Genomic DNA, 56,681 nt, shown 5'->3' with positions numbered 1-56,681 from the left:
ACATTCGTCATCGTCACCGGCGGCATCGACCTCTCCGTAGGCTCCATTGCAAGCTTCGTCGGAATGGTGTCCGGCACGCTGATGGTCAACGCCGGCGTCGCCCCCATACCGGCACTACTCGCAGGACTGGTCCTGGGCTTCCTGGCAGGTGCGTTGAACGGTGTCCTCATCACACTGTTGAAACTCCCTCCCTTCATCGCAACGCTCGGCACGATGAGCGTCTACCAGGGCCTTGCCTACGTGACGACGAACGGGACGCCGGTATACAACGTCCCGCCGTCGTTCGTGTTCCTGCTGAACAGCTACGTCGGCGGTGTACCGATCGTCGTCATCGTCGTCATTATCGTCGCGATTCTCGCCTGGGTCCTGCTCCGTCGCACCGTCTTTGGACAGAACGTCATCGCCACCGGCGGCAGCGAGGAAACCGCCTGGCTGTCGGGCATCCGGGTGAACCGGGTCAAACTGCTGGTCTACGGCATCTCCGGCCTGCTGGCTGCGCTCGGCGGCATGGTGGTTGTGGCACGGATCTCCGCCGCCCAGTCCGAGGCAGGCAGCCCCTACCTGCTCACCGCGATCGCCGCAGCCGTCATCGGCGGCGCCAACCTCATGGGCGGCGAAGGCCGGATCGGCGGCACGCTCATTGGTGCACTGATCCTGGGAGCACTGACGAACGGCCTGGTCCTGCTCAACGTGCCCAGCTTCTACGAACAGATCGTCACCGGCACCGTGGTAGTGGTCGCCGTCGCCGTGGACCAGATCAGCAAGGGTTGGCCAATGCTCAAGCGAGGCAAGTCCGACCGCGAGGACAAGCCGTCGGTCACGGGACCGGACTCGTCCGCGGGAAAGGCCGCCCAGAGCGGAGCCACACGATGACCCAGGAACCGCCCGCCACCGGGGACACCACCAGACCCGGTATCGGGTCCGCCATCAGGCGTGTCCTCGTCACCGGAGGAAACGGGCTGATCGGACGCGCCGTCGTCGAGCACCTCGGTTCGAAAGGCCTTGAAGTGACGGTCCTCAGCAACTCCGAATCCGGGGTTCCGGCCGACGCCGCTTCGTTCATCGTGGGCTCGGTCACGGACCCGGGCACGGTGCGCAAAGCGGTCTCGGGCCAGGACGCCGTGGTTCATCTCGCAGGCCTGGCCGGACTCGACCAGGGAACTCCGGAGGACATATACGCCACGAACGCCTTGGGAACTTTCCTGATCATGGAAGCCGCCGGCCGCGTCGGCATCCCGAAAGTCGTTTACGCATCAAGCATCAACGCCTTCGGACTGCCCCTGAACCCGGACCCCGTGCTTCCGTCCCGCTACCCGTGGGACGAGGACGAACCGGCAGTGATCGCCGACGCCTACTCGCTCTCCAAGCAAGCCAACGAGCACGCCGCCATAGCTTCCGCGCGCCGGCACGGGACCGAACTCACCGGCCTCCGGTTTCCACTCGTGCGCGACATCTACGAAAAGGACGGGACCGTGTTCGCCGAACACATCCGACGGGCCATGAAGGAAGACCCCCGACGCCAAGCCTGTGAAGGGTGGACCTACCTCGACACCCGCGACGCCGCGGCATCGGTCGAAGCAGCGTTGATGCGATCCACACCGCCGGCACCCGGCATCCTAGTCGCGGCACCCCGGACCTACCTTCGCCAGCCCACCGACGAGGCCCTGAACCGCTACGCCCCCGCAGTGGAGCGGCAGCACATCGGAGGGCGCGACGTGCCTGTCTCGCTCCGCAGGGCTACGGAACAGCTAGGATTCGAAGCGGAGCACTCCCTGGAGCACATCTCCGAGAACCTCCTCGTGGACCTGGACGAGGTGAACCCATGACCCCGACCGTTTCACTCCTTGGCCTGGGCAGGATGGGCAAACCCATCGCCGACCGCCTGCTCGATGCCTTGGGCGAACTCACCGTATGGAACCGGACTCCGTCCAAGGCGGAGCAACTGGTCACCCGCGGGGCTGTCATGGCCCCGACCCCTGCCGCGGCCGCAGCAGACGTGACGCTGACGGTGCTCACCGACCTCTCCGACGTCCACGACATACTCACCGGCGTTGAGGGACTGATCGCCGGTTGGCAAAGGTCCAACATCTTCCAGCCCGTCCTCGTCGTTCACGGAACCGTTTCCCCGGCCGGGGTTGCCGAGCTCGCCGAAGAGCTCGCCTCCCGGGGCATCGGCGTCGTCGATGCCCCGCTCAGCGGCGGCGTGGCGGGAGCGGAATCCGGAAACCTCAGCATCATGCTCGGCGGGGAGGACTGGGCGATTGCCAAAGCCATGCCCGTGCTTGAAAAAGTCGGTTCCACCATCGTGCATTTCGGCGCACCGGGAACAGGAGAAATTGCGAAAGCCTGCAACCAGGTGGTGGTGGCAAGCACGGTGGCGGCAATCTCCGAATCGCTGGTCCTGGCCGACGCCTATGGCCTCGACAGGGCCAGACTTCTCACGGTCCTCGGTGGTGGACTCGCCGCCTCGGAGGTCCTCAAGCAGAAGCAAGACCGGTGGCTGAACGGGGACTTCACAGGAGGCGGAAGTGCCGTGAACCAACTCAAGGATCTCAGGTTCGCCGCGGACGCCGCGGCCGCGAAAGGAATGGTCCTCCCGCTGTCCTTGGTGCTGAAGGAGGTCTTCGGAAGGATGGTTTTGGACGGCCGTGGGGAACTGGACCACTCGGCCGTTGAGCTCACCATCGCCGACACTTCACGACTCGGAAGGACTCCTCAGTGACCCTTGACGTCATCGACTCCCACCATCATCTGTGCCTCCTCAGCGGGGCGAGCTACCCGTGGCTGGAAGGTACTCCGCGGGCCAGGTACCACGGAGACGATGTGCCCCTCCGACGCGATTACCTCGTTCCCGACTTCGTGGCCGATGCCTCCGGACTGGCCGGTATCGATGCCAGGCTGGTCGGTTCCGTCCATGTTGAGAACGGCGCCGCCGATCCCCTCTGGGAAGCCGAATGGATAGACAAGGTCATCGCCGAGGGGCCCTTCCCCACGGTCCAGGTCGTCAAAGTCGACCTGTCCTCGCCCGGCGCGCAGGAGGAGCTTGAAAGGCACAGCACCTTCACCACTGTCAGGGGCGTCCGCGACATCCTCAACTGGCACCCGGACCCCTACTACACCCACCGTGACCGCGGGGACCTTATGGAAGACCCTGCCTGGCTCAAAGCATTCAACACCCTAGGCAGGCTCGGGCTTTCCTTCGACCTCCAGGTCTTCCCTTCACAGCTCACTCAAGCAGCCCGGCTCGCATCCAGTCACCCCTCGACCCCGATCGTCCTCGACCACGCCGGGATGCCGATCGAACGCGACGACGAGGCACTAAAACTGTGGGCGAATGGAATGGAACTCGTCGCCGCACAGCCGAACACCACCGTGAAAATCTCCGCCCTCGGCACCAACGACCACACCTGGACAGCCGAGAGCATCCGCCGGATAGTCCTGACCACCATCGACATCTTTGGGCCCGAACGATGCATGTTCGGCAGCAACTTCCCCGTCGACGGGCTCTACTCGAGCTACAGCGACGTCTTCAAAGCCTTCGACATAATCACAGCAGGGTTCTCGGACACCGAGCGGATGGACCTCTTCGCGGGCACAGCCCGCAGGTTCTATCGCATCTCCTAAGACACGGTTGCCGCCCGGAGACGGGACCCTCCGATACCAGCCCCAGCAATCACAACCGCCCTATCTTGCCAGCGACCACGGGACTCATCCTTCTCGTGCCCTGTTCCCTTCGTCCAGTAAGCCAGCGCCTCACGAACGACCGTTGACGAGACAGTCCGCCACTGTCACCGAAAAATCGGCGTTTCGTGTCTCATGACCCATGTCCGTGATCTATGTCAACGAAGCCACGTTCGCGATACACTCGCGAACGTGGCTTTGGTTGGTTACGCACGTATCAGCACCGCACAGCAGAACCCCGAGCTGTAGCACGACGCGCTGGAACGCGCAGGAGTCATCGGAACCTTCACCGACTACGCGTCCGGTTCCTAACAAAACCGGCCAGCATGGCAGCAGTGCTTGGAATTCCTGCAACCAGGAAACGTCTTGGTGGTCTGGAAACTGGACCGCGTAGGGCGATCCACGGCCGACCTTGACCGCATCGTGACGGAGCTGGACCAGCGAGGCATCCAGTTGAAGTCACTCACCGGGAGTTTCCTGGACACGACCACCGCCGATGGCCGAGCACGAACGCGGCAGGATGTTCGAACGCACCCGGCCGGACTTGACGCCGCCGGTGCACGCGGCCGCGCTGGTGGCCGGCCATCCAAAATGACCGAGGCCAAGATCAACGCCGCGCGCACCATGCACGCGGACAAAGCACCCATCGTGGAAATCGCCCCAGGTTCTCGGCGTCGGGCGAATGAGCGTAAGCTGCGCCCTGCGGAAACTCCAGGCCGAACAATCAGCTTGAACTGATCAAGTCCACTCAGATGCACGAATTAACCGGACACCGCTTCAAGGAGGACTCGCGGCATGGCCGTCCTCCCGCTCCGCTTGGATCCAGGTGTACGCCTCGTTAGACCATTTCAGTCTTGCCCGCATCCCGATAAAGGCCGCTTTTGTCCGTCCTCGGCGCGCCGTCAAGGGTGGGCCGTAGGCCCATCACGCAGTGACGCGGATGCGCCCTTGACTGAGCGGCGAGGACGGCGAGCATGGGCGGCCGGGATGCCAACCCACGGAGGCCCGTTCATCCAGCTGAATGTCGATGACGTGCGTACGCGGTGACGCCGTTGGCTGAAGATCTATCAAGAATTCCGGCTACTAGACGCTAGGGATTACCTGGCCCGTCTGAGAGCGTGTCTGTGCGTCAAGCCATGCCTCTACATCGCTGGCGCGATAGCGGACGCCGCTGCCTAATTTCACGAACTTAGGGCCCATCCCTCTATAGCGCCATTGCGCCAATGCGGGCGCAGTCTTGTGAAGCTTGACTGCCAGCTCTGCCGGGGTCAGCAGTTCCGATTCCATGAAGCCTCATTCCCTTCCGTGAACGCCTCGTCATATTAGATGCAAAGTTGCTAATTACGCTTGTTGTCTATATAGCGTGTATCGTTTCTTATATGGTACATAGCGGAGAGCGGCTGCGAGGACATGACATTGGCCCAACTGGCAAGACCGTCGCTCGGAACCTGAAGCGTTTGCGGGGGAATGTCACCCTGCGGGAGCTTCAGCAAAGGCTTAGGGGCGTCGGGCACGAAATTTCCGCGAGCGGAATACAGAAGATCGAGGCCGGCGTTAGGCGGGTTGATGTTGATGATCTCGTGGCCCTGGCGGTAGTCCTCGGCGTGAACCCAAATGCACTGTTGTTTCCCAAGTCGCTCGACGAGCCGGTGGCCGTCACCGGAGCTGACCCGGCTGACCTGGTACGCGTTTGGGAATGGGCGGATGGCATAACGCCGATCGAAGGCGACTTGGGCAGTGATGACTACGTACGGGGGCTGCGCCCCGACTTCATCCCGGCAGGGAATACGAAAATTGGTCCCGTGACATTCGAAGACCTCAATTTACGAGTGGACGAGCTCAGCGCAATTATCAAGACTCTGGTTGATCAGAACGCAGCGAAAGAACAATCCGGCGATGGCAACGATCGAACCCTATGAGACGCGGGCCGGGCGCCGGTATCAGGTTCGCTACCGGAAACCTGACCGGGTCCAGACCAAGAAACGTGGATTCAGGACAAAGAGGGACGCCGAGCTGTTCCTCGCCAGCGTTGAGGTTTCCAAGGCCCGCGGGGAGTTCATAGATGCGGCAGCCGCAAAGGCCCTGATCGGTCCGCTCGGGGAAGCGTGGTTGTCACGGCAGACCCATTTGAAGCCATCTTCATTGCGCCCGGTGGAGTCGGCTTGGCGTAATCATGTGCTGCCGGCGTGGGGCGGTATGGCAGTCTCTGACATCCGAAAGACAGATGTGCAACAGTGGGTCTCAGCTTTGACGACAGGGGATCAGAATGCTGTCCCGCCCCGAAAACCGAAGGGGGCAACGCTTGTAATCCGCGCTTACGGAGTCTTGGCGGCCATTCTGGATGACGCCGTGAGCGACCGTCGAACATTGAGTAATCCAGCACGGGGCGTAACCTTGCCGCGCAAGACCAAGAAGCCGCACGTCTACCTGAGTCACGAGCAAGTGCATGCACTCGCCGCGGCAAGTAAATATCCGACACTGGTTCTCGTGCTTGCCTACTGCGGGTTGCGGTGGGGAGAGGCGACTGGACTGCGAGTCAAGCATCTGGACATGTTGCGGCGGCGATTCGTGATTGAGGAAAACGCGGTCCAGGTCGGTTCGGTGATCGAAGTAGGTACGCCAAAGAACCACAAGAAACGAACCGTGCCGTTCCCGCGATTCCTCGTTGAGCCCCTGGCGCAGCAGTGTGAAAACAAGGACAGAAACGATCTCGTCTTTCCCGGCGACAATGGCCACGACCTTCGCCTTGCCCGCGTGCACGAAGACAACATGAGCTGGTTCGCAGGGGCCGTGAAGAGATCGGGAGTGCCACGAATCACGCCTCACGACCTCCGGCATTCAGCCGCGAGCTTTGCTGTATCAGCCGGGGCGAACGTCAAAGCGGTGCAAAGAATGCTCGGTCACAGCTCGGCAGCCATGACCCTGGACATCTATGCGGACCTGTTTGACGGGGACTTGGACAGCGTTTCGGACGCCCTGGACCTTGCAGTGTCCCTGGCGAATGTGCCCAAAATGTGCCCAAAACCCTGATTTCGCCAAAGCAAAAGGCCCCCGGTCCCTTGTAAACAAAGGGAATCAGGGGCCTCGCTACGTGGCGGTGACGGTGGGATTTGAACCCACGTTGGCTTTTACACCAAACAACATTTCGAGTGTTGCACCTTCGGCCGCTCGGACACGTCACCAACTGAAATAGGGTACCGGAGTGGAGGCCTGTTCCCCAAAACGGCCGGGCTGCACCCACTTAGTAAGCAGCCTTCCCTTTCGTAATCGCAGCCGCAGGACTAGATTCGCAAGCACGATGACTCTTCCACGAAACGCACCACGCAACACCCACCCCCAATCCGCCCTGGCTTACTGGACTGTCGGCCCCTGCCAGGGTGAGCTCCGGAGCGAGGACCTTCGGGCACCGGCGCAGGGTGAGGCCCTGGTCCGGACCATGCACTCGGGAATCAGCCGGGGAACCGAACTCGTGGTCCACGAAGCAAACGTCCCCCCACGAATCGCGAAAGCGATGCGGGCGCCCCATCAAACCGGGGATTTTCCTGCGCCGGTCAAGTTCGGCTATCTATCGGTCGGCGTCGTTGAAGAAGGTCCCGAAGATTGGATCGGCCGGAACGTCTTCTGCCTGCATCCGCATCAGGACCGCTACGTCGTGCCGCTCACTTCACTCACCCGGATTCCGGACGGCGTGCCGCCACGACGCGCTGTCCTCACCGGGATCGCGGAGATCGCGCTCAACGCCCTCTGGGAGGCCGGACCCCGGCTCGGTGACAGGATCGCCGTCGTCGGGGCCGGACTCGTGGGCGGCATGACCGCAGCACTGCTGCGCGGTTTCCCGCTGGAACGCCTGCAACTCGTGGAGACGGACCTGGGGAAGCACGGGTTCGTCGAATCCCTGGGCGTGGAGTTCGTGCTTCCGGAGGATGCAAAGCAGGACTGCGACATCGTGTTCCATTGCTCGGCCACGGATGAAGGGCTGGCCCGTAGCCTGCAATTGGCCGGGGACGAGGGCGAGATCATTGAGATGTCCTGGTACGGGGACCGGAAAGTCTCCCTCCCGCTGGGGGAGGACTTCCATGCCCGGCGCCTCTCGATCCGGGCCAGCCAGGTGGGAGTGGTGGCACGTTCGCGCCGGCACCGCCGCACCTCGAGCGAGCGGCTGGACCTGGCCGTGTCACTCCTGCGGGACCCGGTGTTCGACGCCTTCCTCACGGGAGAGTCGCAATTCGAGGAGCTACCGGAGGTCTTCAATGGCCTGGAAAACGGCGAACTGGACGATCTTTGCCGGGTCATCAACTACCCCAAAACCAAGAAAGGCTAACCATGTTCAGCCTCACCGTCCGCCGGCACTTCATGATCGCCCACAGCTTGCCGCGGGAGTCGTTCGGCCCGGCGCAGGGACTCCACGGAGCCACTTTCGTGGCCGAGGTGACGTTCCGCCGGGCAGCACTGAACGACGACGCGATCGTCCTGGACATCGGCGCGGCCGGAACCATCCTGGACGAGGTGCTGGCCGGCCTCAACTACAAGAACCTCGACGAGCACCCCGACTTCGCCGGACAGCTCACGACGACGGAGGTCCTGGCCCGCTTCATCGCTGAGGCGGTTGCCGTGAAAGTCCGCGAGAGCGACGACGGCGGTGCGCTCGCCGGCGTCGACGTCGTCCTCCGGGAACATCCCGACGCCTGGGCTGGCTTCTCGCTGGACTTCGAGCGATAGCTAGCGCGGGACCGCCCCGGATGCCGGGCAAACGGTGCAGAATGGGGCCATGACGTCCGCCGTGCTTTCCACCCAAACACTCACCCCTGAACTGCTGCGCGCCTGGGCGTGGCATCGGCAGGGCCTGGACGGCTCCCTCTCCGGGAAGACCTCCGAGGAAGTCCTGGACCGCGCCGGTTGGGCCCGCTCCGTGGGCGGCGCCAACCCCTACCTGACGCTTTTCGCCCGGGCAGGGATCCGCCGCGAACAGGTCGATCGGGACGTCGCCGAGCTGAGAATACACGAGCTTCCCACAGCGCGCGGATGTACCTACGTCCTCGGCCGGAACGACTTCGCGTGGGGCCTCCAAGTGGGTCGGGACGCCGCCGTGGCGCCGTTCAAGGTCCTGGCCCGGCTCGGCGTCGAACGCGGAGAGATCACCCTGCTCGAAGAACAAGTGCTGCACACCCTCATGGAATCCAGCGGCCCCATGGATCCCAAACAGCTCAAGGACGAGCTCGGCGAATCCGTCCGCAGCCTCGGCGAAGAAGGCAAGAAGAAGGGCGCGTCCACCACCCTCCCCACAGCGTTGGGCCTCCTGCAAGCCGACGGCCGTATCCGCCGCGTGCCCGTCAACGGCCGCCTCGACCAACAGCGCTACGCCTACACGTCATGGGCGCTGCCGCCCAGTACCCTCGACGACGACGCCGCCCGCGCGCGCCTGATCGAACGGTACCTGCGTTGGACCGGCGGCGCGACGTTCAAGCAGAGCCAATGGCTTACCGGCTTCACTGTCGCGCAGAGCAAGGCGGCGCTGGCCGCCGTCGGCGCCGTCGAAGTGACGACGGCGGCAGGCGAGCCGCTCTGGATGCTGCCCGACGACGTCGAGCACCTTTCCGCGTTCAAGGCGCCGCAGGAGGAACAGATCCAGCTTCTGGCCGGGACAGACTCTTTGGTGCTGTTGCGCAGGAACTCGGCGGACATGCTGGCTGAAGGCGATAGGGGCCGGAAGGTCCTGGACGGCACCCTGGGGCTGCAGGCGGATCTGTCAGACCACCCGATCCTGGACCGGGGACGCATCATCGGGCTGTGGCAATACGATCCGGGCAAGGAACGGATCGCGGCCTGGACATTCGACAAGCCCACCGCGGCCGTCACCCAGCGGATCACTGAGGTGGAGAGCTGGATCCGCGAAGACCTCGGGGATTTCCGCTCGTTCAGCCTGGACTCGCCGGCATCGCGCCAGAACCGCATTGACGCCCTGGACAAGGCGAACGCCGCGACCACCTGAGGCTGGTCTCGCTTTGGGGTGCTTCAGTCCACCCAGAATCCGGAGAACTCGCCGGTGGCTTGTGTGAACGCGGCATCCACGTGTTTCACGCGGCCGGGGGCTTCCCGGGACTGCAGCCATTCGAGCAGGGAATCGACTGCTTCGCGATCACCCTCAGCGATGACCTGCACCGAGCCGTCCAATTGGTTGGCCGCCTCTCCGGTCAGTCCGAGCGATCGGGCTTGGTGCATTGTTGAATACCGGAAACCGACCCCCTGGACGCGGCCGGTCACCATCGCCGTGACGCGTACGTGGCTCATGCGGCACCCGATCCGTACGGCCGCGTGATCGCCTCCAGGAAATGCCCGTCCGGATCGGCGAAGTAGACGCCGCGTCCGCCGTCGTTGTGGTTGATCTGCTGGGGGCGGGACCGTGCCGGGTCCGCCCAATAGGGGATTTCCTCGGCCTGGATCCGGGCGAAAATCCCGTCGAAGTCCTCCTCGCTGACCAAGAAGGCATAGTGCTGGGGCGAGATGGGCCGGCTGGCCGTGGCGAAATCGAGGGCGACCCCATGGTCAAAAGGCACGGTCACGAAGGACCACACGGCTTGCGGCTTCGGGAGTCCAAACACCTTGGCCAGGAACTCCGCCGAACGGCGTTTGTCCGTTGCGTAGACGATGGTGTGGTTGAAAGAGACGGTCATGAGGTCCTCCTCAGCTGTGCTTCCTGAGACCATCTGACGTCCAACACGCTATTGATTTCAAGAGCGATCCGGAGGGCAGCTGCTATTTCCGGTGGGTTGCGAAGAAATCGCGCAACAGGGCCGAGCATTCCTCTTCGCGCACGCCGGCGTAGACCTCCACCCAATGGTTGAGGCGGCGTTCCCGCAAAATGTCGAACACGGATCCGGCGGCACCGGCCTTCTCATCCCAGGCACCGAAGACCACCCGCGGAATCCGGGCCAGCACAATGGCTCCGGCACACATCGCGCACGGCTCCAGCGTCACCACGAGGGTGCAGTCCTCGAGCCTCCAGCCGTCTCCGCCTTCGCCGAGCTCACGTGCGTGGCGCTGCAGGGCGGCTGCCGCTTCGCGGATCGCGACGATCTCGGCGTGGGCCGTTGGGTCGCCGTGCGCTTCCCGTTCGTTCCGCCCGGCACCCAGCACGCCGCCGTCGGGCCCTAAGACGACGGCGCCGATCGGCACATCCTCGGTGTCCAGCGCCCGCCGGGCCTCGTCAAGGGCCAGGCCCATCCAGGCCGCGTGCTCCGCGTGATAAGGCTCGTTGGTGCTCATGCCTCAATGATAGTTTTGGAGTCATGCGCACACTCGTCGTGGACCACCCGCTGGTCGCTCACAAGCTCACCGTTCTGCGGGATAAGAACACTCCTTCCCCGGTCTTCCGGCAACTCACCGAAGAACTCGTCACTTTGCTGGCCTACGAGGCCACCCGCGAAGTCAGGACCGAAGCGGTAGAGATCGAAACCCCTGTTACCAAGGCGATCGGTACCGCCTTCACGAAGCCGACGCCGCTGGTGGTCCCCATCCTGCGCGCAGGCCTCGGCATGCTCGAGGGCATGACCAAGCTGGTCCCCACCGCTGAAGTCGGCTTCCTGGGCATGGCCCGCGACGAAGAGACCCTCGACATCATCACCTACGCCGAGCGACTCCCCGAAGACCTCACCGGCCGCCAGATCTTCGTCCTTGACCCCATGCTCGCCACCGGCGGCACACTGCGCGAAGCCATCAAGTTCCTCTTCAAGCGCGGCGCTTCGGACGTCACATGCATCTGCCTGCTGGCCGCGCCGGAAGGCCTGGCCAAGCTCGAAGAGGAGCTTTCAGAGGCCAACGTCAAGATCGTCCTCGCCTCGATTGACGAGAGGCTCAACGAAAAGGCCTACATCGTTCCAGGCCTGGGCGACGCCGGAGACCGACTGTACGGCGTTGCCGGCTAGCAAGTCCGCGAATTCGTGGGTTTCGGCCGCTAGCAGCTAACCCGCCCGGCGTAGCCTCATCAACGCGGGGTCACTTACAGCCCAATTCGAGCAGCACATGGGCCGTAAGTGACCCCGCGTTGCGCACCGCCCCTACCGGTTTTCGGGCTCCGCCGATAGCCTTTGGCGCATGGACTGGAAACTTGAACTCGTGTTTGTCCCTGTGTCCGATGTGGACCGCGCCAAGGATTTCTACGTCAACAAAGTGGGCTTCAACGCCGACTACGACGAGCGGCCCATGGACGGCATCCGCTTCGTCCAACTGACTCCGCCCGGCTCGGCCTGCTCCATCTGCATCGGCGAAGGCCTGAACGACGCCCCTCCAGGCACTGCCCCTAGCCTGCAGATGGTGGTGGGAGACATCCAGGAGGCCCACAGCCAACTCAAGGCCAACGGCGTGGAAGTCAGCGACATCGACGTCCAGGATTGGGGTCACTTTGTGTACTTCGCCGATCCGGACGGCAATAAATGGGCCGTCCAGTACATCCCCCACAGGCCCAACGGCTAGGACTCACGCCGTAAGAGTCGGGCCGCGGACGGGTTTCAGCAGGCAGGATGGAGGTATGAACCTGCCTGCTGAAGCCGTGAAAACCCTGACCGTCCGGGCCGTCCTCTTCGACATGGACGGCACCTTGGTGGACTCCACCGCGATCGTGGAGCAGGTGTGGAGCGAATTCGCGGGCCGGTACGGACTGGACATCGACGAGATACTGCGGACGTCGCACGGGGTCCAGGCCAAGGACACGGTGCGCCGCTTCGCCCCGGCCGGAGCAGACATCGACGCTCTCGCGGAGGAACTCGGACAGATGGAACGGACCCGGACCGACGGGATCGTGGCGTTGCCCGGTGCCGCGGAACTGCTGCGGTCCTTGCCTGCCGACGCCGTCGCCATGGTCACCTCGGCCGATCGGATCCTCGCCGGGGTGCGCATGAAAGCGGCCGGACTCGAGATGCCTGCAACCGCTGTCACCTCCGAGGCCGTGACCCGCGGCAAGCCCGATCCGGAAGGCTACCTCACGGCAGCCGCGTTGCTGGGTGCCGAGCCGGCCGACGTCGTCGTGTTCGAAGATGCGCCGGCGGGCATCGCCGCAGCCCGTGCGGCCGGCATGCGGACCGTGGTGGTGGGCGACGCCGGTGGCGAGGCGGCGGATGGACTGTGGCAGATCGCGGATTACTCAGCTGTCACTGCCGTGGCCAGCCTGGACGATTCGGGGCGATGGGTGATCGAGCTCCGGTTCTAGCGTCAGCGGGCTGGATGTAGGCCGGACCGCTCCCGTTGTTCCCCGGAGGACAAGGGTTCCTTCGAAGATGATCCTCGCTCCGGTCAGGCTGGTTGAGCCTGGGCTCTCGGAGAGGGCAGCGACGGCGCGCCGGGCCGCGGCGCCGACATTGACCGCGATCGTGGAAAGGGCAGGAAAGGTCGTGGTCGCGAGGGTGTCGTCGCATCCGATGACGCTCAAGTCCTTCGGGACGTCCACGCCCGCGGCCGCGAATCCGCCCATCAGGCCGTGCGCGATGACGTCGTCGAAAGCGATGACTGCCGTGACTCCGGATGCTGCCACCGAATCGCTGAGCGCCTTCGCGGCTTCGTATGTGCCCGGATCCGCACTGAAATGCGTGACCTCGAGGGCGTGGACCTTCGAGAAGTTGTCCACAGCCGAGCGGCGCTGCTTGTTTGCCCATGATTGCGGAGGACCGCCGACGTAGGCCACGCGGCGGTGGCCGAGCTCCGACAGGTGGGTCAGCGCGGAGCGGATGGCTGCCGTGGTGTCCAGCAGTACCCGGTAGGTCTCCGGAACATCGCGGTTGATGAAGGCCACCCTCTGGGAATCGGCGATTGGCCGGATGCGGGCCGAGGCGAGCCGGGATGAAACGACAATCAGCCCTTCAACTTGGGGAGCCATCCGTGAGATGAGACGGTCTTCCCGGAGGGGATCTTCATCAGTGTCCGCCAAGAACACGGAGAGTCCGAGATCGCTTGCGTAGTTTTGGGCCGCCCGGACCAGCGGAGGGAAGAACGGGTTGGCGATGTCCGGCACGATGAGTCCGATCGCCCCGGCACGTCCCGTCGAAAGGGCGCGCGCGTGATGGTTCGGTACATAGCCTGCGGCTTCCGCAGCTTTTTGCACCAGGGCCACGGTCTCCGGTTTGAGCAGGTTTGGCCGGGTAAAGGCCCTCGACACGGTTGAGGGGGCGATTCCGAGTTCGGCCGCCAATTGCGTGATGGTTGGACGGCCCGTCATTGGAGCTCACCCGTGAGTTCCAAGGCGGCCTGGACCAAGGCTTCGGCACTGCCAGGGGCAAAGGGGGCGGGCATGCCGTAATAGCGGTGCGCGTCCTCCACTTCGTATCCTCCGAAGTCATACTCGTCGGCGGTCGGAAAGTACCCCGGGCAGCCGTTGGTGTAGCCAGTGACCATGACGGGACCGTCCACCTCGGAGGCGATGGCGTCCGTTGTGGCCAGGAATGGTTCTCCTGGTAATCCTACGAGGGCCAGGCCTTGCCAGTTGAAGACGCTCACTGCTGCACGCCAGGACATGTCCTCTTCGGGCCTCCGGTCCATGGCCCACTGGCTCCACGCGTCGAGAAGGGATCGCCTGCCGGGATCCGCCGAGACCGCTTCGGCCTCCCACTGCCGGCTCAACTCCGCGGGGGAACCGGCGTCGCGCGAAGTCATTGTGAGGCTGATGGCCCTCCGGGCCACGGAGGTCTTCCTTGAATCGAAGACCGGCAATAGCGGGGTCTCCACTACGGATGCCGCCACGTGTTCTCCGATCTTGCGCGCTTGCTCCATCGTCCTGCCGGCGGAGCCGGAAAGCGAGTACGACGCGTCGGCGCGATGGCCTGAATTGATGTCCCCGGCGGTCCCGGGCAGGAAAAGGGCAACTGAGCCGGGGGAACGTTCCTCTAGGACGTCCCTGGTGAACGCGGGATAATCGCCGCTGATGAGGCGGTTTTCCGGGCCCAGGACCACGGGGTGGCAGGGATAGAGCACGATCCAGGCAAGCACTTGTCCGGCTTCGTCGTTGAACGTGGCAACTTGGACGGGTGGATCCACGGCGCGTTCGGGATGGCGTCGGTTCCTCGCAACATCCACTCCGCGCGATTCGCCGTAGTACAGGGTCGCCGGCTGCTGGGAGTCCACGGCGGCCTCCGCGGCCTCGCGGCAAGCCAAGACGATTTCCTCCAGGAGGCCCGGGTCATGGCCCCCGAGCCGGCCCGGCATGACGCAGGGACCTGCGTGGGTATGCGTTGCGGTGATCGCGACGCGATCCGGCACAAAGGGCAAACCGTGTGCGATGCGGGTGCATGTCTCCTCATGGAGGCCGCACACATCCACTGTGATCAAGCAGGTGTCATCCACGGCCAACGCCCGGACGGTCAGGGGGTCGTGGACGCCGGTGCTCGGTTCCGTCCTCGCCGCGAATCCGGCCATTGGCGTACCCGCGGGCGGCGAGATCCCGACGACGGCGGCGCCCACCCGCATGGTGGCCTGCCCGGCTTGGGTGGCACTCATTCCGGTCCGCCAGATACTTTCCGGCCGGACTGGAATACGGCGGTGATGGTTCCCGCTTCGGGTCCTTCCCCCGTGATCAGGACAAAATCCGCCGGGAAACCGACTCGAAGGTGGCCGAGCCCCGGACGGGTCCCCGGGATCACCCGGGCGGGAGTGGAAGTCACCATTTTGAGGGCTTCCGGAAGCTCCAGGCCGACGTTGCGGATCACGTTGCGGAAACCGTCCGGCAGGGTGGCGGCGGCCCCCGCGAGCAGATCCGTGCCCACGTGGGAGAGCCTCCCGCCCGGGGCAAGATCCACCAGGCCACCCACGGAAGTACGGTGCCGGCCAGGCTGGCTGCCGGCCAGCGCGGTGCTGTCCGAGACCAGATAGGCGCGTTCGGGGGTCTTTGCCCGGATCATGACTTTCAACGTGTCACTGGGCAAGTGATGCCCGTCCGCTATGAGTCCTGCCGTGAGGCGGTCGTCCGCCAGTTGAGTCCACAAGGCATTGGGGTGCCTGGGCAGGGTGGTGGCGATGCCATTGCCCAGATGGGTGGCCAGCCCGGCTCCCGCGTTGATGGCAGCCGTGATTTGTTCGGGACTTGCGTGCGTGTGTCCGATGGCCACTTCGACGCCGAGTTCGCGGATTTGGGCGATCTGGGCCGGGGCGTCAGGGGTATGCGGCGAGACGGTGACGATGCCGACCATGCCGCTTGCGCGAAGCCAGCGCCGGACCTCCTGGACGTCCAAGGGGCGGACGAAATCGGCGTCGTGGACACCCCTGGGACCGTCTTGGTCCGAGATGAACGGGCCCTCGACATGGATGCAGGGGATGGCTGCGCGGGTGGCTGGGTCAATGTCGCATGCCCGCTTGATCTGTTCGAGCGCGCCGGTGATTGTCTCTTCCGTCGCAGTCACAATGGTGGGCACCCACGTGGTGACGCCCAGCTTCGCCAGCTCTGTGCTCATGTCGATGATGGTTTGCGGCGTGACATCAGCGGCGTTGACATCCAGTCCGCCATATCCGTTGACCTGGCCATCGATAAATCCAGGTGCGATGACGGGCAGCCCTTGGTCAGGGTCGATCTCCCGCACCGACAGGATGGTCGTGTCGTAGGCGATTTCGATGTTGATCCCCCGGTGGGGGTCTTTGCCCACAATCGTTTTGGGGTGTGTCACAGCTTGTGTACCCGTCCTTTGAAACGTGAAATGAATTGCTGATTGGCTGCGTCCCCGCCCGGTGCATTTCCCGATCTCCACAATGGCGGCTCGATCCCCATTTCGTTCAGCTTGCTGATGGTGGACATCATGAGCCAGTTCAGGGTGAAGGCGTTGGCGAACGTGGACACGGCGGCCGTTTTCTCCTTTGCTCCGGGGACCTTCATGACGGCGTCTCCGATGGGAACCTTCGTGTCGATGTGATGGTCGACGACGTCGTGCAGGTTCAGTTTTTGCGGATGCCGTGCAGGGTGGTCACCGGCTGTTTCCCTTGCATGCTCGCGCGAGGAAACGCCAATGGTCTTGACCGATAGTTCGCGTGCCGTCAGGGCCGCGTCGATGAGTGCGCTGTTGATGCCGTACGCGTTCACCAGGATGAGGACGTCTCCTGGTCCAAGGCCCGCGTCCTGGATGACGATGCGGCCGTAACCCGGAGTCCGTTCCATCGCCATTGAGCGGAGGGCGCCGTTGGAGAGCAAGGTCCCTTCGTCCAAAATGGCGGAGACGTGCATCAATCCGCCTGCCCGGAAGAACACTTCCTGGCTTGCCAGGTTTGAATGACCGCCCGGTCCGTAGATGTGTACCAGTTCGTCCTCGGCCATCCGGGCCGCGAGAATGGCGGCGGCGATGTTGATGTTTTCGGCTTCTTCCCAGCGGATTCGCGCGAGGAGCTCGGTGATTTTCCCGAGGTAGTCCTCCGAGAGCTGTTCACTTGCGTTCATCGGGGATCCGATTCGGCGTCGAGGTAGATCGTGACGTTGGGGTGCGTGCGCAGCGCAGTACCGGGATGGATTCCGCTGATCGGCTGGTTCAGGGTGTTCTGGACGGCCATCTTTTTGGCACTGCCGGGCACGGAAGCGATGATTTCTGAGGCGTGCAGCAAGCGCGGGATGGAGACGGTGATGGCGCGCTGCGGAACGTCGTCGAAACCACGGAAATGCCCTTCGTCAACCTGTTGCTGGCGGCTTACCTGATCGAGGGTAATGACGCGTGCGGGCAGCGGGTCGGCAAGGTCGGCCGGGGGATCGTTGAAGGCAAGATGGCCATTGACTCCCAGTCCCAGCAGGACCAGGTCAAAGGGGTCTTGGCCCATCAGCGTGCCGTAGCGTCCTGCCTCTTCTTCGGCGGGATTCCCAGGGTTGATGCGGTGAAAGGTAGTAGGCGGCAGCCGGCTGAAGAACGTGCGCTCCAGCCAGTTTCCGAATCCTTGGGGTGCGTCGGCCGGCAGGGCCAGGTAGTCGTCCATATGGAAACACGTCAGCCGGCTCCAATCGATGCCGGGCTCCTGGGCAAGCGCCAGAAGCGTTGCCTCCTGGCTGGGAGCTGCCGCCAGCATCAGCCGGACCTCATGCTGGTTCCGTAGCGCCCTGCGCAGGGTTTCCGCTGCGTGCGCGCCGGCGTGTTTCCCCAAGGCGGCCCGGTCGGGGTGTGCGGAAACGGCCGGGCTGTATGTGGTCAGTGCTGTCACGTGTGAGTCCTTGGGGTGTCTAGTTCAGTGGTCAGGAGGAGTGATCGGGCTATATGGAAGGGGTCCTTGACGGGCAGTGCCACGACTTTGTCGAGGGGTTTCCCCTCGCGGTCGCGTATTTGCAGCCACTCCTGACCGGAAGGGTCGGGAAATGTGTCGAGGGTGTAGGACCAGATCCGCGCATGCCAGTCCAGGAGCTCGGGACGCACGAAACGTTCTGCGAGCAGCCTGCTCGCGTAGAGGGCCTCAACCTGGACCCACCACAGCTTGGTGTCCCAGGTCTGGGTCACCAAGGTCTCGTAAGGGTCGTTGCCAAGGAGCCTGCCCCGCGGTTCTGTTCCTGTGCTGTCGACATACCGGAAGATGCCGCCGTGCTGGTCATCCCAGCCGGCTTCCAGCGCCAGGACAGCGAGGTCCGGCAGCCAGTCCGGAATACGAGGTGCGAGGTCAGGCATGATCTCGACGGCTTCCATGACCATCCAGAGCATCTCCAGCAGGTGGCCGGGGGTTCGGTGGCGGGCCAGAAGGGTGTCGAGGTCATCGGCGCTGTCCGGCCGGTATTCCCACCAGGAGCCGGCCTTCCACATGCCTTCGGAGTTTGCGTCGCCGAGGAGCCGGGAAAGCGCGGCGCCGGCTGTTTGAGCGCTTTCGGCCGAGCCGCTGGCCAAATGCAGCTGGGCGCCCACATTCAGCAGCAGCATCAGCCCGGCCGCGTCCTTGAATCCGGCCCGGACGGGGTAAGGCTCGGACGGAGCGCTCCGGGCCTCGATCCTTTCTTCGGCGTGGGCGAGAAGTGCATGGGCTGAGTGCAGCCACTCTTCACGTTCGCGGGCCGCCGCTTGGGGGAGCCTGGCGGCACCCGCCAGGCCCAGGGCCGCAAAGAGGTCAGCCAGGACGCTGACGGCGATCTCCCCGTGCGGCCCGGACGGCAAGGGCTGCCCCGCAGCCGATGTGCGGTATGCGGTCACACCGCCGTCCAGGATGGCGTGTGCCTGGATGAACCTGGCCGTTTCAATCGACAAAGTGGCCCATAACCGGGGGTCTTCCCCGATGATTCCGGCCTCGCTGTCCAACGCAATCCTTGAACAGAGCCAAGCCCAGCGGCCTTGGGACCACGTATATTTTTCGTTCGAGAGCAATCGCCCCGAGTTGGAAAAGCACGTGAAAACTCCGCCGTCTTTCCTGTCGATTCCATTCTCGAGCCACCAGGGGAGGACGCCCTTGAGCAGCTGATCCCGTATTTCGGACGCCGTTGTGCTCATGCCACGGTGCTTTCAACGGGAAGCGATGTGGCCGGCTCGAGGTCCCGGTCCAGGGACTCGACAAGGGCGTCGGATGCCTCATTGTGCCAGGGGCGCAACCAGCCGAAGACGCAATAGACGATAGCAGAGGCAACAACGGGGGCCGCCACGTTGATGGTCTGCGCACTTGCCGTGCCCAGGCTCGCGATGGGAGCGGCCAGGGCGTACTTCGCGAGTGCGAAAACGATCAGACCGGTGGCCCACGAGAACAAGGCCGCCGAGGGGCCGCAACGACGGAACGGCCGCAACATCCCCAGCAACATGGGAACGGCGATTGGACCAACCAAGGCACCGAACCAGAGGATGATCAGGCCCAAAACACCGCCGAATGAATCCGCGCTCAGGGCAATGACCATCGACAATCCGATGAACAGGAACGTGGAAATCCGGCCTCCCAGCAGTTCCGCACGCGACGTCAGGGGCTGCCGTGAACCGCGCAGCGCGGGGATGATGTCGCGGATGACGACGGCGGAAATCGCGTTGGCGTCCGAAGAGGTCATGGCCATGGTGTGGGAGAACATTCCGGCAACAACCAGGCCTACCAGGCCGGCAGGCAGCAGTTGCTGGGTGAGGAGCGCATAGGCCTGATCGGGGTGTGCCAGGTTGGGCAGGATCAGAGGCGCGGCCCACATGGGGAAGAAAAGCACCAATGGCCACACTAGATAGAGTGCGCCGGAAAGCAGGACTGATTTGCGGGCCGCTGAGCCGGAGGGGGCGGCAATGAAGCGCTGGGCCAGATTCCAGGTCCCTCCGTTGTAGGAAATAGTGCTGATCAGGCAGTAAGCAAGGAAGAATCCGATGGTGTAGTCGCCGGCGAACGGCTGCGAATGGGAGGCCGGCAGGCGGGACCAGATCCCTGCGATCGAGGAAACGCCCCCGAGCTTGGCCATGGCGAAGATGAGCATCGCGACGCCCGCTACGGACTGGATGATGAATTGGCCCATATCCGTCAAGGCGTCAGCCCACAAGCCACCAACGGTCGAGTAGATGAGCGTGACTCCGCCGACAATCAGGATGCCAACGGCAATCGGAACCCCGGCGAACACGTTCAGGAGGATTGCGCTGGCCGCCCACTTGGCCGCAACATCGAAGACTTTCAGGGCGGCACCGGACCAGGCCAGTACTTGTTGCGCGGGCAGGTTGTAGCGCGTGGCCAGGTATTCGAGCGGCGAGATGATGCCCAGGCGCTGCCTTAGGCGCGGCCAGCGCGGGACGAAAAAGACAGAGCCGATGATGCAGGCGATGGTGATGGTGAGCGCCCACCAGACATACAGTGCGAAGCCGGTGGTGTAGGCGATGGCGGCGTAGGCAACGAAGACGGCTGCCGAATAGCCGGACATGTGGTGGGAAATCCCTGCCAGCCACCACGGCATCTTCCCACCGGCTGTGAAGAAGTCCGCGGCGTTTTTCACTCGGCTCTTGGCCCACCATCCGATCCCTATCATGACGACGAAGTAGGCCCCTAAAACGAGCCAGTCGGCGAAATACATACATCCTCCTTGATGCAACGAAAGCTTGGAAACGGGATCTGCGGTGGCGTCCACTTTTCTCTGCAAACGTTTGCAAAACAAGAGTCTTTTTGAAAGTTTTCCTGCGGGTGCTTCAGCTCCGGATTCAGCCCGCCAGCGCGTACACCGTGGTTCCGCCGATGGACTGTGCCTGGAAGTTCGCGGCCACCCATTGCGCGATCTGGGCAGGGGCTTCGGATCCGCTGCTGCCCTGCATGGTGCCGCCGGCGATGAAGTAATGGATCTTGCCCTGTGTCACGAGTTGCTGGAACTGCTGGAGCGTGGGGGACGGGTCCGTGCCGTTGAAGCCGCCCACCGCCATGACGGGCAGTTCGGTGGCCAGCTGGTAGCCGGCGGCGTTGTTGGAGCCAACCACGGCAGCCGCCCACGTGTAGTTCGAGGCGCCGGATTTCAGCGTGGCAACCATTTCCGACGACGGCGTGGTGGCGCCGAGCAGGCCGCCCATGCCGCCGCCCTGCCGGTTCCCTCCGAAGCCGCCGCCCTGGGTGCCCGACGGCTGGAGGGCTTGCGGGGGAGTGTTCTGGGCTGCGTTGTTCTGGCCGGCTTGCCCGAAACCGTTTTGCCCGAAGCCGCCCCGGCCTCCAAAGCCGCCGAAGCCACCGAACGTAGTCGCGGGACCGGCGCTGGGGATGGCGCCGCTGTGCGTCACAGAGGCGGTGGAGATGGAGTACGCCAAAGGCCCGGCGAGGGAGGCCGCGAGGGCGAGCGCCGCCGTCGTGCGCTGAAAGATGCGGGAGGTGAAGCGTCCCGAAAGGACCAGCCCGGCTGCGGCTGCGAGGGTGCCGAACAGCACTGCCCAGCGCAGCAAGGGACCATAGGCGGTGGTGCTGCCCAGGAGGTTGAAGGCCGTCAATCCTGCGGCGGCCACTGCGACCGCGAGTATACCGGAGGCGACAAGTTGCGCACGGTGCTGCCACAAAAGCGCGCCGCCCAGGCCTGCGAGTCCGGCGATTCCAGGGGCCAGGGCTACCGCGTAGTAGGGGTGGATGATGCCCGCCATGAAGCTGAACACCAGCCCGGTGACCAGTACCCACGAGCCCCATACGATCACTGAGGCGCGCACGGCATCCGTGCGCGGGGCACGGCGGCCCAGCCACAGCAGGCCGGCCCCGAGGACCAGCACAGAGGGCAGCAACCACGCGATCTGGCCGCCGAACTCGCTGTTGAACATCCGGAACAGCCCGGGAACGCCCCAGCCGTTGCCGCCCCCGACGCTGCCTGTCTCCTGGCCGCTCAGCCTGCCAAGGCCGTTGTATCCGAGGGTCAGTTCCAGGATGGAGTTGTTCTGGGATCCGCCGATGAACGGCCGCATGTTCGCTGGAACGAGTTCGACGACGGCGAGCCACCAGCCGGCCGAGACCACCATGGCCGCTCCCGCGCCGAGGAGCCGAAGCAGGCGTCGGCCCACTCCACCCGGCGCGGCAACAACGTACGCCACGGCAAACCCGGGAACCACCAACAGGACCTGGAGCTGCTTGGTCAGGAAACCGAAGCCCAGGAGCACCCCGGCCAGCAGGAGCCAGCGCAGTTTGTTGTCCTGGATGGACCGCAGCGTGGCGTAGCCGGCGGCCGTCATGAGCAGCACCAGCAGGGCGTCCGGATTGTTGAACCGGAACATGAGGGTGGCAACCGGGGTGATGGCCATGACGGCGGCGGCCAGCAGCCCGGCCCGGTGGGCGATCCGGGGATCGCCGGTGGCGGGGGCCGCAGCCCGCCGGACTGCGAGATACAGCAGCCATGCCGTGGCAACGCCCATGAGCGCCTCGGGAACCAGGATGCTCCAGGAGCTCAGTCCGAAGATCCGCACCGAGAGGTCCATGATCCACAGTGACGCCGGCGGCTTGTCCACGGTGATGGAGTTGGCGGCGTCGGACGATCCGAAGAACCACGCGGTCCAGTTCTGCGATCCTGCCTGGGCCGCTGCGGAGTAGAACGGGTTGGCCCAGCCGGAAGCGCCGAGGTTCCAGAGATACAGGACCGCCGTTGCGATGAGCACGATGCCGAGCTCCACTCGGTGCCGCAGGGCGTGGGGAACGGCCGGTTCCAGCGGTGCCGGCTCTGCGGAACTCGACGGCGGAACCAGCTGCCGCGGCGTGGAACCTGTATCTGTGGAATAGGACGTGGTCATCGGAATCTACTTTGTCAGCTTGTAGACGGTGGAGTTGCCCACCGTCTGGGCTTGGAAGTTGGCTTGTACCCAGGAGGCTACCTCGGAATTGCCGCTTTGGCCTCCGAATCCGCCGCCGCCACCCATGCCGCCACCCTCGATGTAGTAGCCGATCTGTCCCTTGGCCACCATGTCCTGGAACTGTGCCAGCGTGGGGTAGGGATCGCCGCCGTTCCAGCCACCGAGTGCGATCACGTTGGTGTTCGTGGCGAGCTCAAGGCTTGCGGCCTGCGTGGCGCCGGAGACGCTCGCCGACCACTTCGTGGTGGTGGAAGACAGCAGCGCGGTCAGTCCGGCGTCGGCCGTTCCCTCGGAACCGGGCCCTCCTGCCTGACCTGCGCCACCGGCTGCGCCGAACCCTCCAGCGCGGTTTCCGAAGCCGCCCGTGGCGGAGCCGGCGGGACCCGACGTCGGGATGGACCCGGAATGCGCGGTAGCCGCCGTCGCGAGCGTCCACGCCGCGGTTCCGAGGCCGCCGGCCAGAAGGGAAACGACGACGACGGCCGCGGCCGCTGCGCTCCGGAACCGGCCCGCGGGCCGCAGTGAGTCGAGGCGGAGCAGGATTGCCGCGGCCGCCACCACGCCCAGGACCACGATCACGATGCGCAGCCACGGAAGCCAGGATGCGTCGCGGCCGAGGAGAACCGCGGACCACGCTGAACTGCCGAGGACTACCACCGCCAGGACGATCCTGGCCGGCCAATACCCGCGGCCGCGCCACAGCTCAACGCTGCCAATGCCCACCAGGGCGGCGATTGCCGGTGCGAGGGCTACCGCGTAGTAGGGGTGGACGATGCCGCTCATGAAGCTGAAGACGCCCGCCGTGCCCAGAAGCCAGCCGCCCCACAGGATGAGGGCGGCACGGGTACGGGAGGCCCGCGCTTCCCGGCGGGTGAACCACAGGCCGGCTGCCAGAAGAATCAGCGCAGCAGGGAGAAGCCAGGAGACCTCCGCGCCGAAGCTCGTGCCGAACATGCGGGTGATCCCGGCCGCCCCGCCGAAGCCGGTGTTGCCGCCGCCGCCGCCGAATGCGCCGAGGCCGCCCCCGGCGGGCCCGCCGCCTCCACCGGGCGTGCCCTCGCCCGAGCCGGTGATGCGGGACAGCCCGTTGTAACCAAAAGTCAACTCAAGGAAGCTGTTGGTTTGCGAACCTGCCATGTAAGGCCGTGCCGAAACTGGAGTCAGTTGGAAGAGGGCGATATAACTGCCAGCCACTACGGCGATACCGCCCACTGCGCCGAGCAGGTGCAGCAAGCGCCGCCGCAACGGGGTAGGGGCGGCCCAGAGATATGCGAGTCCGAGGCCCGGAACAATCAGGAATCCCTGCAGCATCTTGCCCAGGAACGCGAGTCCCACGACGGCGCCGGCGGCGGCTAGCCACTTCCAGGCCGCGCGTTCGATGGCACGGGTCGTGAAGTACGCGGCCAGGACCAGGCAGAGGGTCAGCATGGCGTCGGGATTGTTGAAGCGGAACATGAGCGCCGCCACCGGCGTCAGGGCCAAAGCGCCGCCCGCCAACAAGCCCGCGCCCGGTCCGGAGACCCGCTTGACGGTCAAATAGAGGAAGCCGACGGCGGCAACGCCCATCAGTGCCTCGGGAACCAGCATGCTCAAGGGCGAGAAGCCGAAGATCCGGCCCGCCAAAGCAGGGATCCACAAAGAAGCCGGGGGCTTGTCCACGGTGATGGCGTTGCCGGCGTCGAGGGAACCGAAGAGGAACGCCGTCCAGTCCTTGGTGCCGGCCTGGATGGCCGCGGCGTAGAAGGAATTTCCGTAGCCGGTGGCCGCGAGGTTCCAAAGATACAGGAACGCGGTGGTTACGAGGAGCCCGGCGGCGGACGGCCGCACCCAGCGGGGCTGCCGTCCAAAGGCGTATCGGGTCCATCGGGGCGTGGCATCGGGGATCGATGGGCCGGCCGAGTGAGGCGGTGCGTCGGCCGTCCCGGCGGCGGCAGGAACCTCTGAACCGGCGGGACCTGTGCTTGCGGGAGTAATCGTGGAGGTCATGATGCTGCCGTTTCTGTGCGCGTTGTGGCTTGTGTGGTGGGTGCAGGCGCCTGCGCGGCTGGCTGCCGGAAGACCCAAAGTCGGAACAAGAGGAAGCGGACTGCGGTGGCTGCGAGGTTCGCCGCGACGACGGTGAGGAGCTCGCCCCAGCGGTCGGGCGACGTCGTACCGTGCACCACAGCGAGTGCCCCGGAAGTGAGGGCGAGGCCGATGCCGAAAACGATCAAACCCTCGAAGTGGTGCCGGACCGGATTGCCGCCCTGGATGCCGAAGGTGAAGCGCCGGTTGGCTCCGGTGTTGGCGATGGCCGTGGCGAGCAGCGCCAGGAAGTTGGCCAGCTGCGGGTCCATGAAGCCGCGACAGAACAGGAAGATGAGCACATAGGCAAGGGTGGAGGCAGCGCCGATCGCGGCGAACCGGACCAGTTGCCCGAAAAGGCTGCTGCGCGGGCTCTGCTCGGCAATGCGCGACGACGCCGGAAGCGGCCCGCGTGCCAGCGCTGCGCGCAGTTCCGGAACGGGGATGCGGCCCGAGACGAGATCCCGGGTCAGCCGGACCATGCCGCGGATGTCTGCCAGGGCAGTGCGCACCACGTCGACGCTGGAATTGGGATCGTCGATCCAGTCAACGGGAACTTCGTGCACGCGGAGTCCGCAGCGTTCGGCGACCACCAGGAGTTCAGTGTCGAAGAACCACGAGTTGTCCATGATGTGGGGGAGGATCTGCTGGGCGACATCTGCCCGGATCGCCTTGAAGCCGCACTGCGCATCGCTGAAACGGGCGCCCATGAACGAGTGCAGCATCAGGTTGTAGCTGCGCGAAATGAACTCGCGCTTGGGGCCGCGGACAACCCTTGAGTTCCGCGTCAGGCGCGTGCCGATGGCGAGGTCCGAGTGGCCGGAGATCAGCGGTGCCAGAAGGGGCGCCAGAGCGGCGAGGTCCGTGGACAGATCCACGTCCATGTAAGCGAGAACCGGGGACGGCGATGCAAGCCACACTTTGCGAAGGGCGTTGCCGCGTCCCTTCTCCTCGAGATGGACAACAGCCAGTTCGGGCAGCTCCCTCGCCACGCGTTCAGCGATTTTCAAGGTGCCGTCCGTGCTCGCGTTGTCCGCCACGGTGATGCGGAAGCCGTGCGGGAACGTCTCGCGCAAGTGGCCGTGAAGCCGGCGCAGGCACTCCTCGAGGTCGCGTTCCTCATTGAAGACCGGGATCGTGACATCGAGCACGGGGGTGGCGGTGTGGGTGTCCACGGGGGCGCGTCGCACCGTGCTGCGCTGGAGGGGAGCATTGGGCTGGAGGGGAAGGCCCGGCGGCACCACCGCGGGGTCCTTCAGGGTACCGGAGGTGGATTCGATGAGCGTCATGTATCCAGAGTGCGGCTGCCGATTATGAGGGCTTTAGGCGGAACCTGTGATATGGCTGTGGATCTGCGACCGGCATGGCGACTCACATGTGTGGCCACTAGACGCAGAGGTCCGCCCCCGGAAGGGACGGACCTCTGCGTTCTTTGTGCGTGGCTCCTGGCTTAGTACCAGTTGTTCGCGAGGTGGAAGGACCACGCCGCGGAGGGCGATCCGTAGCGTTCCTTGATGTAGTTCAGGCCCCAGCGGATCTGCGTCTGGTAGTTGGTCTGCCAATCGGCGCCCTCGGATGCCATTTTCGCGCCCGGCAGCGACTGCCCGATTCCGTAAGCGCCGCTGGAGGCGTTGGTGGCAGTCGTGCGCCAATCCGATTCCTTGTTCCACAAGGTGATCAGTGCGGACATCTCGCCCTGACCCCAACCGTAGGAGGGCAGGAGGCTTGCGGCATAGGCCTGGGCCCCGGCGGGATCGTCGAGGGCAACAGGCGCGGCCGGGGCTGCCGGCGCGGCCGGGGCTGCAGGCGCGGCGGGGGCTGCAGCCTGGGGCTCGACGGCGGCCGGAGCCGGGGCGGCTGCCCGGCTCGGAACCGGCGTGGCGCTCGGCTTGGCGCTCGCGCTCGCCGACGGCGTGGCGATGGCCGATGGAGTGGCTGAGTGACTAGCCGCGCGGGAATCCGACGAACGGCTCAGGTCCTGGGCATTGATGGCTTGTCCGGCGGCCTGGCTTGCAGCACCGGCACCGAGGAACACGGCGACGACGCCGGCAACAACTGCCATGCGCTGGCCGGTGCCGAGGTTCGAGGCGACTCGCCTCAACGTGGAACGTGACTTGTTTCTCCGGGCAGGTTCGCCGCGGTGGCGCGCAACAGAGCGCGACTGATTCCTGGAATCAGACATGGTGATTGCCTCTCGACGCCTGCGGAGTTAGCTGTCGGATTCGGATGAGGTCATCCGGCCGTGGCCACTGGGAATCGTGGCGGTGCGGCTTCACCCCTAGGGCTGGCTCAACATGAGCGCTTGCCCGGAGACCTGGGTCCCCCGTCTCTGCCTGGACTGTTGGCACCGGGGAGGGGCAGAGCTCGGCGCCTACCCGGCGGCGGCCGGAATGATCCGGCGCACCTATTCGACGGTACAGGAGGATCCCGCTTAAGTCACATTTGGGTAACGGAGATCACGACGCCGGTGCGTCGACTTGCGCTCGCCGCGCACCGGCGTCGTGATTTTGTGGACGGCCTTCAGGCCGTGGCGGTCCTCAGCGCGGGAAGCCGCACCGCAAACTCCGTCCGGCCCGGCCGCGATGCCACTTCGACAGTACCGCCATGCGCCTGAACGATGGATTCCACGATCGACAAGCCGAGCCCGGACGTGCCCTCGGAACCGGAGCGGGCGGCGTCGGCACGGGCAAAGCGCGAGAAGATCCTGCCCTGGAAATCCGGCGGGATGCCCGGCCCGTTATCCGTCACGGTCACCACGGCGCTGCCATCGGCGGAACGCATGACGCCGGTGACCACGGTGGTACCCGCCTCCGTGTGCTTCCGTGCGTTGGAGAGCAGGTTCGCCAGAACCTGGTGGAGTTGCGTGGTGTCGCCGCGGACAGTGAGCGGCTCATCCGGGAGCTTGAGCTGCCAGATGTGCTCGGGAGCCATGACTTTCTCGTCGCTGACGGTTTCGATCACCAACTGCGTGAGGTCCACATCGGTGAACTCCGGGGCCTTACCTTCGTCCAGCCGCGCCAGGAGAAGGAGGTCCTCTACGAGGGTGGTCATGCGCTCGGACTGGCTTTGCACCCGGCCCAGTGACTTGCGGCCGTCCTCGGTGAACGTCTCGGTCATGCGCAAGAGCTCTGTGTAGCCGCGGATGGCCGTCAGCGGAGTGCGAAGCTCGTGTGACGCGTCGGCCACGAACTGGCGCACTTTCGTTTCGCTTTGCTGGCGCGCCTCGAGGGCGCTCGAGACGTTGTCCAGCATGAGGTTCAATGCATGGCCCACGCTTCCCACCTCTGTGCCCGGGTGGGCCGCCGACGCCGGAACGCGCACCGCGAGTGCCACCTCACCGGCGTCGAGCGGAAGTTTCGATACCTTCGTGGCGACGTCGGAAAGTTGCTCCAAGGGACGCATGGTACGCCGGATCAGGACGGTTCCGGCCAGCCCGATCAGGATCAGCCCGCCCAGGGACACCAGCACCATGGTCCACACGAGCGAGGCCTCGGTGTCCTCTTTCGAGGCGAGAGGCAGCCCCGTGATGACGACATCGCCATAGGGGGTTTCGGCGGCGACCAGCCGGTAGCCCCCATTGGAGAGGGTGCGATCAACCGGACGGCCATCGGAGGGGAGCGCCAAGAGTATTCCGGCATCGCTGGGCGACAACGGCGTACGGGTGGCATCCGAGGAGAGGAACCCGGCATCGCTGCTCACCTGGCCGCCAAGGATTCGCGCGTTCAGGGTGCCGATGCTCTGGCCCCGGGGGTCCAAGGGGTCCGGACGGCCGCCGGGGTTGCCTTGCGGCGGGCGCCCGTGCGAGGCCTGCATCAATTGCTGGTCCAGTTGCTTCGTGAGGAACACGTCCATGGAGGCATAGCTGACCACCCCGACTGCACCGCAGATGGCCACGAGTAGCGCCATGGAGAGGAGGATCAAGCGGGTGCGCAAGTGCCAGGTTGAGGGATTGAACCAGCTGTGGTCGGTTTGGCGGGGGATACCCGAGAGTGCGGACATTCGACGCCCCGGCTATTCGGCAGGCTTGATGACGTAACCGGCTCCGCGCACCGTGTGGATCATGGGCGGATGGTTGGCCTCGATCTTCTTGCGCAGGTAGGAGATGTAAAGCTCCACGATGTTGGCCTGGCCGCCGAAATCGTAATCCCACACGCGGTCCAGGATCTGGGCCTTGCTGACCACGCGCTTGGGATTTTCCATGAGGTAGCGCAGGAGTTCGAACTGGGTCGCGGTGAGCGGGATGTCTTCGCCGCCGCGGGTGACTTCACGGGTGTCAACGTTCAGGGTCAGGTCGCCTACCACGAGCTCGGCGGTGTCCATCGCGGCCACCCCAGAGCGCTGGACCAGGCGGTGCAGGCGCAGCAGGACTTCCTCCATGCTGAAGGGCTTGGTGACATAATCGTCGCCGCCCGCGGCCAACCCCACGATCCGGTCCTGCACGTCATCCTTGGCGGTGAGGAAGAGCGCAGGAACCTCGGGCGCAAAGGCGCGGATCCTGCCGAGCAGCTCAACGCCGTCGAACCCTGGAAGCATCACATCCAGCACCAGGACGTCCGGACGGAAGTCCTTGGCGAGCTTCACTGCGGCCGGACCGTCGCCGGCCACTGCGACCGACCAGCCCGCCATGCGCAGGCCCATGCTCATGAGCTCGGCGAGGCTGGGTTCGTCGTCCACCACAAGGGCGCGGATGGGAGAACCGTCCGGGTGGCTGAGCTGCGGAAGGTTGTTGGTCATGGAGTGCGAGGATGCCATGGGACAACTCTCCAATCTGCCGGTTTGCCGGTGCTTAGCCGTTGCTGTGAGCACCCTGTGAGTCCCAGCCTAGCCACCTGTCCAAAGGTTGCGCGGGTTCCCCCAGCAGAATCCGACACAACACCGCTGCAGGTCACAGGGAAGCCTTCAGTTCGACACAGCCAACGCACAGCAACGCGACTGACGCTGATTGGGACAAGAACAACCGCGACCAAAGAGTCTCGACTTCGATGGAGAACATCATGGATCAGCAAAACAACCCCGCCGTACCTGCTTCCGAGCCGGAGAACGGGCACCCGCAGCCAGTGATCCGCCCCGTTGATGATTCCGGGCAGCCCGGCGCCGGCTGGGGTGCTCCGCAGCAGCCGGTGAACCAGCAGCCTGCCGCTGGTTGGGGTGCTCCGCAGCGGCCGGTGAACCAGCAGCCTGCCGCTGGTTGGGGTGCTCCGCAGCAATACAACGCCGGACAGCCCCGACCTTCGTTTTTCAAGAATTGGAGCCTGAAGAAGGGCCTCATTGTCGGCGGCGTCGCGGTGGTGGTCGCTGCGGCGGCAGGAGCCGGCGCATATGCCGCCGGTAACGGGACCGTGGTGGCTGACAATACCAACGCGCAGGGTCCGGGTGCCGGGCAGAACGGGCAGGGCGGATTCGGCGGCCCCGGCGGCACGAACGCAGGCCCGGGCGGGCTCGGGGTGGGTATGGGCGGCCTGAACGCAGCGGTCCACTCGGAATACGTTGTCCTCCAGAACGGCAGCTACGTCACCATGGCGGGCCAGCTGGGAACAGTCACCGACATCTCGGCGAGCTCCATGACGGTCAAGAGCGAAGACGGGTTCACGAAAACCTATGTGCTGGGATCGGACGTCGTGGTAGCTCAAGGTATGCGGCAACGCGGAAGCGGGACCACGGGCACCACCCTGACCCTCGCCGATGTGAAGTCCGGATCCAGCGTGCGGGTCACTGCGCTCAAGGATTCCGACAAGTACACGGCCCAGTCCATCCAGATCGTGACTGCCACCGCGTCAACCACCCAAGGAACCGGGACCACCAACTAACCCGCAGTTGATGTCGTTATCGGCCCTCAAAACGACATCTAATGCGAGTCAGTTGGGTACGATTCGATGGTTGAGCGGCACAATGTCACGGTCTCGGGGGCTACGGACGGCCAGGTTCTGGTGTTCGCGCACGGTTTTGGCTCAGACCAGAAGATGTGGGACCGGATTCTCCCGTTCCTGACGGAGCAATACCGCGTAGTTCTCTTCGACCACATGGGCTCGGGGGGATCCGACCAGGCATTTTATGATTCGTCCCGCTACTCGAGCCTTGACGCCTACGTTGCCGACCTCCTGGAGATCTGCGCCGAGCTGGACCTGGGGGGCGTGACGCTGATCGGCCACAGCGTCGGAGCCATGATGGCCATTGCCGCGGCCACGGCCGACCAGCAGTCGCGCATCGCCCGGCTCGTGCTCGTGACAGCTTCACCCAGCTATATGAACCACCCGGACGACGGCTACTTCGGCGGCTATTCCAGTGATGAGCTGGACGAGCTCTTTGAATCCTTGGACGCCAACTACCTTGTCTGGGCCGAGGCGATGGCCCCTGTGTTCATGAACGTCCCCTCCTCGCCCGAGTTCGGGCGGGAATTGCAGGGCAGCTTCCGTCGGATCAACCCCAGGGTTGCCCGCGATTTTGCCCGCGTCGCTTTCCTCTCCGACGTGCGTCATTTGTTGTCCCGCGTCGAATTGCCTGTGCTCATCCTCCAAAGCACGGACGACGTCGTCACTCCTGAACACATCGGAACCTACCTCCAGGAACGCCTGCCGACAAGCGTCCTCGTCAGGCTTGCCGCGACCGGCCATTTCCCGCAGACAAGCGCCCCGGAGGAAACGGTCAACGCTCTTCTTGACTACCTCGGCACCCCGGTATGACCGACGGGACAGTTGACTATCGGCAGATCTTCGACGCAGCCCCGGCCGGTTACCTGCTCACCCGGCCCGACGGCACCATCGTCGACGCGAACCGGACGATGTACGAGTGGACGGGACGCGGACAGGAAGCGCTGCTGGGGCTGAACCTGCTCTCCCTGTTGCCGGCCGGGGACCGGATCATGTTCCTGACCCACGCCATCCCGGCCATCGAATCCAACGGCTCGGTGAAAGAGCTTGCGGTGGAGATCCTCGCCGCCAACGGCGAAAGGCGGCCGGTATTGCTCGCGGTGTCCCGGACGCGGAAATCCACGGGCGTCCCCACGCCCGATGTCCCCACGCCCGATGCCTTCGGCACGGCTGCCCCCGAACTGAACGTCGTCGTCGTTTTTGGCGTCCACGAGAGGCGCCTTTATGAGCGGGAACTGGCCGCCACGTTGCGCAGGCTCGAAGAATCGGAGTTGGAACGGGCCAAACTCCTTGAAGAGGCCAGGCACCAAGCCACCCACGATGCCTTGACCCATTTGCCGAACCGGACCTTGTTGACGTCGCGCCTCGATGAGGCTTTGGAGCGTGCGGGCAACCACGGCCTGCGCGTCGGCCTGTTGTTTTGCGATATCAACCGCTTCAAGGACATCAATGACACCTACGGCCACGCAGTGGGCGACGAGGTCCTCGGCCATGTCGCCGGGCGCCTAGCCGATGCGGTCCGCGGCGTCGACACCGTCGCGCGCTACAGCGGTGACGAATTCGTCATTCTCCTCCCGACCCTGGAATCACCCGAGGAGATTGCCGTGATCGCCTCCCGCATCATGGACAGCTTCGATCCGGAGTGCATCGTGGGCGAGTCGCAGCTGCGGGTCGAGCTCGCCGTCGGCCAAGCGGTGACCGCAGCGATGAGGCCGATGCTTCCCGAGGCGCGGCAAGAATTGGCGCGGCAGCTTCTCATGGAGGCCGACGCGGACATGTACCGATCCAAACCAAGGGCTGGGTCGAAGCTCGAAACCAGCCACGCGATGCGAGGTTGAGAAGCCTTGCAAAGGCCCTGACAGGCGATTTGCCAAAAGAATTTTCGATGGAAGCAGATCCAGGATTGGACAAGGGTTGTTTCATATCTCGAGATTCAAGGGCAAGCGCGTGACGTGACTTGAGATTCAGGAAATAGCAACTCAGTCAAATTTTATTCGAGTATTGCGCGCGGAACGGCCATTGTGACGAACGAGAATGGGTCACATTTGGACATGTCTGAATTGTGATGTGCGGCACAATAGTCCGATTCGTCTCAAAATGTGGACGGTTCCGCCCTTTGTTACTTGCAAGTTCCCTTTGTTACGTTGCACACTTCAAATGTGAACAAGAACTCAACAGCATCTGCAGCCGCAGCGATCGAGCCCAGCGCACCCGCTGGTTTTTCGATGAGCTGTTGTCGAATGCATGCCTAACTTCAGACCCCAGGAAGTTTCAGGCATTCGCCCCCTGCCCAGCGTCGGGCGCCCCTCCCCATCCCATTGCGGGGACCAGACCAGCATTCGAAGCCGCGATGACGGCTATTCACTTTGAGGTAAGCACTCCATGTCAGTTGCATCCGGATACGTCCACATCTCCGTCCGTAACGCCAATAAGGCCGCGTCGAACGCCGGCCTGCGTCCCGGCTTCGGAAACCGCCCGGCCTACGCCCAGCCCGCGCCGCAGGGTGGCAGCCAAGCGCCCGGCTACGTCCCCCAGGGCTACAACCCCAACTCCTACGGACAGCTCCGCGCCGTTCCCGCCAACGAGGCCGCGCCAATGACTGCGCCCACGCCCGTCCTGGCTCCGGCAGACCGCTCCATCCGCCCCGTTGCCAGCGACAATGTGGCCCGCGGGTTCGTGCTCTACATGGGCATTGACGAAGACACCGCGGCTGCCGCAGGAACGTCCATCGCCAAGCTTGCCCAGGAAATCCGGGCCTACGCGCAGTCCCTCGTTGCCGGTGCCGAGAGCTATGCCGCCGTCGCGGTTGCCCCGGCCAGTGCGCCCGGTTCCGCGCTCGACGTCGTCCGCTCGACTTTCGGTGACCCGACTGTTGGCAACCGCCAGCGCTCCGAGGCGCTCCGCCCGCAGCCTGCCCAGGAAGCCCGGCCGTCCGGCGTCTTGATCGACCTTGCCCGCCGTGAGGTGCACCTCGACGGCGAATCCCTGAACCTCACGTTCAAGGAATTCGAGCTCCTCAACTACCTCGTCGAGAACGGCACCCGCACCGTGGGCCGCGATGAACTCCTCGAAGGCCTGTGGCGCAACGCCGAAGAAGTCCCGAACGAGCGGACTATCGACGTCCACATCCGGCGCCTCCGCTCCAAGCTCGGCCGCCTCGCGAACACCGTCCGGACCGTCCGCGGTCAGGGCTACCGCTTCTACGAGCACCCCGAGGTCATCGTCTGGGCCGCTCCGGAATACTCGATCTAGCCCCACCCAACTGACTCGCATTTGTTGTCGTTTTGAGCCCTCATAACGACAACAAATGCGAGTCAGTTGGGATAGTAGGGTGGGGGGATGAGCGAGCATCACATCAAGCGGCTGGTGATCATGCGGCACGCGAAGTCGGACTGGCCCCTCGGGGTGCCGGACCATGAGCGACCCCTTGCCGAGCGTGGCCACCGGGAGGCCCCCCTCGCGGGCAAATGGCTCCTCAAGCACCATGTGATTCCGGACTTCATCTTGTGTTCGTCCGCGCTCCGGACCCGCCAGACCTGCACCTGGGTGTGCAGCGAACTGGGGGACAAGGCCCCGACGCCGAAACTCGAGGACGGCCTCTACGCCGCCTCCGCGCAGCGGATGTTGACCGTCATCAACCACGTGCCCGAAACCGTCGCCACGCTCATGATCTTTTCGCACATGCCCGGCGTGCAGGACCTCGCGATGCACCTGGCGTCCCGCGACTCTGACCATGACGCCTACATGGACGCCGCCACGCGCTACCCGACGAGTGCCGTGACCGTGATGGAACTCGAGAAGCCGTGGGCTGAACTCGATGGCCAGGATGCCCGGCTGACCCACTTCGCCGTTCCCCGCCCCAAGAAGTAGTCCCGGCTAATCCACCTCGAGGCCGGCCGCCACATCCTGCAGCAAGCGCAGCACATGGCGGATGCTGGGACTTGCCGTCATCGTCTTGCGGTACACGATTCCCACTTGGCGTTGCTGCATGGGGTTCACCACGGGCACCGCCACCACTCCGGCGGGAAGCTCAGGCCTGCCGAGCCGCGGCACGAGGGCCACCGCCACGCCCTGCTGAACCATGGCGATATGCGTGGAAAAGTCGGGGTCGTAGATGCGGATGTCCGGCACGCGGCCCAGGCCCGCGAGGATTGCCAGCAATGCTTCATTGCAAATGGCCCCGGCCGGCGTGCTGATCCAGCTTTCGTCCACGAGGTCGGTAGGCTCGACGGCGGTCCGTCCGGCCAGCGGGTGCGCCGAGTTGAGCAGGACGTCGGCGGTGTCCAGGCAGAGGTCCTCGTGGACCATGTTCTCCGGAATGACGAGGGGCACTGAGTGCCAGTTGTGCACGACGCCGAGATCGGCTTCACCGGTGGCGACCCTCTGGACGGCCTCGCGCGGGTCCTCTGCCACCACCCGGATTTCAAGCCCGGAGCCGCCAGGCCCGGAACTCGCCCGGGAGCCCGTGCCAGCCTGAGCCGCGCCCAGTTTCCCCAGCATCGGCCCTACCAGTCCGCGGCAGGCGGTGGAGAATGCCACGAGCCGCAACACGCCGCTTGGCTTCGCGGGGTCGGCGAGCAAGGTGGCCTGCAGCTCTTCCAATTCGCCCAGGATGCGCCGTCCGTACTCGGCCAGCGCCATGCCGCGGTCCGTCAGCAGTACGCCGCGGCCGTGACGTTCCAGGACCGTCACGCCGCTTTGCTTCTCGAGCTTCTTGATCTGTTGGGAGACCGCCGAGGGGCTGAATCCCATCGCCTCCGAGGCGGCCACCACGGAGCCTTGCTGTTCCACGGCTACGAGGGCACGCAACGCCGCAATCTCAATCATGAAGCAAACGTACACGATCCGATGCAGAATTCAACGCTGGTGCTTCATCCTTTTGACTGCCAGAGTTGAATCGTGAATATCCGACACTCAGCACTCGCCGTCCTGGTCGCCGTCCTTTGGGGCCTGAATTTCGTCGCTATCGACTTTGGCCTACACCCCGCAGGCGGGAATGGCAGTAACGGGAGCGGTGGAGCGGCCGACGTGCCGCCGCTGCTGTTCGTCGCCATGCGCTTCGTGCTGGTGGTGTTCCCCTGCATCTTCTTCGTCCGCAAACCGAACGTGAGCTGGAAGGCGATCATCGGCGTCGGGCTGTTCATGAGCGCCGGGCAATTTGGCCTCCTCTACCTGGGCATGGCCCTCGGCATGCCGGCCGGGCTCGCGTCACTGGTGCTACAGGCGCAAGTGCTCCTGACGGTGCTGTTGGCGGCCAGGTTCCTGGGCGAGTGGCCCAGTAAGCGCCAGCTGACGGGCGTGGTGCTGGGTGTGGCCGGACTAGCGCTGGTGGCGGTCGGTCGAAGCCTGGTGGCTCCGGTGGTGCCGCTCATGATTGTGCTTGCCGCCGCGTTGTCCTGGGCTGCGGGAAACATCATCGCCCGCAAAGCCAAGGCGGCCTCGGGACTGGGGCTCGTGGTCTGGTCCGGAGCAGTGGTCCCGTTGCCGCTTGCTGCCTTGTCGCTCATCGTGGACGGCCCTGCCGCCGTCGTCGGGACCCTTTCCAACCTTCAGCCGGCGACCATCCTGAGCGCCCTGTACACCGCCATCTTCGCCTCGCTGGTGGGGTACGGCATCTGGAACCGGTTGCTCAGCCTGTACCCGAGTTCGGCCGTGGTGCCGTTTACGTTGTTGGTCCCGGTGGTGGGAATGACCGCGGCGTGGCTGCTCATCTCGGAGGTCCCGACGACGGCGGAACTGGCCGGCGGCCTCCTCCTGCTGGGCGGCGTGGCCACTGCCGTGCTGCAGCGGCGAGCGAAGCCTGGGGATGTGGCCGCGCCCGAAATGAGTCAGCGCCTGGGTGCCGGCTTGCGCTGAGCCGGCGCTCCCGACGTCGGGCGTTTGGCGGAGGTGGCCGGGGCCGGTTTCCGCGGGACAGGTCGCTTCACGGCCCCCGACGCCGGACGGGCCGCTGGCCGCTGGACGGGCCTGGCGGGTGCCGGGGAAGGGCGCGAAGCAGGCCGGGGCGCTGGCCGCCGGGCAGCCGGACGGGCCGCCGCTTTCGCACGGCGGGACGGCCAGACCGCCCCCAGGAACAAGACCAGCAAGGAACTGCAGCCGGCAAGTGCGGCGAGGTAGAAGTAGATGTCCGAGTCCTTGGTGCTCACCGCGCTGCCCAAGGCGTTGTCATCCTGGTTGAAGGCGAGCCCCCACATGCGCAGGAAAGCGATTCCGAACGCGATGAACAGGATGGACGAGATGGCTCCGAGAACCAGCATGAAGTGCCTTCGACGGACGATGACCTCCGCGACGCACGCAAGGTAGCCGAGCGCCAGGACCCCGAGGAAGGTGTACATCACGGTTTCGTCGAGGGTGATGGCAAGGAGCACCAGCAAACCAGCGGACACCACGGCAGAGACGATCGCAAGCTTTCCGCTGTTCCCCATGTGACGCATGGGATCAATCATCCCTGACCGGCCGGCGGCGCCACGCCTCTGGGCGCGGCAGTTGCCATACCGTTACCGCAGCACGTAGCCGCGCATGATGGTCATGATGGCCGCTATGCTCTGCTCCCGGGTGCGCTCGGGGTTGTACGTCTGGCGGTCAAGGCCCACCACGAAAATCGCCCCGAACATGGCGGCCTCGAGGCTGCCCCGGGCAATTCCCGTATCCACGGGGTACGTGGTGGCGACCTTTTCGATCGCCGCGCCGATCACGGCCAACAACTCGCTGCGGAGTTCGACGAAGAGCTTGCCCCACTCGCTGGGAGTCCGCCAGTTCTCGCTGATCCAGAGCCGCGCGAAGGACGGATAGTCGTCCATGAAGTCCATGGCCTGGCCGAGCATGGCTTCCATGGCCTTGAGCGGATCGGAGTGCAAGCCCTCGATGGTCTGGAGCCGCCCGAGCATGATGTCGACGCCGTGGCGCAGCAACTGGGCGATCAGGTCGGACTTGCTGCCGAAGTTGTAATAGACCGTTCCCTTCGACACCCCGGCTGCGGCCGCGATCTCGTCCACCGTGACGCCCGCCGCGCCGCGCTCGCCGATCAGCTCCATGGAAGCATCGAAAAGGCGCTGCTTGGTCGCGTTCGTGCGCGCCGGGCGGAGCTTCTTCTCGGGGAGCCCGGTGACGTCCGGCTCGTGCATGCTCATACCGCGATCTCCGGTTTCAGGGTCTTGAGGGTCCAGAACTTGTGCTTACGGACGGCCAGCGTGGAAAGCGCGGCTCCCAGCACAGTGTAGCCAAGCAGGCCCAGGACAATCGACCAGATCATCGAAAGGTCGCCGCCGTAGATCAAGTGCCGCATGCCGGTCACCACGTAGCCCATCGGCATGATCTCGTGCACCACGTGCAGCGGCATGGGGGTTGTTTGCCAGGGGAACGTTCCGCCGGACGACACCAACTGGAGGACCAGCAGGATCAGCACCACGAACTTGCCCGGAGTTCCCAGGAGAGCCACGATGCCCTGGATGAGGGCAGTGAACGCCATGACCGCAGCCAGCATGAATAACCACATCCACACGGGGTGCGCCGCGTTGAGGCCCAACCCCAGGTCCACCACGAGGGTGAGGATGCTTGCTTGCACCACGGACACCACGAAGAACGGCAGCCAGCCGCCGACGGCGATTTTCCATGACGGAGCGTTCGAGGCCAGGGCCCGCTGCGTGATGGGACGCATCGCCTGGACCAGCATGAACACACCGATCCAAAGGGACAGCGTCAGGAAGAACGGGGCCAGGCCCGCACCGTAGGACCCTGCCTTGGCCTGCGAAACGTTGTTGACCGCAACCGGATCGGCGATCACCTTGGACACCTCGCTCTTTTGGGCGTCGTTCGGGTTCGGGACCTTGCCTGCGCCCTTCGCCAACTCGCTCGCCAAGGTGCGGGATCCGTCCGCAGCCGTCGCGGCACCGCTCGCAAGCTGCGCCGCGCCGTCGTCGAGCTTTGCCGCACCGTCCGCCAGGGCTGCCGTGCCGTTGACGGCGGACTGTTCGCCCGCCGCGAGCGTCCCGGCGCCGGAGCTGAGCTGGTCCGCGCCTGCCGAGGCCTGGCCGATGGCGCCCGTCAGCGCCGGCGTGGCGCCCGCAAGCTTGGCAGCGCCCGCACTGACCGCGGCAGATCCGTCAGAGAGCTGCTGGATCTGCGCGGCGTCCGCCGAGATCTTGGCTTTGGCATCGATGACCGGGCCGGACGCGGCGGCGGTGTCAAAGTCGGCCAGGATCCTATTCGCCTGGTCCTGCGTGATGACCCCGGCGGACACGAGCCGCGCGTTGGACGCCACCACGCGGTCCCGCGCGCCGGCGTCGAACGCTGAAAGCTGCCCGACGACGTCCTGGACCTTCGCGTTGAGCTGCGCGTTTCCGGCGGCTACTTGGGCGGCGCCGTCGGCGAGCTTCTGCGAGTCGGCCGGAAGGGACGCGGTCTTGTTCTTCAGTTCCGTGAGCCCCGCGCTGAGCTGCCCGGCGCCGTCGTTCAGCTGGTTGGCGCCGTCGCGCAACTTGGTTTGGCCTGCCAGGAGTTCGGACGCGCCGCTGCTGAGCTTGCTGGTTCCATCGTGGAGGGTGGCCGCGCCGTCGCTCAGCTTGCCGACGCCGTCGGCGAGCTGGGAGGCTCCGTCGGAGGCTTTGACGATGGAGGCGTGAATGGTCCCGAAGCCCGTGAGGAGCTGGTTTGCGGTTTCCTCGCCCACTTCCTTGGCCACCGTCGAGTGCACCGCGGTGGTGAGCTTGTCGACGATGGTGCTGAGGAGGTAGTTGTTCGCGTCGTTGGTGGTGACGTTGAGCATCGCCTGGTTGGCTGCATTGAAACTGCCGGGCGAGACCAGATTGGCCGAGAAGTCCTTGGGAATCTTCAGGGCGAAGGCGTACTTGCCGGATTCAACGCCGGCGTCGGCTTCGGCCGCCGTGGTCACCCGTTGCCAGTTGAAAACGTGGCTCTGCACGAGGCTGTCGGCAACCTTCTGGCCGGCCTGCAGCTCGGGGCCGCTGGCCGGCTGGGCTCCCGCGTCCTCGACGACCAGCGCGGCGTCGATCTGGTTGAGGTTGCCGTACGGGTCCCAGTTCGCGTAAAGGTACACGGCTCCGTAGAGCAGGGGCACCATGGTCAGCGCGAGGATGGTCAGCTTAGGCAGGAGCCCGCAGGTCATGCGTTTGAGTTCGGAGCGGGCCAGCCGCAGAACAGTCACTTTGCGGTCCTTTGCAGGGTTTCGGGTACTTCTTCGGGATCTTCTTGCGCGGCGTCTGCGGCTTCGGCGGTCTCGGCGGGTGCCACGGTTTCGGCCGGTGCCGTGTGCGTGACCGAGTTGCCGATCACCGCGGCCGGGCCGTCCCAGGTGTCCGGGAGGGCGGAAACAACCGCGACGACGGCGAGCGGCCGCCCGGCGTCGTACGCCAGCTGCTCAAGGCGGGGGAGCCAATCCGCGGTGTTCGCGCTGTGGCGGTCCGGGGAGTCGAGCACCAGGAGGTCAAGGGCCGGGTCCGCGAGGGCAAGGGCGGTCAGCAGCTCAAGGCGTCGGTCCGCGGGGAGCTGCTCAATCCACAGTCCGGCGATGTCCTCGAAACGGTTGACCTTGAGCCACGGCTTGCTGAGGAGCGCGCCGCGGTAGCGGCGGGGGATGAGGGAGAGGTCTTCTGTGACGAGGTCGCGGACGCTCAAATGCTGCTCGGGCTCGTTGACGCCGGGAGCGTCAATGATGACGCTCGCGGCCCGGACCTTTTTGGTCTTCGTGGAGTTGTCCCAGCTCAGGAGGCCTTTGCTGGGCTTCATCCGGCCGCTCAGCGCAAGCGCCAATGCCGTGCGCTGGTCCTGACCGTCCCCGCTGACCAGGAGGAGTTCCCCCCGCCTGGCCTCGAGGGACGTGGGAGGCAGGAGATCGTCCCGGCGGCCGTCGATCTGGAGTTGCTGTGCAGACAGCACAATTGGACCTTTCGCAGAACCTGTTATCTGCTCCAATCGTAACTGAACTGACCAGTCAGTTCAAATAGACTTCATCACAGGCCGTACTTCTCCAACAGGCGCAGCCACACCTCGCTGATGGTCGGGAACGACGGCACCGCGTGCCATAGGCGGTCCAGTGGGACTTCGCCCACAATCGCGATGGTTGCGCCGTGCAAAAGCTCGGCTACTCCAGGCCCGGCGAACGTCGCGCCCACCACCACCTTCCGGTCCTCGTCCACCACCAGTTGCGCCCAGCCTTCGTAATTTTCCGAATGCAGCTGTGAGCCGGACACGTTGATGGGGAGTTCAACCGAGCTTGCATTGATGCCCTTTTGCAGCGCCTGCTTGAGGCTCGGACCCACGGATGCCACTTCCGGATCCGTGAAGACCACGCTCGGGATCGCATATTCGTCGGCCGTCTTCGCCAGGGAACTCCACGGTTTCGGGGTGCCATGGAGGGTTCCTTGGGCGCGGGCCACAATGGCGTCGCCCGTTGCCCTGGCCTCGTACTTGCCCTGATGGGTGAGGAAGACCGACCCCGCGGCGTCGCCGGCTGCGTAGAGCCACAGCCCGCTGGTCCCGTCGCTCGCTGCGCCCTCAACCAAGCCGCTCGAGTCTGTTGTGAGGCGCAAAGGCTTGCCCTCTTCGGCGTCGAGACCCACGTTTTCGAGTCCCAGATTGTCAAGAGAAGGCCGACGACCTGTGGCCACCAGCAACTCGTCACTCTTCAAGACCGTGCCGTCGCCCAGCGTGACGCTGAAGGCAGTGTCCGGGTTGTGTTCGACGAGCGTGGTGTCTGTCCCAAGATGGAGATCGACGCCGTCGGCCCGGAGTCCCGCGGCAACCAGATTGGCGGCTTCCTCGGGAAATGCGCTCAACAGTCGGCCTCGGGCAACGATCGAAACCGACGAGCCTAGGCGGGCGAACGCCTGGGCAAGTTCGACGCTGGCCACCCCGCCGCCCAACACGATGAACCGTTGAGGGATGTGCCGCACCGAGGTGGCCCCGCGGGTTGTCCAGTAAGGCACGTTGCGCAAGCCGTCGATTTTCGGGATGAGCGGTGTGGACCCGGTGGCCACCACCACGGCGTGATGGGCTTTGAGCGAGTAGCTGGCGCCGTCCTTGCCGTCCACTTGGACTTCGCGGGGGCCCGTGATGCGCGCCCGGCCCCGGATGAGCTCGATCCCCGTATCTACGAGCCATTGGACCGCTCCGTCGTCCTGCCATTTGTTGGTGAAGTAGTCGCGGTACTTCAGGACCGGTGCGGGGTCCAGGACCTTGGTGACGGAGTCCGACGCCCCGGGCACTGATTGTGCCGTGTGCAGTGCGGTTCCCGGCCGAAGGAGCGCCTTGGAGGGTATGCACGCCCAATAGGAGCATTCCCCTCCGACGAGCTCGGCCTCCACAATTGCGCAAGTGAGGCCTCCCCGGACCACACGGTCTGCAACGTTCTCGCCCACAGCCCCGGCGCCGATCACGATGACATCGAATTCCCGGATATTCTCCTCAGCCATGGGAGAAGCCTACGCCCGGACACAGGCCGGGATGAGGGACCCGGCCACGGATTCTGCAGGGTCAGGCCTCCATTGCGCCTCTGAACCAGCTGGTGATGCTCGCCGGATGCGTGATGGCGGTACCGACGACGACGGCGAACGCCCCGGCGTCGAGCGCCTGGCGGGCTTGTGCGGGGGTGTGGATGCGGCCCTCGGCGATGAGCGGCTTGCCTAGTCCGGCGCCGGCGATTTCCGCGAGAAGCTCAAGGTCGGGGCCGTCTGTCTTGGCACGTTCCCCGGTGTACCCGGCCAGCGTGGTGCCGATCAGGTCAGCACCGGCTTCGACGGCGGCCACAGCATCAGCGAAGGAACCGCAGTCGGCCATCACCAGGGCGTGCGATTCGGCGTGGATTCCGTCAATGGTTTGCTTGAGGCTCAGGCCGTCGGGACGCGTGCGCCGCGTGCCGTCGATAGCCACGACGTGAGCGCCGGCATTCGCGACGGCGAGGGCGTGCCGGAGCGTCGGGGTGATGAACACGCCGTCGTGCCCGTCCTTCCAGAGCCCGATCACCGGAACCTCCACCGCGGCGCGGGTGAACTGGACATCCGCGAGGCCCTGGACCCGGACCGCGGCGGCACCACCGATAACCGCCGACGCCGCCACCTGGCCGGTGGTCCGGGGATCCCGCATGGGCTCGCCCGGGTAGGCCTGGCACGACACGATCAATTGCGAGCGGAGGGCTTCGAGGCCGTCGGGGGTCAAGATCATGGGGGTCTCCTTGCGAGGTTGTTCGGGGGATTGGATTTCCGGGTGTTCGCGTGTCAGTTCAGGACGAGTTTGGCAGCGCCCACAATCGCCGCGGTATTCCCTAGCGCCGCGGGAAGCACGGGAATGTCAGCAAGCGGGCCCATAAGCTCTTTGCGCAGGGCGCGTTCCATGGGTTTCCACCAGAAATCTCCCGCATCTGCGAGACCGCCGGAAACCACTACCGTCTCCGGGTCGAGGATGTTGACGAGGCCGCCAATCGCCTGCCCGGCAGCACCCGCGCCCGCCCCGATGGCTTTGATGGCGGCAGCACTGTCAGCCGCGGCGGCACTATCGCCGTCGCGAGCCACGGCAAACACGGCACGCGTGTCCGCGATCTCGGGGGAGCCCCCGAAACGGACGAACGACTCATGGATGGCCGGCCCCGAGGCGATCGCCTCGACGTGGCCCGAGCCGCCGCACACGCACGGGAGGGCTTTGCCCTCGTGATAGGCGTACGGCGACGCAAAATGCCCCACGTGCCCACCTACAAAGTGGTGCCCCAAAACAGGAGAGCCGTCCAGCACAAAGCTGCCGCCCACACCTGTCCCGAAAGCCACCATCAACGAACTCGAAGACCCCGCAGCCGCCCCGCGCCATGCCTCACCCAAAGCATGCGCATGCACATCATTGACTGCACTGACCGAGCCCCGCGGCAAGCCAAGGAGTTGCGCCAGCCCGGCCGTCAACCTTGTCCCGGCCCACCCCAGAATCGCATCAGTCGCCGAAACCACCTCACCATTCACTGCATCGATGACCCCGGCAGAACCCACGCCAACACGCCGGACGTCGATTCCCGCACCCGCAGCCCGCCGCATGAGCCGCTCCACGAGGGCCGCCGTCTCCCGCAAGATAGCGTTGCCCCCATCCCGATTCAGCGTTGGAATCTGCTCCGAGAACAACACCTCCCCGTCGGCCCCCACAACACCCGCGGCAGTCTTCGTCCCCCCAAGATCAACCCCGACCACGTACATCATGTTTGTCCTCCGGATCGTTCGATTGCTGAGTTTGAGCCCGCGCGTTGCGGTTGCGTCTGGTCAGGTTAGCTGTGGCTAGGTCAGCGCGGACCCATCATTTCGCCGGCGCTTAGACACCTCCCGACGTTCCGCTACGGTCGCTAAGCGACCTCCGCAGAACTCTGGTCGGCGATGCGCGCCTACACGAAACAATGCGCCCGCGCTTTGCGCTGTCGCCTCGCCGATCGGGACGGGCCGCTCACTGCCGCCTCCGGCGGCACAGTGCGGATCCCGGCCCCGCTACAAAGGTTCCCCGATCGCCCGAGTGGCGGAGGGACGGTTTTGTGTAGTCCCGCATCGCCGACCAGAGCTGCATGGACGTCGCTCAGCGACGGTAGTGCGGCGTCGGGAGGTGTCTAAGGGACGGCAAAACTGGTCCGCCGGCACGACCCGACCACTGGAATCCACCTAAGGTGACGCTGACTGCAACCCGCTTAGGTGAGCGGCGATCCGAAACTCAGGCGGGCCGAGCCGGCGCCGCCTCCCTAGACCAGGCCGTTGCGTTCGAGGATCGTCCGGATTGCGGAGGTTTCTTTGGCGTTCAGGGAGAGCATCGGGGCGCTCATGGTGTTGGATTCGATGATGCCCATGATTTGGAGGGCCGTCTTGAAGGCGCCTAGTCCTGCTGCGCCGCCGGAGACTCGGCCGTTGGGGGTGTAGACGATGTCGAAGAGGTCGGCGAGGCGGTCTTGTTCGGCGGCCGCGGCGGTCCAGTCTCCGTCTTGGGTGGCGTCGAACAGGCGGCGGTAACCGGCGGGGTCGACGTTGCCGAGGCCGGGGACTACGCCTTGGGCGCCGGCGAGGAGGGCGCCGTCGACGACGATTTCGTGGCCCGTGAAGATGTCGAAGTTGGGGATGTCCTTGGCTGCGAGGACGAGTTGGCGGAAGGAGACGTCGTCGCCGGAGGAGTCCTTGACGCCTGCGAGGACGCCGTCGCGGCCGAGGCGGACCAGGAGGTCGGTGGGCAGTTTGAAGTGGGTGCGGACGGGGACGTCGTAGGCGAAGATCGGCTTGTCCACGGCAGCGTGGATGCTGCGGAAGTGGGTTTCGGTCTCCTCGGCGTTGCCGATGGCGTAGTACATGGAGGTGACCACGATGGCGTCGGCGCCGAGATCCACGACTTTGCGTGCTTCTTCGATGACGCGGTTGGTGGTTTGCTCGTTGGCACCCACGATCAGGGGCACGGCGCCGGCGTTCGCGTCGGCGATCGTGGAGACGACGAGTTCGCGCTCCTCGTTGGTCATGTAGGGGACTTCGCCCGAGGAGCCCAACACGAAGAGGCCGGACACGCCGCCGTCGAGCAGGTGCTTGGTGACGTTCTTCAGGGACGCGGTGTCAACGCGGCCGTCAGCGTGGCGGGGGGTGATGACCGGGGGAATGACGCCCTGGAACTGAGTAGACACAGAAATCTCCGTTGCTTGGATCTGGATGGGAAAAACTTAGGTGTGAAGCAGGCTGGGCGCGGCGCCGAGCAGCTTCTTGGTGTAGTCGTTGCTCGGGTTGTCGAAGACCTGGGCGGCCGGGCCTTCCTCGACGATCTGTCCGAAGTACATGACGCAGATGCGGTCGGAGACGTAGCGGACGGTCTGGATGTCGTGCGAGATGAAAACCATGCCGAGGTTCAGCTGGGTTTTCAGGTCGGACAGCAGGTTGAGGACTTGGGCGCGGACGGAAACGTCGAGGGCCGACGTCGGCTCGTCCGCCACGATGATGTCCGGGTCCAGGGCGAGGGCGCGGGCAATCGCCACGCGCTGGCGCTGGCCGCCGGAAACCTGCGACGGCGTGACCTCGCCGGCCGATTGCGGCAGGCCGACGAGGGCCAGCAGTTCCTTGACCTTGTCGGAGCGAGACGCCGCGTTGCCGATGCCGTGCACCTGCAGGGGATCGGTGAGGATGTCCTGGATGGTCATGCGCGGATTGAGTGCCGTGGCCGGGTCCTGGAAGACCACGGAGACGGCGCGTCCGAATTCCTTGCGCATCCGGGCGTTGCGTTTGATGGCCGGCTTGCCGTGGAAGAGAACCTGGCCCGACGTCGGGGCCTGGAGTCCCACGAGCACTGAAGCGAGCGTGGACTTGCCGCAGCCGGACTCGCCGACGATGCCGACCGTTTCTCCGCGGCTGATGCTGAAGTCCACGCCGTTGACTGCCTTGACGATGTTCGGCCGGAAGAGACCGCCCGTGCGGGCACGGTGGTGGACCTTGACGTCTTTGAGCTCGATGACCGGCTTGCCGGTTGAAACGCTCACTTTGCGTCCTCCTTCAGGTGGCTTGCCCAGTAGTGGTCGCGGTCTGCTCCGTCGCCGGCAGGATCGACAACGGCGAGGACCAATTGCTGGTTCGGGTCGGCGTCGGGCCTCAGCGAGCGGGCTGCAAAGCGGTCGCCGGGAGCGAAATCGCGCGGCGACGGGACGGTGCCGGGGATCTGGTGGAGGCGGACGGCGTCGGCCTCGATGGAAAGGACGGCGCCCAACAGGCCGCGCGTGTATTCGTGCCGCGGGTTTTGCAGGAGCTCCGAAGCCTGTGCGGATTCCACCACCTGGCCGGCGTACATGACCGTGATCCGGTGCGCCAGGGAGGCGACGAGGGCGAGGTCGTGGCTGACGAAGACCATGGCGAAGCCGAGCTGTTCGCGCAGTTCGTTGAGCAGTTCCACTACCTGTTTCTGGACGGTGACGTCGAGGGCGGTGGTGGGTTCGTCTGCCACCACGATCTTTGGCGAGCGGGAGAGCGCCATGGCGATCAGGACGCGTTGGCGCTGGCCGCCGGAGAGCTCGTGCGGGTAGCTGGCGAGCGTCCGGACGGGGTCGAGCTTCACCATTTCCAGCAACTCGGCGGGGGTCTTGCGGCCGCCTCGCCTGGTCAGCTGGGTCATCTGCTCCTTGATTTTCATGGAAGGGTTAAGCGAGCTCAACGCATCCTGGTAGACCATGGCGATCTGTTCGCCGCGCAGGCCCTGGTAGGCCTTGGCGTTGCTGTGCTTCGAGCCGGAATCCAGGAGTTCCTTGCCGTCGAAGGTGATGGCCCCGGTGATCTCGGCGGTCTTTGGCAGGAGGCCCATGATCGCGAGGGAGGTGATGGACTTGCCGCAACCGGATTCGCCCACCAGGCCCATGGTCTCCCCTTCGCGGACGGTGAAGGAGACGTTGTCCACGATCGCGGTTTCGCCGAAACGGCCGGGGAAGCGGATGGACAGGTTCTTGACCTCCAGCACGTTGCGGGCGCCAGCGGGGACCTGGGGGAGCCGGTCCGTGCGCTTGGCCTCGATGGACGCGAGGAGCTCGAGCTCCTTATCCAGCAGGGCGTGGGGATTCTCCGCTGCGAGTCGCGGATCATTCAGGACAGACGCCGCGTAGTCCTCTTCCGAGAGCGGATCGCCGTTGGCGGCGCGGACGCCGTCGAGCTCGTGCTGCTCGACCACGGAAGACTGGGCTACCGACGTCGCGATCTCGGTATCGACGGCGGCACCGGTCACTGCCGCGCCCGCAAAGGCAGCGGCAGCACCGTCGTCGTCCTTCACAACGGGAGCCTTGCGCAGCTTCGGGTTCACCATGGCATCGGTGAGGCCCTCGGCGAGGATGTTCAACGCAAGCACGGTGAGCAGGATGGTGAGGCCGGCGAAGGTGGTTGCCCACCAGCCGCCGGACAGGACAAGGTTGCGGCCGTAGGAGATCACGTTGCCCCACGACGGCGCGGGATCCTGGACACCGGCCCCGAGGAAGGACAGGGATGCTTCGAGGATGATGGCGTCGGCCACCATGACCGTGGCGAAAACCAGCACCGGGGCCGCGGTGTTGCGGACAATGTGCTTGAGCAGGATGTAGGCACGGCCGGCACCCATCACGCGTTCGGCGCGGACGTAGTCTTCACCGTATTGGGAGAGCACATTGGCGCGGACCACGCGGGCGAGCTGCGGCGTGTAGATGATGGCGATCGCGACGATGATCGTGGGCAGCGAGTTGCCGAATGCGGCCAGGAGTACGGCTGCGAGGGCGATGCCCGGGAACGCCATGAGGATGTCCATGAGGCGCATGATGATCTCGCTGACGGCTTTACTGGACGTCGCGGCCAGCGAGCCAAGCACGGCGCCGACGACGATCGCGAGGGCAACAGCACCGAGGCCGATCATGAGCGAAGACTGCGAACCGTAAAGGAGCCGGGAGAAGACGTCCCGGCCCAGGCGGTCGGTACCGAAGAAGTGGTCGCCGTCCGGCGCTTGCGCCGGAATGAACGTTTCCAGGGGATCGTGCGGCGCGATGACCGGGGCGAAGATCGCAGCCAGGGCGATGACCACGAGGAACAACAAGGCAAAACGCGATCCCCACGGGAGGGACTTGAAGCGGACGCCCGGGGCGCTGAGCCGTTCAGCAAGTTTGCTGCGCATGGCTATACCGTCCTGATTCGGGGGTTGATGAGCAGGTACAGGAGGTCAACCACGATGTTCACCAGAACGAAGGTGACCGAGATGGTAAGGACCACGCCCTGGACCAGGTTGACGTCCAGGTTGGTGATCCCGTTGAGGATCAGCTGGCCCATGCCGGGAAGGGCGAAGATCATTTCAATCACGACGGCGCCGCCCAGGAGGTAGCCGATCCTGAGCCCCAGCACGGTCACCGGAGTCACAAGCGCGTTGCGCAGGACGTTCCGGGAAACCACCTCGCGGTAGGGGACCCCGTTGCCGATGGCTGTCCGGACGTAGTCACGGTCGAGTTCCTCCACCATGGACGTGCGGACCACTCGGATGAGGGAAGCCGAGACCGGAATGCCGAGGGCGAGGGCCGGGAGCGCCATCGAGTTGAGCCAACCGCCGAAGCCGGACTCCGGCGTCGCGATTCCACCCGAGGGAAACAGCGGGTTGTCGCCGAGCGCGAACCACTGGATGAGGAGGATGCCAAGCCAGAAGGACGGGGTGGCGATAGCCGCGATGGAGAAGATCCGGACCAGCTGATCCTGCCATTTGTCGCGGTAAAGGGCGCCGATGATGCCGAAGACCAAGGACAGGACGACGGCGATGATCACGCCGAGGAACGTCAGCTGGAGGGTCAGCGGGAAAGCCGAGGCGATCATGCTCGCCACGGACTTGGACGGCGGGGTGGTGACGCCAAGATCGAGATGCAGGAGCCTGCCGAGGAAACGGAAGTATTGGACGAACAGGGGATCGTTCAGGCCGTTGTCCTGGCGGTACTGCTGTTTGGCTGCCTCGCTGGCGCCTTCGCCGAGGGCCGAGCTGGCCTGGTCGCCTGGTGCTGCTTGAAGGACGAGGAAGACCAGCAGCGTGATGCCCAGGATCATCAAGGGCAATGCTGCGAGCCTGCGTCCAAGCAGACGCAATATCATGACCAATTTGTTCTCCGGTTGCTTTGGTGCGGGTACCCAACTGACTCGCAGTAGGTGTCGTTTTGAGCCGTCTAAACGACAACAAATGCGAGTCAGTTGGGCGGCTCAGCGTGTGGTGTGGCTAGGCTGTGCGGCCGACGCCGATGAAGGACAGTCCCGTGGTGGGCAGCGGCTTGAAGCCCGACAGCTTCTTTTCGTCCCAGGCACTGGGGAGCTGGCGGTGGAACAGCGGGTACAAGGGAAGTTCCTCGGAGACGAGGTCCACGATTTGGCCGGTGATCTTCTTCGCGTCAGCGGCCGCGGCCTGTGATCCCTTATCCATCAGGCCCTGGAGGGTGGCGCTTTCCGGGGTAGTCCAGTAGGCGCGCTTGGCCATCCAGGTGGCGCCGGAGTAGAACCAGCTCAAAAGCAGGTCCGCGTCGTTGCCGAAGACGGAGGGGTCGCCAGGGGCCGCGACTACCGAGAAGTCGGCCTTGCCGACCCTGTCTGAGTACAAGGCTCCGGACTGCAGGTTCTTCGCGGTGACCTTGACGCCGGGGATCTTGTTCCAGGATTCCAGCATCAGCGGGGCAACGTCCTTGACCCAGGCGGTATCCGTGGTGAGCAGCTCGAATTCGAGGTTGCTCACGCCGGCCTGCTTGAGGAGGTCCGCGGCCTTCTGGGGATCGTAGCCGTAGACGTTCTTTGCCTTGACGTAGTCCGGGTGGCCCTCCTGGAAGTACGACGACGCGGCCTTCGCATTGCCGAACAAGGCCTTCTTGATGATGGCGTCCTTGTCCAGTCCATAGTGGAGTGCCTGGCGGACCAGCTTGTTGTCGAACGGGGCCTTGGCACAGTTGAACATCAGGAACAGCATGCCGAAGGACTGCACGGATTCAACCCGTGTCTTGGACTTGAGCCCGTCCATGTCCAGGTAGGGGACGTCTTCGATGGCCTGGACGCGTCCCGACTGGGCTGCGGTGACACGGGCTGCCGCGTCCGAGAGCAACAGCCAGGTCATCCCCTTGGCGAGTGCCGGTTTGGGGCCGTTGTAATCGGCGAATGCTTCGAAGACGATCTTGTCGTCTTTGACGGCCGAGATCAGCTTGTAGGGGCCGGAACCGACGGGCTTGGCATCGAATCCCTTCTGATCGGTCGAGGCCAACGCCTTCGGAACCACCTTCACCACGGAGATTCGCGGTCCGAAACCGGGGAAGGGGTATTTCAGCGAGAATTCGACCGTCTTCGCGTCGAGGGCCTTGACGTCTTTGATGAAGGGAATGAACTGGGAGAACAAGGACTTGTTGGCCGGGTCCATCACGCGGGTGAAGGAGTAGACAACATCGTCGGTGGTGACGGGGGCTCCGTTGTGGAACTTGGCGCCGTCGCGGATGGTCACCTGGTACGTGGTGTCGTTGACCTTTTTGGGGTCGCTCGCGGCCAGCGCGTTATAGGGCTCGCGGGTAGCGGGGTGGAGTTCCACGAGGCCTTCGAAGATGTGCAGGTTGGCGGCCTGCGGCGTGGCGCCGGAGGACGTCAGCGGGTCGAAACCCGTGGACAAGGCATAGGAGATGCCTGCTTCGATGGTGAGGTCCTTGTTGACGGCCGCAGTGTTGTTTGCTCCGCCCGTCGTGGTGGAGGCAGGACCGCCACACGCGGACAGGGTGGCCGTGAACGCTGCCGCGGCTCCGATCGCCCCGGTCAGCTGGAGGAAGTTGCGCCGGCTCGCGTCGCTGACCAGCGGCAGTTTGTTAATCGTGTTGCTCATAAGATGCCTCACCATTCAAGTTTTCTGGTTATCGGATGTAGGACATCCGATGCTCGTAAAGAAACTGTAAGGGCGGTCACACGAAGTCGTCAAGCGAGATCTGGATCACTGGCGACCCGACGGGCGGCTCCGGCACTGCCGGCGGCGTGCCAGCGGGGCTGCCGTTGGGGCCTTGCGCCGCGGTTCACCGGCGGGGTCGGCCTGGGGCTCGGTCAAAAAGAAGGGCGAACATCTATCAAGGAGATGGGACATCCGATATTGTATGTTGCGAAGCACTATATCCACGGTGGGCGCTAGGCTCACCTCAACATTAACACTGCACTGATTCCTTGTCCCCGGTCCTCAGGGGATCCAGGCCAAGGATGAGTACTTTTGCAAGGAGAGCCATGACCACTTCCGGTGTCGTTCCGCAGGCGCGGTTCAGCGCACAGGCCCGGCTCAGGGCCCTCCAGTCGGACATTATGGAATTGATCCTCGAGCGCGAGCTCGAGGCGGGCGATCCATTGCCCACGGAAAACGAACTCTCCGTGGCTTTGGGCGTAGGGCGCAACACGCTGCGCGAGTCCCTGAAAGTTCTGCAGGCCCTCGGTGTCATCGAGATCCGCCATGGCTTTGGCATGTTCGTCGCCCCGAGCAACTTCGAGGCGCTCGCCGACGGCCTGACGTTCCGGGGCCGCTTGTCGCTGCGCCACCAGGGGCTCGAGGCGCTGCAACTCGTGGACGTGCGCCAGGCCCTCGAATCGGGGCTGATCGGATCCTCGATGGATGTGATGACCACCGAGCAGCTCGCTTTGATCGAAGAAGCCGTCAAGCAGATGGAGGAGCTCGCGAACTCCGGCGAGAACTTCGTCGCCGCCGACGCCGAGTTCCACCGCCGGCTGTTCGAGCCGCTGAACAACGAGCTCCTCATCAACCTGATGGGCGTCTTCTGGAAGGTCTACCGGAAAATACACGTGGAAATCGGCTCCGACAACGAAGATCTTGTAGCCACGGCGGCCATGCACCGAAGCATCTACACCGCCGTCGCCACCGGGGACAAGGCCGCGGCAGCCGAACTGCTCAACCGCCACTTCGATGGAATCCGCCGCCGCATCAGCGACGCCGTCGCGGTCTAAAGCCTGGCACCCAAGCTCACGGGCCGCCGTCGTACTTTGTCATGAAGTACGACGGCGGCCGTTGCCTTTTGTGCGCGCGGCACTTGGAGGGCGCCCCAACCAAACTCGGCCTGGAATTTAACGAAAAAAGACCCGCACCGGAGCCGGTGCGGGTCTTGATTTGTGCGCCCAGAGGGATTCGAACCCCCGGCCTTCTGTTCCGTAGACAGACGCTCTATCCAGCTGAGCTATGGGCGCATCTTGGTGATTCTGGGGAGTTTCAAACTCGTTCCCCCCTCGAACCTCAATAAACTTTACGCGAGATCGCTGTTGGTGCCAAATCGATGCGGTGTAATCTGCCTAACTAGACCGGTCTATGTGACCTTGGTCACTAAATTTGGCAAATCTTTGACGCAGATCCTTGATTTTTAGGGGTTTTGCGTCGAAATGGTCAAGAGATCCCATGTCTGGACCCAGATTGGTCTACTCCGCGACCCCTAGCATTTAGGACACACCACTGAACCCGAGGAAGGGAACCACGATGGGCGATCTGGCGCGACTGCCGTTGCTTGAGAAGGCACCTACTACGCATGCACGCCTGTTGGCCTGGGTGGAGGAAGTAGCCGAGCTGACACAGCCGGACCGCATCCACTGGGTCGACGGCAGTGAAGCTGAAAACAAGAAGCTGACCGACGAACTCGTTGCGGCCGGCACCCTGAAGAGGCTGAACCAAGAGCTCTTCCCCAACTCTTTCGCTGCATTCTCTGATCCCGCGGACGTAGCCCGCGTGGAAGAACAGACCTACATCTGCTCCGAGAAGGAGCACGACGCAGGCTTCACCAACAACTGGATGGCTCCGGCCGAGATGAAGCAGAAGCTGCGCGGGCTGTTCGCCGGCTCCATGCGCGGCCGCACCATGTACGTCATTCCGTTCGTCATGGGCCACCTGGATGCCGAAGATCCGAAGTTCGGCGTCGAGATCACCGACTCCGCCTACGTTGTTGCCTCGATGCGCATCATGGCCCGCATCGGCACGGACGTCCTTGAGCGCATTTCGCAGACCGACGCTTTCTTCGTCCCCGCGTTGCACTCCCTCGGCGCTCCGTTGGAAGCCGGCCAGGCCGACGTCGCATGGCCTTGCAACCCCGACAAGTGGATCGTGCACTTCCCGGAAGAGCGCTCCATTTGGTCCTTCGGCTCCGGCTATGGCGGCAACGCACTCCTCGGCAAGAAGTGCTACGCCCTCCGCATCGCGTCCGTCATGGCCCGCGACGAAGGCTGGCTGGCCGAGCACATGCTCATCCTGAAGCTGACTTCGCCTGAGCAGAAGACCTACTACATCTCCGCGGCATTCCCCTCCGCTTGCGGCAAGACCAACCTCGCCCTGCTCGACCCCACCATCAAGGGCTGGAAGGTGGAGACCCTCGGCGACGACATCACCTGGATGCGCTTCGGCAAGGAAGGCGAGCTCCGCGCCGTCAACCCCGAGGCCGGCTTGTTCGGCGTCGCTCCCGGCACCGGTTGGGGCACCAACCCCAACGCCATGCGCGCCATTGCCAAGGGCAACAGCATCTTCACCAACGTTGCGCTGACCGACGACGGCGGCGTCTGGTGGGAGGGTATGACGCAGGAAACTCCGGCGCACTTGACCGACTGGCAGGGCAACTCCTGGACTCCCGAGTCCGACAAGCCTGCTGCGCACCCGAACTCCCGCTTCTGCACCCCGATCGACCAGATCGACATGCTCGCCGAGGAGTACTTCAGCCCCGACGGCGTGGAGCTCTCCGCGATCCTCTTCGGCGGCCGCCGCAAGACCACCATCCCGCTGGTCACCGAGGCCCGTGACTGGTCCAACGGCATCTTCATGGGTTCCACGCTGTCCTCCGAGACCACCGCTGCTGCGGCCGGTGCGGTTGGCGTCGTGCGCCGCGACCCCATGGCCATGCTGCCGTTCATTGGCTACGACGCAGGCGACTACCTGAACCACTGGGTCAACCTGTCCGCCAAGGCCAACCCTGAGCGGCTGCCCAAGATCTTCCTGGTCAACTGGTTCCGCCGCACTGCCGAGGGCGGATTTGCCTGGCCCGGCTTCGGTGACAACGCCCGCGTCCTAAAGTGGGCCATCGAGCGGCTTGAAGGCAACGCCGACGCCGTCGAGACCCCCATCGGCTTCGTGCCGACCGGCGAGGCCATCGATCTCGAAGGCCTGGACATGACCCCCGCCGAGGTGGAAGCCGCAGTACGCGTCGACCCGGCCGAGTGGGAGACCGAACTGGCATCGATCGAGGAATGGTACGCAAAGTTCGGCGGTTCCCTGCCAGCCGCGCTCATCTCCGAGCTCGACGGACTGAAGGCCCGTCTGGCCTAGCCCACCTGCCGAACCTGGCTTACGACGACGGCGATCCCGCACCTGGTGCGGGATCGCTGTCGTCGTTTCCGCGCGGTGGAGCAGTCGTCGCGGAGCATTGTGCCGTGATCGGGCCGAGAGTAGCTTTTAGAGAACCAGCAGTTCTCTAATTCCGGGGGTCCGCGTTATGGACGATGCCCAGCAGCACACCAAAGACTCCACGGGGTCGGGACCGCCTGAAGCGCCGAAGCCGACCATCGCGTCCTTGGCCCAATTTGGCGTGGGGGACATCGCCGTTGCCGGTGGAAAAGGTGCCGCCCTGGGGGAGTTGGTGCGTCAGGGGTTTCCCGTGCCGCCGGGATTTATCCTCACCACGGACGCGTACTCGTCCTTCCTGGCGGAAACGAACGTGGGTGCCGCGCTGGGCGGTTTCCTGTCCGGCGGGCCGGATGAAGCTCCCGACGGCGGCGATGGTACCGGTAGTGCGGCACTCCGGGCCCTCTTCGCCGGGGCGGAAATGCCCGGCTGGCTGCGGCAGGAGATCCTCGATGCCTATGCGGGGCTGGGCGGCGGGCCAGTCGCGGTCCGCTCCAGCGCCACGGCGGAGGATCTTCCGGGAGCCGCGTTCGCCGGTCAACAGGACACCTATCTCAACGTGCTCGGCGGAGACGGTGTAGTCCGGGCGGTCGCCAATTGCTGGGCATCGTTGTGGACGGACCGGGCCATGGCCTATCGCCGACGGCAGGGGATCGATCCGCACGAGGTGGCGATCGCCGTCGTCGTGCAAAAAATGGTGCCCGCCGCGATGGCGGGCGTGCTGTTCACTGCGAACCCGGTCACGGGCGAGCGCGGCGAGATGGTGGTGGACGCGAACCCCGGGCTGGGGGAGGCCGTGGTCTCCGGGAGGGTGACGCCGGAGCACTACGTGCTGGACCGCTCGGGGAAAACGCTGAGTTTCACGCCCGGTGGCCGCGAGGTGGTGATCAGCGTGGCCGAGGGTGGCGGTACGCAGGAAAACTCCGGTACACAAAGCACGAAACCAGGGCTCGCCGCGGAGGAATTGGCGGAACTTGCCAGGCTGGGAACGAAAGCCCAGCAACATTTCGGCCGGCCACAGGACATCGAGTGGGCGGCGGTCGACGGAACGCTGTACATCCTGCAGTCGAGGCCCTTGACCGCGCTCCCGCCCCAACCGCCCGTCCTCAACGCGGTCCAACGGCGCGTCGGGCCGTTCTTCATCGAGATGTTCCAGGAGCGGCCCTATCCCTTGGACGTATCCGGCTGGATGAGTAGGGGGATCCTCGCCATGCTGCACGGGATGGCCGGGAGCGTGGGGGTGGTCTTCCCCGCGGTGGAGGAGTTGCTGCCGGAGGAAGACGGGGTGGTGGTGCAGCTCATCCCGCCGGTTCCGCGCCCGACTGTCCGGACGATTGCCGCACCGCTGTCCTTGTTGCGCCGGGCGAGGCGATTCAAGGCCGCCGCCTGGACCCGGGATCCGCGTTTCTCCCTGTTCCTCGGCAACATCGAACGACTGAACGGCACAGACCTCGGCCCGTTGCGGTGGCGCGTGGTTGTTGCATTTGCCGAGGAATGCTTCGCGGCGATGCAGAGCATCACAGATTTGAGGGTTTCGTATCTGCCGGGCATCCTGGTGCCGGTGCTGAAAATGAGGTTGATGCTCTTGCTCCTGGGCAAGACGAAGCTTGCGCCTGCGTTGATCGCCGGGGCGGAAACGCGGACGAGCCAAGCGAACAGGGCCCTCGAACGGCTCGCTTCCATCGCGGCGGACGATCCAGGGTTGTCCCGCGCGTTACTTGGTTCGGCACCCCGTGAGCTCCTGGACGTGGTGGAAAAGGAACCCGGTCATCGCGCATTCCGAGAGGCTTTCGAGGAGTTCCAGCTCGAGTACGGCCACCGCGAAACCACGAGCGTTGTCCTCAGTAGTTCGCCTACGTGGTCCGATGCCCCCGAGGTGGTTCTGGGGTTGGTCAAGGCCATGTCTGGAGAACGGCCTCAAACAGTTGACCAGTCCGGGGATGCGCTCGCGGCACTGAAACGCCATCCGGCTCTCCGCTTCGAACCGCTGCGTCGGCGAGTGCTCGCCGCCGTCGAATCCGCACAAGCCGGCATGGCGTTCCGCGAGGACAGCCACTTC

Annotated in this window: 51 protein-coding genes, 2 tRNA genes, 1 pseudogene and 1 riboswitch (2 of these 55 running past the window's edge); of the genes and pseudogenes, 22 read left to right on the top strand and 32 right to left on the bottom strand. The window is 64.8% G+C overall.

Annotated elements, in window-relative coordinates:
* The 5 genes and pseudogenes from BMF89_RS08335 to BMF89_RS08315 form a co-directional block, all read left to right on the top strand.
* A protein-coding gene (locus tag BMF89_RS08335) for an ABC transporter permease (RefSeq protein WP_078106620.1) crosses the window boundary here: on the top strand, positions 1 to 873 show its 3' portion. It extends 192 nt beyond the left edge of the window; only the last 873 of its 1,065 coding nucleotides appear in the window; its start codon lies beyond the left edge, outside the window; its stop codon occupies positions 871 to 873.
* Positions 870 to 1,826, top strand: coding sequence for an NAD(P)-dependent oxidoreductase (locus BMF89_RS08330; protein WP_078106619.1), 957 nt, complete (start codon positions 870 to 872; stop codon positions 1,824 to 1,826). Before BMF89_RS08335 ends, BMF89_RS08330 begins: the two co-directional genes overlap by 4 nt.
* Positions 1,823 to 2,722 (top strand): NAD(P)-dependent oxidoreductase, encoded by a 900-nt coding sequence (locus tag BMF89_RS08325; protein ID WP_078106618.1) that lies wholly within the window; start codon positions 1,823 to 1,825, stop codon positions 2,720 to 2,722. The genes BMF89_RS08330 and BMF89_RS08325 overlap by 4 nt, the downstream gene beginning before the upstream one ends.
* Positions 2,719 to 3,624 carry an amidohydrolase family protein gene (locus tag BMF89_RS08320; protein WP_078106617.1) on the top strand — a complete coding sequence of 302 codons (906 nt, stop codon included), beginning with the start codon at positions 2,719 to 2,721 and terminating at the stop codon, positions 3,622 to 3,624. Before BMF89_RS08325 ends, BMF89_RS08320 begins: the two co-directional genes overlap by 4 nt.
* A gap of 384 nt (positions 3,625 to 4,008) precedes the next feature.
* Positions 4,009 to 4,419: pseudogene (locus tag BMF89_RS08315) on the top strand (recombinase family protein); the annotation flags it as partial.
* A 345-nt stretch (positions 4,420 to 4,764) separates the two neighbouring features.
* Here the strand turns inward: BMF89_RS08315 and BMF89_RS22760 are convergent.
* The gene (locus BMF89_RS22760) at positions 4,765 to 4,968 is read right to left on the bottom strand and encodes a helix-turn-helix domain-containing protein (RefSeq protein WP_078106615.1); all 204 of its coding nucleotides are present in this window, start codon (positions 4,966 to 4,968) and stop codon (positions 4,765 to 4,767) included.
* A 92-nt stretch (positions 4,969 to 5,060) separates the two neighbouring features.
* Here BMF89_RS22760 and BMF89_RS08305 point away from each other — a divergent pair, with 92 nt between their 5' ends.
* Positions 5,061 to 5,600 (top strand): helix-turn-helix transcriptional regulator, encoded by a 540-nt coding sequence (locus BMF89_RS08305; protein ID WP_139359601.1) that lies wholly within the window; start codon positions 5,061 to 5,063, stop codon positions 5,598 to 5,600.
* A complete protein-coding gene (locus tag BMF89_RS08300; RefSeq protein WP_078106613.1) occupies positions 5,578 to 6,711 on the top strand; it encodes a tyrosine-type recombinase/integrase in 1,134 nt (377 codons plus the stop codon). Before BMF89_RS08305 ends, BMF89_RS08300 begins: the two co-directional genes overlap by 23 nt.
* Positions 6,712 to 6,773: 62 nt before the next feature.
* Here the strand turns inward: BMF89_RS08300 and BMF89_RS08295 are convergent.
* Positions 6,774 to 6,863, bottom strand: a tRNA-Ser gene (locus tag BMF89_RS08295).
* 116 nt (positions 6,864 to 6,979) lie between these two features.
* On the opposite strand from BMF89_RS08295, the gene BMF89_RS08290 reads away from it, so the two are divergent.
* From BMF89_RS08290 to BMF89_RS08280, 3 genes are read left to right on the top strand one after another with little or no spacing between them, the layout of a single operon-like run.
* Positions 6,980 to 8,002, top strand: a complete 1,023-nt coding sequence (locus BMF89_RS08290; protein WP_078106612.1) for a zinc-binding alcohol dehydrogenase — start codon at positions 6,980 to 6,982, stop codon at positions 8,000 to 8,002.
* A 2-nt stretch (positions 8,003 to 8,004) separates the two neighbouring features.
* On the top strand, positions 8,005 to 8,400 hold the full coding sequence (locus BMF89_RS08285; RefSeq protein ID WP_078106611.1) for a 6-carboxytetrahydropterin synthase: 396 nt from the start codon (positions 8,005 to 8,007) through the stop codon (positions 8,398 to 8,400).
* Between the two features lie 49 nt (positions 8,401 to 8,449).
* Positions 8,450 to 9,670 carry a crosslink repair DNA glycosylase YcaQ family protein gene (locus BMF89_RS08280; protein ID WP_078106610.1) on the top strand — a complete coding sequence of 407 codons (1,221 nt, stop codon included), beginning with the start codon at positions 8,450 to 8,452 and terminating at the stop codon, positions 9,668 to 9,670.
* 23 nt (positions 9,671 to 9,693) lie between these two features.
* On the opposite strand, the gene BMF89_RS08275 is transcribed toward BMF89_RS08280, so the two are convergent.
* The 3 genes from BMF89_RS08275 to tadA all read right to left on the bottom strand — a co-directional run bounded on the left by BMF89_RS08275 (position 9,694) and on the right by tadA (position 10,944).
* Entirely contained in the window at positions 9,694 to 9,969 is a 276-nt protein-coding gene (locus BMF89_RS08275; RefSeq protein ID WP_078106609.1) for an acylphosphatase, read from the bottom strand.
* Positions 9,966 to 10,352 carry a VOC family protein gene (locus BMF89_RS08270; protein WP_078106631.1) on the bottom strand — a complete coding sequence of 129 codons (387 nt, stop codon included), beginning with the start codon at positions 10,350 to 10,352 and terminating at the stop codon, positions 9,966 to 9,968. Before BMF89_RS08270 ends, BMF89_RS08275 begins: the two co-directional genes overlap by 4 nt.
* A gap of 82 nt (positions 10,353 to 10,434) precedes the next feature.
* Entirely contained in the window at positions 10,435 to 10,944 is a 510-nt protein-coding gene (gene tadA / locus BMF89_RS08265; RefSeq protein WP_078106608.1) for a tRNA adenosine(34) deaminase TadA, read from the bottom strand.
* A 23-nt stretch (positions 10,945 to 10,967) separates the two neighbouring features.
* Here tadA and upp point away from each other — a divergent pair, with 23 nt between their 5' ends.
* The 3 genes from upp (at position 10,968) to BMF89_RS08250 (ending at position 12,883) form a co-directional block, all read left to right on the top strand.
* On the top strand, positions 10,968 to 11,603 hold the full coding sequence (gene upp / locus BMF89_RS08260) for a uracil phosphoribosyltransferase (protein WP_059388604.1): 636 nt from the start codon (positions 10,968 to 10,970) through the stop codon (positions 11,601 to 11,603).
* 169 nt (positions 11,604 to 11,772) lie between these two features.
* On the top strand, positions 11,773 to 12,150 hold the full coding sequence (locus BMF89_RS08255; protein WP_078106607.1) for a VOC family protein: 378 nt from the start codon (positions 11,773 to 11,775) through the stop codon (positions 12,148 to 12,150).
* 55 nt (positions 12,151 to 12,205) lie between these two features.
* Entirely contained in the window at positions 12,206 to 12,883 is a 678-nt protein-coding gene (locus tag BMF89_RS08250) for an HAD-IA family hydrolase (RefSeq protein ID WP_078106606.1), read from the top strand.
* Here BMF89_RS08250 and BMF89_RS08245 read toward each other — a convergent pair.
* The 13 genes from BMF89_RS08245 to BMF89_RS08185 form a co-directional block, all read right to left on the bottom strand.
* Complete coding sequence (locus tag BMF89_RS08245) at positions 12,818 to 13,885, bottom strand: LacI family DNA-binding transcriptional regulator (RefSeq protein ID WP_078106605.1); 1,068 nt, start codon at positions 13,883 to 13,885, stop codon at positions 12,818 to 12,820. The genes BMF89_RS08250 and BMF89_RS08245 overlap by 66 nt on opposite strands.
* Positions 13,882 to 15,159 (bottom strand): neutral/alkaline non-lysosomal ceramidase N-terminal domain-containing protein, encoded by a 1,278-nt coding sequence (locus BMF89_RS08240; protein WP_078106604.1) that lies wholly within the window; start codon positions 15,157 to 15,159, stop codon positions 13,882 to 13,884. The genes BMF89_RS08245 and BMF89_RS08240 overlap by 4 nt, the downstream gene beginning before the upstream one ends.
* Positions 15,156 to 16,319, bottom strand: a complete 1,164-nt coding sequence (locus BMF89_RS08235; RefSeq protein WP_078106603.1) for an amidohydrolase family protein — start codon at positions 16,317 to 16,319, stop codon at positions 15,156 to 15,158. The genes BMF89_RS08240 and BMF89_RS08235 overlap by 4 nt, the downstream gene beginning before the upstream one ends.
* On the bottom strand, positions 16,316 to 17,080 hold the full coding sequence (locus tag BMF89_RS08230) for a sugar isomerase domain-containing protein (RefSeq protein ID WP_078106602.1): 765 nt from the start codon (positions 17,078 to 17,080) through the stop codon (positions 16,316 to 16,318). The genes BMF89_RS08235 and BMF89_RS08230 overlap by 4 nt, the downstream gene beginning before the upstream one ends.
* Positions 17,077 to 17,826: a 6-phosphogluconolactonase gene (locus tag BMF89_RS08225; RefSeq protein WP_216353801.1), complete on the bottom strand. Its 750-nt coding sequence runs from the start codon at positions 17,824 to 17,826 to the stop codon at positions 17,077 to 17,079. The genes BMF89_RS08230 and BMF89_RS08225 overlap by 4 nt, the downstream gene beginning before the upstream one ends.
* Positions 17,823 to 19,088, bottom strand: coding sequence for an AGE family epimerase/isomerase (locus tag BMF89_RS08220; RefSeq protein WP_078106601.1), 1,266 nt, complete (start codon positions 19,086 to 19,088; stop codon positions 17,823 to 17,825). The genes BMF89_RS08225 and BMF89_RS08220 overlap by 4 nt, the downstream gene beginning before the upstream one ends.
* A complete protein-coding gene (locus tag BMF89_RS08215) occupies positions 19,085 to 20,617 on the bottom strand; it encodes a sodium:solute symporter family protein (RefSeq protein WP_078106600.1) in 1,533 nt (510 codons plus the stop codon). The genes BMF89_RS08220 and BMF89_RS08215 overlap by 4 nt, the downstream gene beginning before the upstream one ends.
* A gap of 124 nt (positions 20,618 to 20,741) precedes the next feature.
* On the bottom strand, positions 20,742 to 22,784 hold the full coding sequence (locus BMF89_RS08210; RefSeq protein ID WP_078106599.1) for a glycosyltransferase family 39 protein: 2,043 nt from the start codon (positions 22,782 to 22,784) through the stop codon (positions 20,742 to 20,744).
* Positions 22,785 to 22,790: 6 nt separating this feature from the next.
* Complete coding sequence (locus BMF89_RS08205) at positions 22,791 to 24,830, bottom strand: glycosyltransferase family 39 protein (protein ID WP_078106598.1); 2,040 nt, start codon at positions 24,828 to 24,830, stop codon at positions 22,791 to 22,793.
* Entirely contained in the window at positions 24,827 to 26,197 is a 1,371-nt protein-coding gene (locus tag BMF89_RS08200; RefSeq protein WP_078106597.1) for a glycosyltransferase, read from the bottom strand. The genes BMF89_RS08205 and BMF89_RS08200 overlap by 4 nt, the downstream gene beginning before the upstream one ends.
* A 161-nt stretch (positions 26,198 to 26,358) precedes the next feature.
* Positions 26,359 to 27,090, bottom strand: coding sequence for a hypothetical protein (locus tag BMF89_RS08195; RefSeq protein WP_139359599.1), 732 nt, complete (start codon positions 27,088 to 27,090; stop codon positions 26,359 to 26,361).
* Positions 27,091 to 27,092: 2 nt separating this feature from the next.
* Positions 27,093 to 27,288, bottom strand: a riboswitch (cyclic di-AMP (ydaO/yuaA leader).
* Between the two features lie 140 nt (positions 27,289 to 27,428).
* Positions 27,429 to 28,907: a HAMP domain-containing sensor histidine kinase gene (locus BMF89_RS08190; RefSeq protein ID WP_078106595.1), complete on the bottom strand. Its 1,479-nt coding sequence runs from the start codon at positions 28,905 to 28,907 to the stop codon at positions 27,429 to 27,431.
* A 12-nt stretch (positions 28,908 to 28,919) separates the two neighbouring features.
* Positions 28,920 to 29,660: a response regulator transcription factor gene (locus tag BMF89_RS08185; protein ID WP_078106594.1), complete on the bottom strand. Its 741-nt coding sequence runs from the start codon at positions 29,658 to 29,660 to the stop codon at positions 28,920 to 28,922.
* Positions 29,661 to 29,902: 242 nt separating this feature from the next.
* Between BMF89_RS08185 and BMF89_RS08180 the strand changes: the two genes are divergently transcribed.
* From BMF89_RS08180 to BMF89_RS08160, 5 genes are all read left to right on the top strand, one after another.
* On the top strand, positions 29,903 to 30,715 hold the full coding sequence (locus BMF89_RS08180; RefSeq protein ID WP_139359598.1) for a hypothetical protein: 813 nt from the start codon (positions 29,903 to 29,905) through the stop codon (positions 30,713 to 30,715).
* 66 nt (positions 30,716 to 30,781) lie between these two features.
* Positions 30,782 to 31,588: an alpha/beta hydrolase gene (locus BMF89_RS08175; protein ID WP_078106593.1), complete on the top strand. Its 807-nt coding sequence runs from the start codon at positions 30,782 to 30,784 to the stop codon at positions 31,586 to 31,588.
* Positions 31,585 to 32,613, top strand: a complete 1,029-nt coding sequence (locus tag BMF89_RS08170; RefSeq protein WP_078106592.1) for a diguanylate cyclase — start codon at positions 31,585 to 31,587, stop codon at positions 32,611 to 32,613. Before BMF89_RS08175 ends, BMF89_RS08170 begins: the two co-directional genes overlap by 4 nt.
* Before the next feature lie 544 nt (positions 32,614 to 33,157).
* Positions 33,158 to 34,027 (top strand): winged helix-turn-helix domain-containing protein, encoded by an 870-nt coding sequence (locus BMF89_RS08165; RefSeq protein ID WP_078106591.1) that lies wholly within the window; start codon positions 33,158 to 33,160, stop codon positions 34,025 to 34,027.
* A gap of 87 nt (positions 34,028 to 34,114) precedes the next feature.
* A complete protein-coding gene (locus tag BMF89_RS08160; RefSeq protein ID WP_078106590.1) occupies positions 34,115 to 34,645 on the top strand; it encodes a histidine phosphatase family protein in 531 nt (176 codons plus the stop codon).
* Between the two features lie 6 nt (positions 34,646 to 34,651).
* Here the strand turns inward: BMF89_RS08160 and BMF89_RS08155 are convergent, their stop codons facing one another.
* Positions 34,652 to 35,602: a LysR family transcriptional regulator gene (locus BMF89_RS08155; RefSeq protein ID WP_078106628.1), complete on the bottom strand. Its 951-nt coding sequence runs from the start codon at positions 35,600 to 35,602 to the stop codon at positions 34,652 to 34,654.
* Positions 35,603 to 35,674: 72 nt separating this feature from the next.
* Here BMF89_RS08155 and BMF89_RS08150 point away from each other — a divergent pair, with 72 nt between their 5' ends.
* A complete protein-coding gene (locus BMF89_RS08150; protein ID WP_078106589.1) occupies positions 35,675 to 36,631 on the top strand; it encodes an EamA family transporter in 957 nt (318 codons plus the stop codon).
* Here BMF89_RS08150 and BMF89_RS08145 read toward each other — a convergent pair.
* The 12 genes from BMF89_RS08145 to BMF89_RS08090 all read right to left on the bottom strand — a co-directional run bounded on the left by BMF89_RS08145 (position 36,604) and on the right by BMF89_RS08090 (position 51,100).
* Positions 36,604 to 37,200: a hypothetical protein gene (locus BMF89_RS08145; RefSeq protein ID WP_253190754.1), complete on the bottom strand. Its 597-nt coding sequence runs from the start codon at positions 37,198 to 37,200 to the stop codon at positions 36,604 to 36,606. The two genes, BMF89_RS08150 and BMF89_RS08145, sit on opposite strands and share 28 nt — an antisense overlap.
* Positions 37,201 to 37,272: 72 nt before the next feature.
* Entirely contained in the window at positions 37,273 to 37,905 is a 633-nt protein-coding gene (locus BMF89_RS08140) for a TetR/AcrR family transcriptional regulator (protein WP_078106587.1), read from the bottom strand.
* On the bottom strand, positions 37,902 to 39,938 hold the full coding sequence (locus BMF89_RS08135) for a YhgE/Pip domain-containing protein (RefSeq protein ID WP_078106586.1): 2,037 nt from the start codon (positions 39,936 to 39,938) through the stop codon (positions 37,902 to 37,904). The genes BMF89_RS08140 and BMF89_RS08135 overlap by 4 nt, the downstream gene beginning before the upstream one ends.
* Positions 39,935 to 40,669, bottom strand: coding sequence for an ABC transporter ATP-binding protein (locus tag BMF89_RS08130; RefSeq protein WP_078106585.1), 735 nt, complete (start codon positions 40,667 to 40,669; stop codon positions 39,935 to 39,937). The genes BMF89_RS08135 and BMF89_RS08130 overlap by 4 nt, the downstream gene beginning before the upstream one ends.
* A 74-nt stretch (positions 40,670 to 40,743) precedes the next feature.
* Positions 40,744 to 42,204, bottom strand: a complete 1,461-nt coding sequence (locus tag BMF89_RS08125) for an NAD(P)/FAD-dependent oxidoreductase (protein ID WP_078106584.1) — start codon at positions 42,202 to 42,204, stop codon at positions 40,744 to 40,746.
* Between the two features lie 61 nt (positions 42,205 to 42,265).
* Complete coding sequence (locus BMF89_RS08120; RefSeq protein ID WP_078106583.1) at positions 42,266 to 42,952, bottom strand: N-acetylmannosamine-6-phosphate 2-epimerase; 687 nt, start codon at positions 42,950 to 42,952, stop codon at positions 42,266 to 42,268.
* Between the two features lie 53 nt (positions 42,953 to 43,005).
* Positions 43,006 to 43,965 carry an ROK family protein gene (locus BMF89_RS08115; RefSeq protein ID WP_078106582.1) on the bottom strand — a complete coding sequence of 320 codons (960 nt, stop codon included), beginning with the start codon at positions 43,963 to 43,965 and terminating at the stop codon, positions 43,006 to 43,008.
* Between the two features lie 524 nt (positions 43,966 to 44,489).
* Positions 44,490 to 45,407 carry a dihydrodipicolinate synthase family protein gene (locus BMF89_RS08110; RefSeq protein ID WP_078106581.1) on the bottom strand — a complete coding sequence of 306 codons (918 nt, stop codon included), beginning with the start codon at positions 45,405 to 45,407 and terminating at the stop codon, positions 44,490 to 44,492.
* A 36-nt stretch (positions 45,408 to 45,443) separates the two neighbouring features.
* On the bottom strand, positions 45,444 to 46,250 hold the full coding sequence (locus BMF89_RS08105) for an ABC transporter ATP-binding protein (RefSeq protein ID WP_078106580.1): 807 nt from the start codon (positions 46,248 to 46,250) through the stop codon (positions 45,444 to 45,446).
* Entirely contained in the window at positions 46,247 to 48,385 is a 2,139-nt protein-coding gene (locus BMF89_RS08100) for a dipeptide/oligopeptide/nickel ABC transporter permease/ATP-binding protein (protein WP_078106579.1), read from the bottom strand. The genes BMF89_RS08105 and BMF89_RS08100 overlap by 4 nt, the downstream gene beginning before the upstream one ends.
* Positions 48,386 to 48,387: 2 nt before the next feature.
* Positions 48,388 to 49,338, bottom strand: coding sequence for an ABC transporter permease (locus tag BMF89_RS08095; protein ID WP_290439671.1), 951 nt, complete (start codon positions 49,336 to 49,338; stop codon positions 48,388 to 48,390).
* A gap of 121 nt (positions 49,339 to 49,459) precedes the next feature.
* Complete coding sequence (locus BMF89_RS08090) at positions 49,460 to 51,100, bottom strand: ABC transporter substrate-binding protein (RefSeq protein WP_078106577.1); 1,641 nt, start codon at positions 51,098 to 51,100, stop codon at positions 49,460 to 49,462.
* A gap of 371 nt (positions 51,101 to 51,471) precedes the next feature.
* On the opposite strand from BMF89_RS08090, the gene BMF89_RS08085 reads away from it, so the two are divergent.
* The gene (locus BMF89_RS08085; RefSeq protein WP_078106576.1) at positions 51,472 to 52,200 is read left to right on the top strand and encodes a FadR/GntR family transcriptional regulator; all 729 of its coding nucleotides are present in this window, start codon (positions 51,472 to 51,474) and stop codon (positions 52,198 to 52,200) included.
* A 163-nt stretch (positions 52,201 to 52,363) separates the two neighbouring features.
* On the opposite strand, the gene BMF89_RS08080 is transcribed toward BMF89_RS08085, so the two are convergent.
* Positions 52,364 to 52,437: transfer RNA gene (locus BMF89_RS08080), tRNA-Arg, on the bottom strand.
* A gap of 283 nt (positions 52,438 to 52,720) precedes the next feature.
* Between BMF89_RS08080 and BMF89_RS08075 the strand changes: the two genes are divergently transcribed.
* Together BMF89_RS08075 and BMF89_RS08070 are read left to right on the top strand one after the other, a co-directional pair.
* Positions 52,721 to 54,547, top strand: a complete 1,827-nt coding sequence (locus BMF89_RS08075) for a phosphoenolpyruvate carboxykinase (GTP) (protein WP_078106575.1) — start codon at positions 52,721 to 52,723, stop codon at positions 54,545 to 54,547.
* A gap of 166 nt (positions 54,548 to 54,713) precedes the next feature.
* A protein-coding gene (locus BMF89_RS08070; RefSeq protein ID WP_078106574.1) for a PEP/pyruvate-binding domain-containing protein crosses the window boundary here: on the top strand, positions 54,714 to 56,681 show its 5' portion. The gene runs 615 nt beyond the window's last position; 1,968 of the gene's 2,583 nt are visible here — the first part of the coding sequence; it begins with the start codon at positions 54,714 to 54,716; its stop codon lies off the right edge, out of view.

Source organism: Arthrobacter sp. SRS-W-1-2016, from assembly GCF_002009585.1.
In the GTDB taxonomy this organism is placed as follows: domain Bacteria; phylum Actinomycetota; class Actinomycetes; order Actinomycetales; family Micrococcaceae; genus Arthrobacter; species Arthrobacter bambusae_A.
Note: the sequence above shows the minus strand (reverse complement) of the source record. Positions and strands in the feature narration are given on the sequence as shown.

Coding starts and splice junctions, on each gene's coding strand:
- BMF89_RS08270 (WP_078106631.1), bottom strand. CDS start 10,352: ATGACCGTCTCTTTCAACCACACCATCGTCTACGCAACGGACAAACGC.
- BMF89_RS08275 (WP_078106609.1), bottom strand. CDS start 9,969: ATGAGCCACGTACGCGTCACGGCGATGGTGACCGGCCGCGTCCAGGGG.
- BMF89_RS08220 (WP_078106601.1), bottom strand. CDS start 19,088: ATGAGCACAACGGCGTCCGAAATACGGGATCAGCTGCTCAAGGGCGTC.
- BMF89_RS08115 (WP_078106582.1), bottom strand. CDS start 43,965: ATGATGTACGTGGTCGGGGTTGATCTTGGGGGGACGAAGACTGCCGCG.
- BMF89_RS08305 (WP_139359601.1), top strand. CDS start 5,061: ATGGTACATAGCGGAGAGCGGCTGCGAGGACATGACATTGGCCCAACT.
- BMF89_RS08285 (WP_078106611.1), top strand. CDS start 8,005: ATGTTCAGCCTCACCGTCCGCCGGCACTTCATGATCGCCCACAGCTTG.
- BMF89_RS08175 (WP_078106593.1), top strand. CDS start 30,782: ATGGTTGAGCGGCACAATGTCACGGTCTCGGGGGCTACGGACGGCCAG.
- BMF89_RS08165 (WP_078106591.1), top strand. CDS start 33,158: ATGTCAGTTGCATCCGGATACGTCCACATCTCCGTCCGTAACGCCAAT.
- BMF89_RS08170 (WP_078106592.1), top strand. CDS start 31,585: ATGACCGACGGGACAGTTGACTATCGGCAGATCTTCGACGCAGCCCCG.
- BMF89_RS08240 (WP_078106604.1), bottom strand. CDS start 15,159: ATGAGTGCCACCCAAGCCGGGCAGGCCACCATGCGGGTGGGCGCCGCC.
- BMF89_RS08300 (WP_078106613.1), top strand. CDS start 5,578: ATGGCAACGATCGAACCCTATGAGACGCGGGCCGGGCGCCGGTATCAG.
- BMF89_RS08255 (WP_078106607.1), top strand. CDS start 11,773: ATGGACTGGAAACTTGAACTCGTGTTTGTCCCTGTGTCCGATGTGGAC.
- BMF89_RS08100 (WP_078106579.1), bottom strand. CDS start 48,385: ATGCGCAGCAAACTTGCTGAACGGCTCAGCGCCCCGGGCGTCCGCTTC.
- BMF89_RS08200 (WP_078106597.1), bottom strand. CDS start 26,197: ATGACGCTCATCGAATCCACCTCCGGTACCCTGAAGGACCCCGCGGTG.
- BMF89_RS08155 (WP_078106628.1), bottom strand. CDS start 35,602: ATGATTGAGATTGCGGCGTTGCGTGCCCTCGTAGCCGTGGAACAGCAA.
- BMF89_RS08190 (WP_078106595.1), bottom strand. CDS start 28,907: ATGTCCGCACTCTCGGGTATCCCCCGCCAAACCGACCACAGCTGGTTC.
- BMF89_RS08120 (WP_078106583.1), bottom strand. CDS start 42,952: ATGATCTTGACCCCCGACGGCCTCGAAGCCCTCCGCTCGCAATTGATC.
- BMF89_RS08095 (WP_290439671.1), bottom strand. CDS start 49,338: ATGATATTGCGTCTGCTTGGACGCAGGCTCGCAGCATTGCCCTTGATG.
- BMF89_RS08075 (WP_078106575.1), top strand. CDS start 52,721: ATGGGCGATCTGGCGCGACTGCCGTTGCTTGAGAAGGCACCTACTACG.
- BMF89_RS08280 (WP_078106610.1), top strand. CDS start 8,450: ATGACGTCCGCCGTGCTTTCCACCCAAACACTCACCCCTGAACTGCTG.
- BMF89_RS22760 (WP_078106615.1), bottom strand. CDS start 4,968: ATGGAATCGGAACTGCTGACCCCGGCAGAGCTGGCAGTCAAGCTTCAC.
- BMF89_RS08245 (WP_078106605.1), bottom strand. CDS start 13,885: ATGACGGGCCGTCCAACCATCACGCAATTGGCGGCCGAACTCGGAATC.
- BMF89_RS08250 (WP_078106606.1), top strand. CDS start 12,206: ATGAACCTGCCTGCTGAAGCCGTGAAAACCCTGACCGTCCGGGCCGTC.
- BMF89_RS08330 (WP_078106619.1), top strand. CDS start 870: ATGACCCAGGAACCGCCCGCCACCGGGGACACCACCAGACCCGGTATC.
- BMF89_RS08185 (WP_078106594.1), bottom strand. CDS start 29,660: ATGGCATCCTCGCACTCCATGACCAACAACCTTCCGCAGCTCAGCCAC.
- BMF89_RS08090 (WP_078106577.1), bottom strand. CDS start 51,100: ATGGTGAGGCATCTTATGAGCAACACGATTAACAAACTGCCGCTGGTC.
- BMF89_RS08160 (WP_078106590.1), top strand. CDS start 34,115: ATGAGCGAGCATCACATCAAGCGGCTGGTGATCATGCGGCACGCGAAG.
- BMF89_RS08290 (WP_078106612.1), top strand. CDS start 6,980: ATGACTCTTCCACGAAACGCACCACGCAACACCCACCCCCAATCCGCC.
- BMF89_RS08215 (WP_078106600.1), bottom strand. CDS start 20,617: ATGTATTTCGCCGACTGGCTCGTTTTAGGGGCCTACTTCGTCGTCATG.
- BMF89_RS08325 (WP_078106618.1), top strand. CDS start 1,823: ATGACCCCGACCGTTTCACTCCTTGGCCTGGGCAGGATGGGCAAACCC.
- BMF89_RS08125 (WP_078106584.1), bottom strand. CDS start 42,204: ATGGCTGAGGAGAATATCCGGGAATTCGATGTCATCGTGATCGGCGCC.
- BMF89_RS08230 (WP_078106602.1), bottom strand. CDS start 17,080: ATGAACGCAAGTGAACAGCTCTCGGAGGACTACCTCGGGAAAATCACC.
- tadA (WP_078106608.1), bottom strand. CDS start 10,944: ATGAGCACCAACGAGCCTTATCACGCGGAGCACGCGGCCTGGATGGGC.
- BMF89_RS08085 (WP_078106576.1), top strand. CDS start 51,472: ATGACCACTTCCGGTGTCGTTCCGCAGGCGCGGTTCAGCGCACAGGCC.
- BMF89_RS08180 (WP_139359598.1), top strand. CDS start 29,903: ATGGATCAGCAAAACAACCCCGCCGTACCTGCTTCCGAGCCGGAGAAC.
- BMF89_RS08205 (WP_078106598.1), bottom strand. CDS start 24,830: ATGACCTCCACGATTACTCCCGCAAGCACAGGTCCCGCCGGTTCAGAG.
- BMF89_RS08145 (WP_253190754.1), bottom strand. CDS start 37,200: ATGGGGAACAGCGGAAAGCTTGCGATCGTCTCTGCCGTGGTGTCCGCT.
- BMF89_RS08140 (WP_078106587.1), bottom strand. CDS start 37,905: ATGAGCATGCACGAGCCGGACGTCACCGGGCTCCCCGAGAAGAAGCTC.
- BMF89_RS08195 (WP_139359599.1), bottom strand. CDS start 27,090: ATGTCTGATTCCAGGAATCAGTCGCGCTCTGTTGCGCGCCACCGCGGC.
- BMF89_RS08210 (WP_078106599.1), bottom strand. CDS start 22,784: ATGACCACGTCCTATTCCACAGATACAGGTTCCACGCCGCGGCAGCTG.
- upp (WP_059388604.1), top strand. CDS start 10,968: ATGCGCACACTCGTCGTGGACCACCCGCTGGTCGCTCACAAGCTCACC.